The organism is Kribbella sp. VKM Ac-2568, from assembly GCF_004345365.1.
Lineage (GTDB): Bacteria > Actinomycetota > Actinomycetes > Propionibacteriales > Kribbellaceae > Kribbella > Kribbella orskensis.
The window spans coordinates 1-54,586 of sequence record NZ_SLVF01000006.1 but is presented as its reverse complement, the minus strand read 5'-3'; the positions used below and the strand labels follow the sequence as shown (position 1 = coordinate 54,586).

57 protein-coding genes and 1 riboswitch (1 of these 58 cut by a window edge) are annotated in these 54,586 nt (G+C 68.1%); of the genes, 35 read left to right on the top strand and 22 right to left on the bottom strand.

Translation table 11 applies throughout. The features are described from left to right. Window positions 1-1,101, top strand: the 3' portion of a protein-coding gene (locus EV648_RS18130; RefSeq protein WP_132292605.1) for a type IV secretion system protein. The gene continues 171 nt to the left of window position 1, outside the view; 1,101 of the gene's 1,272 nt are visible here — the last part of the coding sequence; the start codon falls outside the window, past its left edge; the stop codon is at window positions 1,099-1,101. 118 nt (window positions 1,102-1,219) lie between these two features. Next, on the top strand, window positions 1,220-2,005 hold the full coding sequence (locus EV648_RS18125) for a metallophosphoesterase (RefSeq protein WP_132292602.1): 786 nt from the start codon (window positions 1,220-1,222) through the stop codon (window positions 2,003-2,005). A gap of 41 nt (window positions 2,006-2,046) precedes the next feature. On the opposite strand, the gene EV648_RS18120 is transcribed toward EV648_RS18125, so the two are convergent. After that, on the bottom strand, window positions 2,047-2,691 hold the full coding sequence (locus EV648_RS18120) for a GNAT family N-acetyltransferase (protein ID WP_132292599.1): 645 nt from the start codon (window positions 2,689-2,691) through the stop codon (window positions 2,047-2,049). A gap of 95 nt (window positions 2,692-2,786) precedes the next feature. On the opposite strand from EV648_RS18120, the gene EV648_RS18115 reads away from it, so the two are divergent. Continuing rightward, window positions 2,787-3,713, top strand: a complete 927-nt coding sequence (locus tag EV648_RS18115; protein ID WP_132292596.1) for a hydroxymethylglutaryl-CoA lyase — start codon at window positions 2,787-2,789, stop codon at window positions 3,711-3,713. A gap of 31 nt (window positions 3,714-3,744) precedes the next feature. Here EV648_RS18115 and EV648_RS18110 read toward each other — a convergent pair whose 3' ends face one another. Beyond that, a complete protein-coding gene (locus EV648_RS18110; RefSeq protein ID WP_132292593.1) occupies window positions 3,745-4,212 on the bottom strand; it encodes a VOC family protein in 468 nt (155 codons plus the stop codon). Window positions 4,213-4,363: 151 nt separating this feature from the next. Here EV648_RS18110 and EV648_RS18105 point away from each other — a divergent pair, with 151 nt between their 5' ends. Continuing rightward, complete coding sequence (locus tag EV648_RS18105; protein ID WP_132292590.1) at window positions 4,364-5,230, top strand: helix-turn-helix transcriptional regulator; 867 nt, start codon at window positions 4,364-4,366, stop codon at window positions 5,228-5,230. Here the strand turns inward: EV648_RS18105 and EV648_RS18100 are convergent. From EV648_RS18100 to EV648_RS18090, 3 genes are read right to left on the bottom strand one after another with little or no spacing between them, the layout of a single operon-like run. Further along, window positions 5,175-6,011 (bottom strand): helix-turn-helix transcriptional regulator, encoded by an 837-nt coding sequence (locus EV648_RS18100; RefSeq protein WP_132292587.1) that lies wholly within the window; start codon window positions 6,009-6,011, stop codon window positions 5,175-5,177. The two genes, EV648_RS18105 and EV648_RS18100, sit on opposite strands and share 56 nt — an antisense overlap. Before the next feature lie 31 nt (window positions 6,012-6,042). Beyond that, the gene (locus EV648_RS18095) at window positions 6,043-6,429 is read right to left on the bottom strand and encodes a VOC family protein (protein WP_132292584.1); all 387 of its coding nucleotides are present in this window, start codon (window positions 6,427-6,429) and stop codon (window positions 6,043-6,045) included. Beyond that, entirely contained in the window at window positions 6,430-7,125 is a 696-nt protein-coding gene (locus EV648_RS18090) for an EcsC family protein (RefSeq protein WP_132190058.1), read from the bottom strand. Between the two features lie 168 nt (window positions 7,126-7,293). On the opposite strand from EV648_RS18090, the gene EV648_RS18085 reads away from it, so the two are divergent. Both EV648_RS18085 and aat read left to right on the top strand, forming a co-directional pair. Beyond that, window positions 7,294-8,010, top strand: coding sequence for an MBL fold metallo-hydrolase (locus EV648_RS18085; RefSeq protein ID WP_241995327.1), 717 nt, complete (start codon window positions 7,294-7,296; stop codon window positions 8,008-8,010). Between the two features lie 48 nt (window positions 8,011-8,058). Next, on the top strand, window positions 8,059-8,724 hold the full coding sequence (gene aat / locus EV648_RS18080; RefSeq protein ID WP_132292581.1) for a leucyl/phenylalanyl-tRNA--protein transferase: 666 nt from the start codon (window positions 8,059-8,061) through the stop codon (window positions 8,722-8,724). A gap of 9 nt (window positions 8,725-8,733) precedes the next feature. On the opposite strand, the gene EV648_RS18075 is transcribed toward aat, so the two are convergent. Next, complete coding sequence (locus EV648_RS18075) at window positions 8,734-9,435, bottom strand: TetR/AcrR family transcriptional regulator (RefSeq protein WP_132292578.1); 702 nt, start codon at window positions 9,433-9,435, stop codon at window positions 8,734-8,736. A 122-nt stretch (window positions 9,436-9,557) separates the two neighbouring features. Here EV648_RS18075 and EV648_RS18070 point away from each other — a divergent pair, with 122 nt between their 5' ends. After that, window positions 9,558-10,019, top strand: coding sequence for a nitroreductase family deazaflavin-dependent oxidoreductase (locus tag EV648_RS18070; protein ID WP_132292575.1), 462 nt, complete (start codon window positions 9,558-9,560; stop codon window positions 10,017-10,019). On the opposite strand, the gene EV648_RS18065 is transcribed toward EV648_RS18070, so the two are convergent. After that, the gene (locus EV648_RS18065) at window positions 10,020-11,096 is read right to left on the bottom strand and encodes a YhcG family protein (RefSeq protein WP_132292572.1); all 1,077 of its coding nucleotides are present in this window, start codon (window positions 11,094-11,096) and stop codon (window positions 10,020-10,022) included. It lies immediately after the preceding gene. A 104-nt stretch (window positions 11,097-11,200) separates the two neighbouring features. Here EV648_RS18065 and EV648_RS18060 point away from each other — a divergent pair, with 104 nt between their 5' ends. From EV648_RS18060 to EV648_RS18040, 5 genes are all read left to right on the top strand, one after another. Next, complete coding sequence (locus EV648_RS18060; protein WP_132292569.1) at window positions 11,201-12,292, top strand: adenosine deaminase; 1,092 nt, start codon at window positions 11,201-11,203, stop codon at window positions 12,290-12,292. A 61-nt stretch (window positions 12,293-12,353) separates the two neighbouring features. After that, window positions 12,354-12,866, top strand: a complete 513-nt coding sequence (locus EV648_RS18055; RefSeq protein ID WP_199234686.1) for a GNAT family N-acetyltransferase — start codon at window positions 12,354-12,356, stop codon at window positions 12,864-12,866. 93 nt (window positions 12,867-12,959) lie between these two features. Then, window positions 12,960-13,682, top strand: coding sequence for a PadR family transcriptional regulator (locus EV648_RS18050; RefSeq protein WP_132292566.1), 723 nt, complete (start codon window positions 12,960-12,962; stop codon window positions 13,680-13,682). Between the two features lie 152 nt (window positions 13,683-13,834). Further along, on the top strand, window positions 13,835-14,845 hold the full coding sequence (locus tag EV648_RS18045; RefSeq protein WP_132292563.1) for an ATP-binding cassette domain-containing protein: 1,011 nt from the start codon (window positions 13,835-13,837) through the stop codon (window positions 14,843-14,845). Beyond that, complete coding sequence (locus EV648_RS18040; protein ID WP_132292560.1) at window positions 14,845-15,669, top strand: ABC transporter permease; 825 nt, start codon at window positions 14,845-14,847, stop codon at window positions 15,667-15,669. Before EV648_RS18045 ends, EV648_RS18040 begins: the two co-directional genes overlap by 1 nt. Window positions 15,670-15,918: 249 nt before the next feature. Here the strand turns inward: EV648_RS18040 and EV648_RS18035 are convergent, their stop codons facing one another. Continuing rightward, a complete protein-coding gene (locus EV648_RS18035) occupies window positions 15,919-16,872 on the bottom strand; it encodes a helix-turn-helix domain-containing protein (protein WP_132292557.1) in 954 nt (317 codons plus the stop codon). Between the two features lie 83 nt (window positions 16,873-16,955). On the opposite strand from EV648_RS18035, the gene EV648_RS18030 reads away from it, so the two are divergent. Next, on the top strand, window positions 16,956-17,225 hold the full coding sequence (locus EV648_RS18030; RefSeq protein ID WP_132292554.1) for a hypothetical protein: 270 nt from the start codon (window positions 16,956-16,958) through the stop codon (window positions 17,223-17,225). A 49-nt stretch (window positions 17,226-17,274) separates the two neighbouring features. Here the strand turns inward: EV648_RS18030 and EV648_RS18025 are convergent, their stop codons facing one another. After that, window positions 17,275-17,784, bottom strand: coding sequence for a hypothetical protein (locus EV648_RS18025; protein WP_132292551.1), 510 nt, complete (start codon window positions 17,782-17,784; stop codon window positions 17,275-17,277). Then, window positions 17,781-18,326 carry a superoxide dismutase family protein gene (locus EV648_RS18020; RefSeq protein ID WP_158294014.1) on the bottom strand — a complete coding sequence of 182 codons (546 nt, stop codon included), beginning with the start codon at window positions 18,324-18,326 and terminating at the stop codon, window positions 17,781-17,783. Before EV648_RS18020 ends, EV648_RS18025 begins: the two co-directional genes overlap by 4 nt. 142 nt (window positions 18,327-18,468) lie before the next feature. On the opposite strand from EV648_RS18020, the gene EV648_RS18015 reads away from it, so the two are divergent. The 4 genes from EV648_RS18015 to EV648_RS18000 all read left to right on the top strand — a co-directional run bounded on the left by EV648_RS18015 (window position 18,469) and on the right by EV648_RS18000 (window position 21,613). Continuing rightward, window positions 18,469-18,999 carry an RNA polymerase sigma factor gene (locus EV648_RS18015; protein WP_132292545.1) on the top strand — a complete coding sequence of 177 codons (531 nt, stop codon included), beginning with the start codon at window positions 18,469-18,471 and terminating at the stop codon, window positions 18,997-18,999. Then, window positions 18,996-19,631: a hypothetical protein gene (locus EV648_RS18010; protein ID WP_132292542.1), complete on the top strand. Its 636-nt coding sequence runs from the start codon at window positions 18,996-18,998 to the stop codon at window positions 19,629-19,631. The genes EV648_RS18015 and EV648_RS18010 overlap by 4 nt, the downstream gene beginning before the upstream one ends. Before the next feature lie 85 nt (window positions 19,632-19,716). Further along, on the top strand, window positions 19,717-20,664 hold the full coding sequence (locus tag EV648_RS18005) for a DUF6528 family protein (RefSeq protein ID WP_132292539.1): 948 nt from the start codon (window positions 19,717-19,719) through the stop codon (window positions 20,662-20,664). Window positions 20,665-20,785: 121 nt separating this feature from the next. Then, a complete protein-coding gene (locus EV648_RS18000) occupies window positions 20,786-21,613 on the top strand; it encodes a bifunctional 2-polyprenyl-6-hydroxyphenol methylase/3-demethylubiquinol 3-O-methyltransferase UbiG (protein ID WP_132292536.1) in 828 nt (275 codons plus the stop codon). A gap of 115 nt (window positions 21,614-21,728) precedes the next feature. Here EV648_RS18000 and EV648_RS43280 read toward each other — a convergent pair whose 3' ends face one another. Next, entirely contained in the window at window positions 21,729-21,872 is a 144-nt protein-coding gene (locus EV648_RS43280; protein WP_199234685.1) for a hypothetical protein, read from the bottom strand. Between the two features lie 175 nt (window positions 21,873-22,047). On the opposite strand from EV648_RS43280, the gene EV648_RS17995 reads away from it, so the two are divergent. The 4 genes from EV648_RS17995 (at window position 22,048) to EV648_RS17980 (ending at window position 27,957) form a co-directional block, all read left to right on the top strand. Further along, window positions 22,048-22,905 (top strand): DNA-formamidopyrimidine glycosylase family protein, encoded by an 858-nt coding sequence (locus EV648_RS17995; RefSeq protein ID WP_132292533.1) that lies wholly within the window; start codon window positions 22,048-22,050, stop codon window positions 22,903-22,905. Between the two features lie 351 nt (window positions 22,906-23,256). Further along, on the top strand, window positions 23,257-23,580 hold the full coding sequence (locus EV648_RS17990; RefSeq protein WP_241995325.1) for a rhodanese-like domain-containing protein: 324 nt from the start codon (window positions 23,257-23,259) through the stop codon (window positions 23,578-23,580). A 322-nt stretch (window positions 23,581-23,902) separates the two neighbouring features. Continuing rightward, entirely contained in the window at window positions 23,903-27,325 is a 3,423-nt protein-coding gene (locus tag EV648_RS17985) for a phosphodiester glycosidase family protein (protein ID WP_132292530.1), read from the top strand. A 110-nt stretch (window positions 27,326-27,435) separates the two neighbouring features. Further along, window positions 27,436-27,957, top strand: coding sequence for a GrpB family protein (locus EV648_RS17980; protein ID WP_132292527.1), 522 nt, complete (start codon window positions 27,436-27,438; stop codon window positions 27,955-27,957). A gap of 3 nt (window positions 27,958-27,960) precedes the next feature. On the opposite strand, the gene EV648_RS17975 is transcribed toward EV648_RS17980, so the two are convergent. Beyond that, window positions 27,961-28,245: an antibiotic biosynthesis monooxygenase gene (locus tag EV648_RS17975; protein ID WP_132292524.1), complete on the bottom strand. Its 285-nt coding sequence runs from the start codon at window positions 28,243-28,245 to the stop codon at window positions 27,961-27,963. Between the two features lie 79 nt (window positions 28,246-28,324). Here EV648_RS17975 and EV648_RS17970 point away from each other — a divergent pair, with 79 nt between their 5' ends. Beyond that, window positions 28,325-29,242, top strand: coding sequence for an LD-carboxypeptidase (locus tag EV648_RS17970; protein ID WP_132292521.1), 918 nt, complete (start codon window positions 28,325-28,327; stop codon window positions 29,240-29,242). Between the two features lie 15 nt (window positions 29,243-29,257). On the opposite strand, the gene EV648_RS17965 is transcribed toward EV648_RS17970, so the two are convergent. The 3 genes from EV648_RS17965 to EV648_RS17955 form a co-directional block, all read right to left on the bottom strand. After that, complete coding sequence (locus tag EV648_RS17965; protein WP_199234684.1) at window positions 29,258-31,060, bottom strand: alpha/beta fold hydrolase; 1,803 nt, start codon at window positions 31,058-31,060, stop codon at window positions 29,258-29,260. A gap of 89 nt (window positions 31,061-31,149) precedes the next feature. Beyond that, entirely contained in the window at window positions 31,150-32,928 is a 1,779-nt protein-coding gene (locus EV648_RS17960) for an ABC transporter ATP-binding protein (RefSeq protein ID WP_132292518.1), read from the bottom strand. Further along, window positions 32,925-34,688 (bottom strand): ABC transporter ATP-binding protein, encoded by a 1,764-nt coding sequence (locus EV648_RS17955; protein WP_132292515.1) that lies wholly within the window; start codon window positions 34,686-34,688, stop codon window positions 32,925-32,927. The genes EV648_RS17960 and EV648_RS17955 overlap by 4 nt, the downstream gene beginning before the upstream one ends. A 167-nt stretch (window positions 34,689-34,855) precedes the next feature. Between EV648_RS17955 and EV648_RS17950 the strand changes: the two genes are divergently transcribed. Next, a complete protein-coding gene (locus EV648_RS17950; RefSeq protein WP_132292512.1) occupies window positions 34,856-36,292 on the top strand; it encodes an MFS transporter in 1,437 nt (478 codons plus the stop codon). Between the two features lie 16 nt (window positions 36,293-36,308). Here the strand turns inward: EV648_RS17950 and EV648_RS17945 are convergent, their stop codons facing one another. Continuing rightward, entirely contained in the window at window positions 36,309-37,340 is a 1,032-nt protein-coding gene (locus EV648_RS17945; protein WP_132292509.1) for a GTP pyrophosphokinase family protein, read from the bottom strand. A gap of 520 nt (window positions 37,341-37,860) precedes the next feature. Between EV648_RS17945 and EV648_RS17940 the strand changes: the two genes are divergently transcribed. Continuing rightward, window positions 37,861-39,054: an ATP-binding protein gene (locus EV648_RS17940; RefSeq protein WP_132292506.1), complete on the top strand. Its 1,194-nt coding sequence runs from the start codon at window positions 37,861-37,863 to the stop codon at window positions 39,052-39,054. Window positions 39,055-39,194: 140 nt separating this feature from the next. Here the strand turns inward: EV648_RS17940 and EV648_RS17935 are convergent, their stop codons facing one another. After that, the gene (locus EV648_RS17935; RefSeq protein ID WP_132292503.1) at window positions 39,195-40,064 is read right to left on the bottom strand and encodes a DUF3037 domain-containing protein; all 870 of its coding nucleotides are present in this window, start codon (window positions 40,062-40,064) and stop codon (window positions 39,195-39,197) included. A 12-nt stretch (window positions 40,065-40,076) separates the two neighbouring features. Then, on the bottom strand, window positions 40,077-40,883 hold the full coding sequence (locus EV648_RS17930) for a hypothetical protein (protein ID WP_132292500.1): 807 nt from the start codon (window positions 40,881-40,883) through the stop codon (window positions 40,077-40,079). A 411-nt stretch (window positions 40,884-41,294) separates the two neighbouring features. Between EV648_RS17930 and EV648_RS17925 the strand changes: the two genes are divergently transcribed. The 5 genes from EV648_RS17925 (at window position 41,295) to EV648_RS17900 (ending at window position 46,006) form a co-directional block, all read left to right on the top strand. Further along, the gene (locus tag EV648_RS17925; protein ID WP_132292497.1) at window positions 41,295-42,152 is read left to right on the top strand and encodes a DUF3152 domain-containing protein; all 858 of its coding nucleotides are present in this window, start codon (window positions 41,295-41,297) and stop codon (window positions 42,150-42,152) included. A 59-nt stretch (window positions 42,153-42,211) separates the two neighbouring features. Beyond that, window positions 42,212-43,132 (top strand): hypothetical protein, encoded by a 921-nt coding sequence (locus tag EV648_RS42645; RefSeq protein WP_158294013.1) that lies wholly within the window; start codon window positions 42,212-42,214, stop codon window positions 43,130-43,132. Further along, the gene (locus EV648_RS17910) at window positions 43,129-43,791 is read left to right on the top strand and encodes an alpha/beta fold hydrolase (protein WP_132292488.1); all 663 of its coding nucleotides are present in this window, start codon (window positions 43,129-43,131) and stop codon (window positions 43,789-43,791) included. Before EV648_RS42645 ends, EV648_RS17910 begins: the two co-directional genes overlap by 4 nt. 19 nt (window positions 43,792-43,810) lie before the next feature. Then, window positions 43,811-43,938: riboswitch (TPP riboswitch) on the top strand. Then, window positions 43,933-45,261, top strand: a complete 1,329-nt coding sequence (locus EV648_RS17905; RefSeq protein ID WP_132292485.1) for a cytosine permease — start codon at window positions 43,933-43,935, stop codon at window positions 45,259-45,261. Its footprint overlaps the riboswitch before it by 6 nt. Before the next feature lie 64 nt (window positions 45,262-45,325). Then, a complete protein-coding gene (locus EV648_RS17900; protein WP_132292482.1) occupies window positions 45,326-46,006 on the top strand; it encodes a class I SAM-dependent methyltransferase in 681 nt (226 codons plus the stop codon). Window positions 46,007-46,144: 138 nt separating this feature from the next. Here the strand turns inward: EV648_RS17900 and EV648_RS17895 are convergent, their stop codons facing one another. The 3 genes from EV648_RS17895 to EV648_RS17885 form a co-directional block, all read right to left on the bottom strand. Continuing rightward, on the bottom strand, window positions 46,145-46,816 hold the full coding sequence (locus EV648_RS17895) for an alpha/beta fold hydrolase (RefSeq protein WP_132292479.1): 672 nt from the start codon (window positions 46,814-46,816) through the stop codon (window positions 46,145-46,147). 266 nt (window positions 46,817-47,082) lie between these two features. Then, window positions 47,083-47,649: a methylated-DNA--[protein]-cysteine S-methyltransferase gene (locus EV648_RS17890; RefSeq protein WP_132292476.1), complete on the bottom strand. Its 567-nt coding sequence runs from the start codon at window positions 47,647-47,649 to the stop codon at window positions 47,083-47,085. Beyond that, window positions 47,642-48,136, bottom strand: coding sequence for an RNA polymerase sigma factor (locus EV648_RS17885; RefSeq protein WP_132292473.1), 495 nt, complete (start codon window positions 48,134-48,136; stop codon window positions 47,642-47,644). The genes EV648_RS17890 and EV648_RS17885 overlap by 8 nt, the downstream gene beginning before the upstream one ends. Before the next feature lie 144 nt (window positions 48,137-48,280). On the opposite strand from EV648_RS17885, the gene EV648_RS42640 reads away from it, so the two are divergent. From EV648_RS42640 to EV648_RS17860, 6 genes are all read left to right on the top strand, one after another. Further along, complete coding sequence (locus EV648_RS42640) at window positions 48,281-48,430, top strand: hypothetical protein (RefSeq protein ID WP_158294012.1); 150 nt, start codon at window positions 48,281-48,283, stop codon at window positions 48,428-48,430. A 171-nt stretch (window positions 48,431-48,601) separates the two neighbouring features. After that, the gene (locus tag EV648_RS17880; RefSeq protein WP_132292470.1) at window positions 48,602-49,162 is read left to right on the top strand and encodes a flavin reductase family protein; all 561 of its coding nucleotides are present in this window, start codon (window positions 48,602-48,604) and stop codon (window positions 49,160-49,162) included. 21 nt (window positions 49,163-49,183) lie between these two features. Next, window positions 49,184-50,239, top strand: coding sequence for an ABC transporter substrate-binding protein (locus EV648_RS17875; RefSeq protein WP_132292467.1), 1,056 nt, complete (start codon window positions 49,184-49,186; stop codon window positions 50,237-50,239). After that, window positions 50,236-51,087, top strand: a complete 852-nt coding sequence (locus tag EV648_RS17870; RefSeq protein WP_132292464.1) for an ABC transporter permease — start codon at window positions 50,236-50,238, stop codon at window positions 51,085-51,087. Before EV648_RS17875 ends, EV648_RS17870 begins: the two co-directional genes overlap by 4 nt. Further along, complete coding sequence (locus EV648_RS17865; RefSeq protein WP_132292461.1) at window positions 51,063-51,788, top strand: ABC transporter ATP-binding protein; 726 nt, start codon at window positions 51,063-51,065, stop codon at window positions 51,786-51,788. Before EV648_RS17870 ends, EV648_RS17865 begins: the two co-directional genes overlap by 25 nt. Continuing rightward, a complete protein-coding gene (locus tag EV648_RS17860) occupies window positions 51,785-53,125 on the top strand; it encodes an LLM class flavin-dependent oxidoreductase (RefSeq protein WP_206751946.1) in 1,341 nt (446 codons plus the stop codon). Before EV648_RS17865 ends, EV648_RS17860 begins: the two co-directional genes overlap by 4 nt. 160 nt (window positions 53,126-53,285) lie before the next feature. On the opposite strand, the gene EV648_RS17855 is transcribed toward EV648_RS17860, so the two are convergent. Then, entirely contained in the window at window positions 53,286-54,257 is a 972-nt protein-coding gene (locus EV648_RS17855; protein WP_206751945.1) for a zinc-binding alcohol dehydrogenase family protein, read from the bottom strand. Window positions 54,258-54,586 lie beyond the last annotated feature (329 nt).

The following is a 54,586-nucleotide window of genomic DNA, read 5'->3' as shown; positions in this document are numbered from 1 at the left end:
TCGGACACCGGCACTGCCGCCAGCGGGTCGATCGAGTTCCTGCACGGCCACGCTCTCGCGGTGTCGGGCGCGATCTTCACCTTCGCCATCCTGGCGGCGGGCCTGCGGATGGCCTGGGAACAGCGCGGCGAGCCACTCCGCGAGTTGCTCAAGGCAACGATGTTGTTCGTCCTGGTCGCCACTGCCGGGACAGCCTTCCTGCAACTGCTGGTCGCCTTGTCCGACGAGTTCGCGATGGAGGTGGTGCAGAGCGCGACTCCGAAGGACCAGCAGTTCCACCTGGCCCTGGGCGCGATGGTGGTGAAGGGAGGAACGCAGGCCGCGACCAACCAGCTTCCGCTGCTGGCGGCAATGTTCCTCGGGGTCGCGGTGTTCTTCGCGGCCGTGATCCAGGTCGTGCTCATGCTGATCCGCTCGGCGATGCTCGTCCTGCTGGCCGGAACCTTCCCGATCGCGGCGGCAGCAACGAACACGGAGGTCGGCAAGGCCTGGTTCAAGAAGTACTGCGGCTGGGCGCTGGCCTTCATCGCCTACAAACCCGCGGCCGCGTTCGTCTACGCCGCGGCGATGAAGATGAACCAGGCAGGCATGACGAACCAGTCAGGCAACGGCCTGGTCCAGGCGCTGACCGGCCTGATGATGATGCTCCTCGCAGTCTTCGCCCTACCCGCCCTGCTCCGATTCGCGGTACCCCTGACAGCAGCCGTCTCCGGCGGCAGCTCAGGTATGGGCAGCGGAGTAGCAGACCCAGGCGGCGCAGCGTCCGGCGCCGTCTCCATAGGCCGCTCCGCCTTCGGCGGCCGCTCATCCTCAAGCGGCGGCGGCGGCGGTGGCGGAGGCGGCGGAGGCAAAAGCGCATCCGGCGCAATCGGCGTCGCAGCAAGTGGCGGCCTAGCCGCAGCCGGCGCAGCAGTAACCGGCGCCAAAAAGGCCGGCGGAGCCCTAGCCGCCGCAGCCTCCCACTCAGCCGGCGAATCCGGCGGCGGTTCCTCAGGCAGCACCTCCAGCACCTCAGGCGGCCGAGGCTGGGGCGGCTCCCGCAAGAACTCCTCCTCAACCACCCGCACCCCCGAACCCACAGGCCCGAAGGGCAGCAGGTAACCACCCCACCCGACAACACGTGTCCCGCACACGCCCACCTGCAGCAATCACCCCGAGACCGCCCAGCCCCACCAACCATCCGTGCGGGCTGACCTGGGGGCGGTGTGAGGATGGGGTTATGGGGCTGGAGCGGATTGCGTTGATCTCGGATGTGCATGGGAATCTGACCGCGCTGGAGGCTGTGCTCGCGGACATCGAGGCGAGGGGGATCGGGCGGATCTTCAACCTTGGGGACTATGTGGGCAAGGGTCCGCGGGGCAGTGAAGTGGTGGATCGGTGCCAGCAACTGTGCGAGGTGAACATCCTCGGCAACTGGGACGACTTCCTGCCCGACCCTGACCGCGAGTTCGACAACGAGGCCCTCCGCTGGTGGAAGAAGGAACTCCGCGAGGACCAGTGGATCTGGTTGCGCGCCCTCCCGTTCTGCCACGACTTCGTCCTGAGCGGCAGGCAGATCCGCCTCTTCCACGCCTCGGAGACGACCGTGCACCGGCGGGTCCGATTCGACCATGACGAGCGGGAGTTCCTCGGCATGTTCGAGAACACCGAGGCCACCGGCGACGGCCCGATCCCGAACGTGGTCGGCTACGGCGACACCCACGACGCCTTCTACGAGGTCGACCTCGGCGGCCGCACCCTGTTCAACACCGGCAGTGTAGGCAACAGCATGAGCGACCCCACCCCGGTCTACGTCATCCTCGAAGGCGTCCCCGACACCCCCGACCCGGCCCCGTTCTCCATCCAGTTCGTCCGCGTCCCGTATGACGCCGCCGGCGAGCTGGAGATCGCCCGCGACCTCGGCATGCCCGACCTCGACGGCTACCAAAGCGAAATCCTCCACGGCATCTACCGAGGCGACTTCCACGCCAACACCCCACCCACCTACCACCGCCCACCCCGCTGACAGCTATTGGAGCTGGCGGGCGCTGGCGGACGTTGCTCGGGCTAGCGGACGAGCAGGGCTTCGGAGCCGATGGGTTGGTAGCCGGCGGCTAGGAAGGTTCGGGTGGAGGCGGCGTTGCCGGGGGTTACCTGGGCCCAGATGTGGGCGGTCGGTGGGATGAGGGCGCGGGCCGCTCGGGCGAGGCGGCGGCCGTGGCCCTTGCCGCGTTCGCCTTCCGGGACCTCCAGGGCGCACTCGAGGCGGCCCGCGAGCCCGCGCCCGGTCAGCACCAGGCCGGCGTACGAATCGGCGTACACGTGTACGTCGTCGCGGTACCGCCAAGCTCGCTCGACGCGTGGGTGCTCGTGGTCAGTCAGTTCCGTGAGCCCCTCGATCGCGGCGGCCCGCTCGACGGGATCCACCAGCGCAGGAGCGAGCAGCATCGCGTCGATCGCGTTGACCCGGCGGCCGGTCAGTTGCTCGAGTGCTGACAGGAAGGGCGGGTTGAGGGGTGCCGAGAGATCCCCGGGCTTGATGCGTTCGGCGACCCAGGCGGGGTCGACGTCGGCGGCGACCACGATGTGGCCGGTGAACGCGACGACGCAGCTCTCCCGGTCGGACGGCGCCGGGACGACCGTGACGCTCAGGTCCGGGGTGGGGAAGACGCCGCGTTCGATGCCGCGCAGAATGTCAGCCAGAGTTGTCATCACGAGCCATTGTGGAGGAGAACCCTCGCGGGCTCAGACGGCGGATCCGCCCACGAAGCGGTCGCGCCACGAGGGAAGTGGACAGGGAGGCAGACGTGCGGAAGCCGGAGCGGGTCGGGGCCGAGGGGCTGCCCGAGCGGGTGACGATCTACGAGGTCGGACCCCGGGACGGGTTGCAGAACGAGGACGCGATCGTCGATGTGGCGGTGAAGGCGGAGTTCATCCGCCGGCTGGTCGACGCCGGGCTGACGACCGTCGAGACCACCAGCTTCGTGCACCCGAAGTGGGTGCCGCAGCTCGCCGACGCCGCGGAACTGCTGAGCCTGCTGGATCTCCCCGAAGATGTTCGCGCTCCAGTCCTCGTCCCGAACGAACGCGGTCTGGACCGCGCCCTCGAGGCCGGGGTCAGCGAGATCGCGATCTTCGCGAGCGCGACCGAGACCTTCGCGGCGAAGAACCTGAACTCGACCGTGGACGACCAGTTCGCCATGTTCGCCCCGACGGTCGAACGTGCGCTGGCACAGGGATTGACGGTCCGCGGTTACGTCTCGATGTGTTACGGCGACCCGTGGGAGGGCGACGTACCGATCGACCAGGTGGTCAAGGTCGGTGCGCGCCTGGTCGAGCTCGGCTGCCACGAACTCTCCCTCGGCGACACGATCGGCGTCGCGACCCCGGGCCAGGTGATCGCGCTGATCCACGCCTTCACCGCCGCCGCCGTGGGTGTGGACAAGCTGGCCGTGCACTTCCATGACACCTACGGCCAGGCGCTCGCGAACACCCTCACCGCGCTCCGCGAAGGCATCACCACCGTCGACAGTTCCGCGGGCGGGCTCGGCGGCTGCCCGTACGCCGAGAGCGCGACCGGCAACCTCGCCACCGAGGACCTCGTCTGGCAGCTCGACGGCCTCGGCATCCGGACCGGCGTCGACCTCGAGAAGCTCGTCGCCACCAGCGCGTGGATGTCCACCCAACTAGGCAAACCCTCCGCCAGCCGAGTAGTCCAAGCCCTCGCCGGCTGACCTCGATCCAGCCCCAGAGCTCCAGCAGAGGTCAGGCGCCGGCGCCTGGGAGGGTTTCGGAGAGTTCGATCATGTTGCCCCAGGGATCGCGGAAGAAGGCCAGGCGGCGGCTGATGTCGTCGATCTCGAAAGGGTCGCCGATCAGGTCGACGCCGCGGCGGGCGAGTTCCGCGACAGCCTTGTCCACGTTGTCCACGTGCACGCAGATGTGCTGGTAACCACCGTGCTGCAGGCTGACCCCGAGATCGTCGAGCACCTCGTTCGGGAACGGGATGGGGCCGGCCAGCAGCTCCAGGTGGAAGTCGTCGTCGTTGGCAGGGCTGAGGTACGCGAGCTTGAGTTCGCCGTACGGCCACTCCTGCAGCACGCGGAAGTCCAGCTTCTCGACGTACCACTGCTTGGCGGCCTCGTAGTCCGGCACCCGTACGCCGACGTGGTGGCCGGCGAACGACGCGAAGGGGCTGGACGGGTTCTTCGGGGGATTGCTGGGCATCGGCATGATCTGTCTCCTCGAGGTCGAAGCGCGGACGAGATCAGTCAAGAGCCCGGCACCTCCGCTCAGAAGGCGGAGAAAGGCCCTGGTCAACCTAGGTCTGGCAGACCCACCCACCTCCTCGCCGGCGGAGCTGCCGGCGAGCGAGACTGGGAGCATGAACGAGCTGGGTGAGTTCCTCCGCTCCCGTCGGGCCCGCCTGACGCCACCGGATGTCGGCCTGCCCTGGCGCTCGGGGAGCCGTCGCGTGAGCGGGCTGCGACGTGAGGAGATCGCCCTGGTCGCCGGCGTCAGCGCCGACTACTACACGCGTCTCGAGCAGGGCCGGGCCAGGAATGTGTCCGCGCAGGTCCTCACGGCCGTCGCCGACGCGCTCAGGCTGGACCAGCTCGAGCGGCAACACCTCACGGATCTGGTCAAGCCGACCGGGCGGCCCGACCAGCCACGCCCACCGAAGGCGCGACCGGCGATCCGGATGATGCTCGACGCCCTGGACCCGGTGCCGGCGGTCGTCCACGGACCGCGGCTGGAGGTCGTCGCGATCAACCGGATGGGCAAGGTGCTGATCGACGACTTCGACGCGATGCCCGCGGCGGAGCGCAACATGGCTCGCTGGATGTTCCTCAACCCGAAGGCGCGCGAGGTGTACCCGGACTGGACCGAGATCGCCGCGCAGATGGTCGCGATCCTGCGCGCGGCGGCCCGCCCCGACGCGTCGGACCCACTGCTCGCCGCACTGGTGGGAGACCTGTCCACCGGCTCAGACGAGTTCTCCCGCTTCTGGGCCGACTACAGGGTCTTCAAGCACACGCATGGCACCAAGACGTTCCACCACGAGGCCGTCGGCGACCTGCGGATCAACTACGAGTCGCTCGTGCCGGCCGCGGATCCGGACCTCTCATTGATCATCTACAGCGCTGCCACGGGATCGCCGTCGGAGGAGAAGCTCAAGCTGCTCAGCAGTTGGGTCACGCCTCGGCCGCTATCGGTTCCCGGCGAGTCAGCGGCAGCCTCTCGCGAGTGAGCTCGTCGGCGGGCGTCTCCACGAAGAGAACCAGGTCGGGGTGGGCCGGCACGGAGAGCTCGGTGACGGTGAAGTGGAGCTCGCCGGCGACCGGGTGGACGACGTGGCGGGGGCGCGGGCTGCATTCGGCCACCTCGTGCTTCGACCACAGCTCGTCGAACTCCGGGCTCAGCTTGCGGAGCCGGGCGAGGTCGGTCTCCCAGTCGGGATCGCCGATGTGTTCCCCGTACGCCGACCTGAGCCGGGCGACGAGGTACGGGACCTCGTCCTCGTAGTTCAGCAGTTGCTGCCGCGCGAGTGGCTCGGTGACGATGCACCAGAGCAGGTTCTTGTGGACGCAGGGCAGCGTGTGCCAGTCGTGGAAGAGATCGCTGAACGCCTGATTCGGCTGGATGATGTCGAAGCGGGTGTTCGTGATCACCGCCGGCAGTGGATCGAGCGCGTCGAGGATCTCGGTCAGCACCAACTCGTTCGCACACTCGCGGGGCTTCGGCCGTACTGTCGTCGCCTCGGCCAGACGATAGAGGTGCGCCCGCTCGGGTTCACTAAGCCGCAGCGTTGCCGCGACGGCGTCGAGCACCTGGCCGCTCACGTTGATCGGGCGGCCCTGCTCGAGCCACGTGTACCAAGTCACCCCGACGCCTGCGAGTTGGGCGAGCTCCTCGCGCCGCAGGCCCGGAGTACGGCGTCGACCGCCCGGCGGCAGGCCGACAGCCTCGGGGGTCACCTGGGCGCGACGCGCCTTGAGGAACTCCCCGAGCTCAACCCGTCGGGTACTCATCCAGCCATGCTGACACGCACCACCGACAGTTTCACCGGGATTGCGCAGGCCCGGCCGGCGTACCCCAGGTGGTCAGGCAGAACGGATGCCCAGCCGGATCGAGAAACACGCGGAAAACCGACGGCGCAGGCTGTACCGCGGTCTTCGTGGCGCCGGCCGCGAGTACCTGGGCCTCTTCGGAGTCCAGGTCGGCCGTCTTGAAGTCGAGGTGGCACTGCTGCGGCACGCGGGGTTCGGGCCAGGTCGGCTCGCGGTAGTTCAGATCCCGCTGGAACCCCAGGCTGAACCCGTCGCACCGCAGCTCCACGAACGTCTCGCTTGAGACGGTAATCTCGCCGCCGCAGATCCGCTGGTAGAACTCCGCCAGCCCGCGAGGCTCCGGGCAGTCCAGCGTCGGCCCCCAGAACGGCGCGACCATCTACTGCTCGATGGGCCGCGGGATCCGCCGCACCAGGCTCTTGTCGGCGTACTGACCGACCCGGTACGTCGACCAGCCGTCCACGCCGGCGGCAACCGCACCGCCGAGCAGCGGGACTCGCCGGGTCACCATCAGGCCCATCCGCTTGCCGCTGATCCGGGCGATCAACTCACCGACGACCTCGCCGGAGACCAGCCGGTCGAGCTCCGGGTCGAACACCGGCGCGGTCGCGATCGCCAGCGGTGACGTCGGCAGGCTCGACTTCTTCAGCCGGTCGTCGACACCTTCCTCGCCCAGCATGCAGGTGATCACCGCGGTCCGGACTCGCGGATCGTCGAGGTCGTAACCGCGCAGGTGCGCGACCGCGGCGATCATCCGGGCCTGCACGACGGCGAGGCCGGTCAGGTTCGCGGGCAGCGCGACCGGCAGGGTGACGAGTCCGCCGATGCTGGTGACGAAACCCTGCACTCCGGCCAACCGGATGTGCTGGTCGATCACGGCGTCGACCGCGAGCTGCGCGTCGTTGCCGTTCTTGGACAGCTGGCGTTCGGCGACCTTCTCCGCGCCCGGGAAACGCTGATATCCGTCGATCGCGATCTCGAGGACCTGACGCAGCACACCCGCCGCGGCCTGCGGGGCGAACCGCTGCGCGGCAGGCGCGAGACTGCTGGCGACGAACCTGGCTACTCCGGCCACAGCACTCCTTCACAACTCGGGCACCCGCCCCGGGGTCCCGGCGGCGGGTGCAGCACTTTCAACTCTACGTGGCTGCCCAGCGCGCGCCACTCGGGAGAAACCCCGGCCGGTCCCCCACCGGGCAGTTTCCCCACGGGCGCGGCCCTCACCGGGCGATACGTTCGGCGGATGAGACTGACTGTGGTCGGCTGCTCGGGCTCGGCGCCGGGTCCGGACTCCGCCGCGTCGAGCTATCTGGTCGAGAAGGACGGATTCCGGTTGCTGCTCGATCTCGGTGCGGGCGCGGCCGGACCGCTCCAGCGCTACGCCGCGGCGGAGGAGATCGGAGCTGTGATCCTGTCGCATGCGCACTCCGACCACTGGTCGGATGTGACTCAGCTCAGCTACTACCGTTCCAAGGCGATCCGCGACGGATCCGACTGCGGTCCCATCCCGGTCTTCGGTCCGTCGAACATGAACCCGGTGCTGACCACCAGCCCGGACGACTTCACGACCGCCGTCATCCAGCCGGATGTTCGCGTGCTCGGTCCGCTGACGGTTCGGCTGGCAGGCGTGCAGCACGGCGATCTCGAGTGCTGGGCCACGAGGGTGGACGATGCCCTCTGCTACACGGCCGACACCGAGCCATGTGCTGCCGTCGAAGAGTTGGCCGAGGGCTGTGGGGTGCTGCTGGCCGAGGCTTCGGGGTTCGATGCCGACGGGCCGCTGCGTGGGCACCTCACTGCTGGGGACGCGGGCCGGCTCGCCGCGAAGGCGGGCGCCAGGCTGTTGATCCTGACCCATCTCCGCGCCTGGCAGGACCACCTCCGGCTGCTCGACGAGGCCGCGCAGGTGGCGGGGTGTCCCGTGGTGCTGGCCCAGCCCGGTTTGCGCGTCGCCCTCTGACGGGCTGCCCGGCGTTTGGTTGTTCGGGGCGTAGGTCAGGATGGTGGGGTGCCTCTCGAACCACCTGCCTCCGTGTGGGACTTCCCGCCGGTCGCGGTCGCCGGTCCCAGCGATGTCGTCGCGGCCGGGGCTGATCTCGAACCGGGCACGGTGCTCGCGGCGTACCGGCGGGGGCTGTTCCCGATGCCCGACAGCCATGGACCGCTGCTCTGGTGGTCGCCGGTCGACCGCGGCGTGATCGAGATCGACGGGTACGCGCCGTCAAGGTCGCTGCGGCGGGCCCGGCAGCGCTTCGAGATCCGGGTCAACACCGCCTTCGACCAGGTGATCCGCGCCTGCGCCGACCCCAGCCGGCCGGGTTCGTGGATCGACGCGGACATCATCGCGTCGTACACCCGGCTGCACCGGATGGGCTGGGTCCACTCGGTCGAGGCATGGGACGGCGACGAGCTCGCGGGCGGCCTGTACGGCGTGGCGATCGGAGGGTTGTTCGCCGGGGAATCGATGTTCCACCACAAGACCGACGGGTCGAAGGCGGCCGTCGCCGGGCTGGTCGAACTGCTCAACGACAAATACGCCGCCGACCGGGTGCTCGACATCCAGTGGGTGACCGACCACCTCGCCACTCTCGGCGCCGTCGCGATCCCCCGCGACCAGTACATCCGCCGGGTCGAACGCGCCCTCACCCTCCCGCTTCCGGACGCCTTCAGCTGAGCCCAACCTTCAGCCGAACTCCTGGGTAAGCCCGATGAAGTCGGCGAGCTGGTCCGTGGCCTGCAGGAAGAACTCGTCCGCGGGATCCATCGTGCCGACCAGCTGACCGAACAGCTCGAAGCTGATCATCCCGAACAGCTGCGTCCACGCGATCACCGTCCGCACCAACACCTTGGGCGGTACTCCGGGCGCCATCTCCTTGAACACGGTGAGTTGCTCCGCGAGCAACCCCAGCGGTTCCGGCGCCTCAGCAGGAGCAACCAGTACTCCGGTGTCCTGGGCCCGGCTGAGTATCCCGAGCAGCACGACTGCGACCCGCCCGGCCGGCTGGATCGTGCTCTCGGGCGCCTTGTACCCGGCGACGGGCGAGCCGTAGATCAACGCGTACTCGTGCGGATGCGCGACCGCCCACACCCTGACCGCACGGCAGACCGCGAGCCACGCCGTACGCGGGTCGTCCTGGTCCTTGGCCGCGGCTTCCGCCTTCGCCCCGAGCGCGTCGTACGCGTCGATGATCAGGGCGGTGAGCAGGTCGTCGCGGCTGGGGAAGTACCGGTACAGCGCAGACGAGACCATGCCGAGCTCGCGGGAGACGGCCCGGAGCGAGAGCCGCTCGGCCCCTTCGGCAGCCAGTTGGCGACGGGCGGCGTCCTTGATCTCCCGCGTCAGCTCGGCCCGGGCACGGTCGCGGGCGGTTCGTCCGGCGTTCATGGCGGTCAGTCTGCCATGAGCACCGGACTAAATCGAGAGCAGTGCTCTTGACATGTACCGCGTGTCGGTGTTCACTGGTCATAACAGAGAGCACCGCTCTCGCAAACTGGAAGGCGATCCTGATGCAGGAGTACAACGACAAGCGAGTGTTCACCGGCGGCCGCCGCTCCATGCTGATCATGAACAAGGTCGTCGCGGGGCTCGCGAAGGTCGGCATCAGCCTGATGGGCAGCCGGGTCCTCTCGGTCCGGGGCCGCAAGTCCGGCGAGTGGCGCAGTGTCCCCGTCAACCTGCTCACCGTCGACGGCGAGCGCTACCTGGTCGCACCCCGCGGCCACGTCCAGTGGGTCCGCAACCTCCGCGCGAACAGCGAAGGCCGGCTCGCCATCGGCCGCCGGGTGGAAGTGTTCCGCGCCGAAGAACTCACCGATCCCGCCAAGCCCGAGATCCTCCGCGCCTACCTCAAGAAGTGGGCCTGGGAAGTAGGCGCCTTCTTCGGCGACGACGTCCGCGCCGACTCCCCCACCGAAACCCTCCTCCACGTAGCCCCCGGCTTCCCCGTCTTCAAAATCCACGCGATCTGATCAGCCCTCCTCGGTCGCCAGTGCGAGTTCGGCTTCGAGTTCGGCAACTGATGGAAGAGCGGATTCGAACTCCTCAGGCAGGGAGTTGTTGATCGCCGTCGTCCACTCCGCCACGCCGATGGGCGCCTTGAAGTTTCGCAACGCGTACTCGGCAACCACTTCTTTCTTGTTCCGGCAGAGCAGCAGCCCGATGGTCGGCTTGTCCCCTTCCTTCGCCAGCACGTCGTCGACCACGGCCATGTAAAGACCGAGTTGACCGAGGAAGGAAGCGTCGAACTTGACCGCCTTCAACTCGATGACGACATAACACCGGAGTTCCAAGTGGTAGAAGAGCAGGTCGCAGAAGAACTCGTCGCCAGCCAGTTCCAGCCGGACTTGGCGGCCGAGGAACGCAAAGCCCTGGCCGAGTTCGAGCAGGAACTTTCCGACATGCTCGACGAGCTTCTCCTCCACCTCCCGCTCGCGCCACGTGTCCGTGGCGCCGATGAAGTCGAACAGGTACGGATCGCGAGTCGCCTGCTGAGCGAGATCGGAGCGTTCAGGGGTCATCGCGACGGCGAAGTTGGTCACCGCTCGACCGGCCCGCTCGTGGAACCGGCCCTCGATCTGGAGTGCGAGAACATCCCGGCTCCAGCCGCGCTCGACCGCAGCCGCGGCGTACCAGAGCCGCAGATCGGCATCGTCGACTTTGTCGAGCAGCGCGATGTGGTGGCGCCAGGGCAATTGTGCAACGGTGCGTTGCACAATTGACGCGTCCGGCCAGGCTGCCGCGAAGGCACGCATGTACTTCAGGTTTCGTGGCGAGTATCCCCTTGTACCCGGAAACCTCGTCTTGAGGTCGGCGGACAAGCGGTCGATGACCTTGGTGCCCCATCCTTCTTCGTGCTGGCGATCGAGGATCTCCCTGCCGATTGACCAGTAGCCTGCAAGTAGTTCCTTGTTGGCGGCGGTTACGGCACGTCGGTGCCCGGAGGCGACGTGAGCGGCGACCCGGTCCAGTAGATCCGGGTACCAGTCGGGTAGTAACGACCGAGCGGGTGCGCTTTCGAAGCGAGGCGTGATGGTGTTCTCGTCCATGTGGTCAACGCTTTCGCCTCGGCAGCTGGTGAACCGAGGGCCTTCGCAGGGCATCGCGGGGCAGCCTGGGGCAGATTGTCGAGCTTGCCTGCGAAGATGGCTGGATGATCAGTGCGGAGGAGTTGACGGCGGCGCCCAAGGTTTTGTTGCACGATCATCTGGATGGTGGGTTGCGGCCGGGGACGATCGTGGAACTGGCGGCGGAGATCGGGCACAGGTTGCCGCGGCAGGATGCCGGGGAGTTGGGGCTGTGGTTCGTGGAGTCGGCGGATTCCGGGTCGCTGGAGCGGTATCTGGAGACGTTCGACCACACCGTCGCGGTGATGCAGAACGCCGACGCGATCACCCGCGTGGCCAGTGAGTGCGTGCAGGACCTGGCGGCTGATGGAGTCGTGTACGCCGAGGTCCGGTATGCGCCCGAGCAGCACCTCACCCGCGGACTGAGTCTCGAGCAGGTGGTGGATGCGGTTCGCGAGGGATTCGAGCACGGGATGGCGAACGCCGAGCGCCCGATCGTCGCGAGGCAGTTGCTCACCGCGATGCGCCACCAGGCCCGTTCGATGGAGATCGCCCAGCTTGCCGTCGCCTACCGCGACGCGGGGGTCGTCGGCTTCGACATCGCCGGCGCCGAGGCCGGCTACCCGCCCACCCGGCACCTCGACGCCTTCGAGTATCTGCAGCGCGAGAACGCCCACTTCACCATCCACGCCGGTGAGGCGTTCGGACTTCCCTCCATCTGGCAGGCGATCCAGTGGTGCGGTGCTGACCGCCTCGGCCACGGCGTGCGGATCATCGACGACATCGCCTACGACCAGTCCGTCGGTCTCCAGCACCTGGACGGAAAGGTCGAGCTCGGCCGGCTCGCGGCGTACGTGCGGGACCGGCGGATCCCGCTGGAGATGTGCCCGAGCAGCAACCTGCAGACGGGTGCCGCCGACTCGATCGCGCAGCACCCGATCGGCCTGCTCGCCAAGCTGAAGTTCCGCGTCACGGTGAACACCGACAACCGGCTGATGAGCGGTACGTCGATGAGCCGTGAACTGGCGTTGCTCGCCGAGGCGTTCGACTACGGCCTCAGCGACTTCCGCTGGTTCGCGATCAACGCGATGAAGTCCGCGTTTCTCCCCTTCGACGAACGCCTCGCGATCATCGAGAACACCATCAAGCCCTGGTACGCCGAAGCGCTGTCCCGCTGAGCCGAGGTCCTGGCCCGATAATCGTTCGCCGGGCGGGGTTCTCGGCCGGATGATGGCCGTGATGACTACCTCCACGAAATCGGTCCGCTTCGTCGAGCTGACCAGTACTGCGATGCGCGCGTTGCTCGCCGACGATCTTGCGGCCGCGCGGGCGGAGACCGGGTACGAGCTCGGTGACGCCTTCCTGACGGATGCCGCCAAGTGGCTCTGGCAGTACCGCGTCAACCAGCTGGCCGCGGATCCCACCAGCATCGGCTGGCTCGTCAAGCTCGTGCTCTCCGAACCGGGAGTCGTCGGCTACGCCGGGTTCCACGGACCACCCGACGCGGCCGGGATGGTGGAGATCGGCTACACCGTCGACCCGCAGTACCGGCGGCAGGGTTACGCGCGGGCGATCGTCGCCGCACTGCTGGAACTCGCCGCCGGCAAACCCGAAGTACACACCGTCCGGGCGTCAATCAGTCCGACCAACGCCGCCTCGCTCGCGACCATCGCCGGCTTCGGCTTCCTGGAGGCCGGCGAGCAGTGGGACGAGGAAGACGGCTTGGAACTCCTCTTCGAACGCCCTGTCTGACCGACTCCACAGCTTCGCGCCGAATACTTGACATCGGATACACGGAAGCTAATACTCGATTTCGAGTAGCCGAGATCGAGGAGGTGGGCTGCGGTGGTCAAGCGCAAGGTGGCGAACCCGCTGGCGTTCGCCGTGCTGGGCAGTCTCGCCGAGCGGCCGATGCACCCGTACGAGATCTCCACGATGCTCAAGAGTCGCGGCAAGGACCTGAGCATCAAGCTCAACTACGGCTCGCTCTACTCGGTCGTGGCGGCGCTCGAGAAGCATGGCTTCATCGAGGCCGTCGAGACCCTGCGCGACGGCAATCGCCCGGAGCGGACCGTGTACGACATCACCGAGGCGGGCCGGCTGGAGTTCCAGGACTGGCTGACCGAGCTGCTCGGTACGCCGGAGAAGGAGTTCAGCCAGCTGGAGGCCGGGCTCGCGTACCTGCCGGCCTTCCCGCCGGACCGGGTGGTCGAGCTGCTGGACCAGCGGATCACCGCGCTCGAGGCGGAGATCGCGGAGGTCGAGGGCGCGCACGCCTCGATGGAGGCGATCAAGTTCCCCCGCGTCTTCTGGGTCGAGTCCGAGCTCCGGCTCGCGTTGCTGAAGACGCAGGCCGACTTCGTTCGCCAACTGGCGAAGGAGATCCGCTCGGACGAGCTCGAAGGCAGCGTGTTCTGGCGCAAGGGCTACGAGCTGGTGGAGACGCTGGGGATCAAGCCCGCCGACCTGTTCAAGGATCCGGTCAAGTACTTCGGGGAGGAGTTCACCTGGATGCAGGCCATGCCTCCAGAAGTAGGCGCACCAGAACCAAAGCCGGAACCAAAGTAAGGACGGCCCCCGACCAGGGTGCGGCAACACCCGGGCCAAGGGCCGCAGTTCCTCGAGTCGGTCCCGAAGGACCTGGCACCCAAGGCGCAACCATCAGGATAGCCAGGCCGCCGTGGATCGACTCCTCACCCATCAAGAGGAGTCACATCACCATGCCATCAACCAGTCATGCCCTCGAGGCGTCCGACCTGGTCAAGACCTACCCCGCCGGGCGGAAGAAGCCGCCGGTGCGAGCTCTCGACGGACTCACCTTCGCTGTACCGGAGGGTGTCGTACTAGGTTTGCTGGGCCCGAACGGCGCCGGCAAGTCAACCACCGTGAAGATCCTGACCACCTTGTCCCGAGCGGACTCCGGTACTGCGACGGTCGCCGGGTTCGACGTGGTCAAGCAGCAGAACGACGTCCGGCAAGCGATTGGGTACGTGCCGCAGAAGTCCAGCTCAGACCCGATGGCCACAGGCGTCGAGAACCTCGTCCTGAGCGGGAGAATCTACGGCCTGTCGCGACAAGAGGCCGTACGCCGGGCCGCCGAGCTGCTCGAGCGGTTCGACCTGACCGAGGCGGGTGGTCGCCAGGTCCGCACCTACTCGGGTGGAATGCAGCGCAAGCTGGACGTCGCCCTCGGCCTGGTCCACCGGCCGCGAGTGCTCTTCCTGGACGAACCGACCACCGGACTCGATCCCGAGGCCCGCGCGGATCTGTGGAACGAGGTCGAGCGGCTCTCCGACAACGAAGGTCTGACCGTGCTCCTGACCACGCACTACCTGGAAGAGGCGGACCGCCTCGCCGACCAGCTGGCCATCGTCGACCACGGCCAGGTCGTTGCCGAGGGCACACCGGAGGCGCTGAAGGCCGAGCTCCGTGGTGATTCCGTCCAGGTCGAGCTCGTCGACGCCGATGTCGACGGCAACGTTCGCCGGCTGCTCGGGCACCTTCCCGGCATCGGGGAGATAGTTGTCGACGGCAACACTTTGCGAGCCCGAGTGGATCGCGGCGCCACGGCGGTGCCCGCAGTACTGGGAGCCCTTGAGGAGAAGGCGATTCCGGTCACTGCGGTGACGGTGTCGCGGCCGTCGCTGGACGACGTCTATCTGCAGTACACGGGTCGCTCGTTCCGGGCGGCCGAGAACACAGTCGGACAGGTTGAGGGGAGCGCCGCCTGATGGCCACGATCACCGCGAACCCCGCAAGGACTACCGGAACCGCCCGCCGGGGTGGGTTGGTCAGTCAGACGGGATACATCACCGGGCGCTGGCTGCGGGCGCAGTACAGGTCGCCTGCTCTGATCGCCTTCACATTGGTGCAACCTGCCATCTGGTTGTTGCTGTTCGGCCAGCTGTTCAAGGGCGTGGTGGCTCTCCCGGGCTTCGGCGACTCGTCGTACATTGCGTTCCTGACGCCGGGCATCGTGATGATGACCGCGCTGATGACGAGCGGCTGGGCCGGTACCACCTTCATCGCCGACATGGAGCGCGGCGTGATGGACCGGATGCTGACCTCCCCGGTCCGCCGGGGTGCGCTGATGGCGGGTCAGCTGATCAGCAACGGAACCACCACCGTGATCCAGACCATCATCGTGTTCGCGATCGGCATCGCCGCCGGCGCCCGGTACGACGGGGGCGCGGTCGGCTACCTGGTCACGATCGTGGCGTCGATGCTCGTCGGCACGGCGTTCGGGTCACTCTCGAACGCGGTCGCCCTGCTGACCCGCCAGCAGGAGGCCCTGATCGGGATCTTCCAGTTCGTCTCGCTGCCGCTCACGTTCCTGTCCTCGATCATGCTGGACCTGGAACTGGCCCCCCACTGGGTCCAGGTGGCCGCCCGCTACAACCCCGTCGACTGGGCCGCCGTAGCCGCCCGCCAAGCCCTCTCCGCCGACCCGGACTGGTCCTCAGTAGCCCGCCACGGCCTCTACTTGGCCGCCTTCACACTGATTGTCGGCTACCTCTCCACCCGAGCCTTCCGCACCTACCAACGCTCTGTCTGAACCCCCGAAAGGCCCTCCCGTCGTACTCCGGGAGGGCCGTTCGCGCCCTCTGCGCTGACCCGGCTTGCAAAGGGTGCGCAGGGTAGGCGGATCGCGGTCACGTCGGCAGGCACGATCACCACCGCACAGAGCAGACAGCCACTCCGGGATGACTCGTCGACGTCGGCATGGGAAGCCATGATCGGCCAACAATAGAAGGGAAATCAGGGCTTACTGCGAACCGGTACCTGAGGTCGTTCTCGGATCCCATCAGCTGGTGGTTTGGAAGGTTCGGCGGTAGTCCTGGGGTGGGACGCCGACTACACGGCGGAAGTGGTGGCGGAGGAGGGCGGCAGTGCCGAAGCCGGCCTCGGAGGCGATCTGCTCGATGCCGAGTTTCGTCTGCTCCAGCAGGGTTCTGGCGTGCAGGACGCGCTGGGTGGTGACCCACTTCAACGGGGTCGTGCCGGTCTCGGCGACGAACCGGCGGGCGAAGGTGCGGTCCGACATCCGCGCGCGCCGGGCGAGGTCCGGGACGGTGTGCTCGACGGTGAGATTGCCGACCATCCAGTCGAGCACCGGCTGCAGGCTCTCGCCGGACGACTCGGGCACGGGCACCTCGACGTACTGCCGTTGGCCGCCGTCGCGCTGCGGCGGAACCACCATCCGGCGGGCGATCCGGGTCGCCACGGCGCTGCCGAGCTCCCGGCGTACGAGGTGCAGGCAGGCGTCGATGCCCGCGGCGGTGCCGGCGCTGGTGATGATGTTGCCGTCGTCGACGAAGAGCACGTCCGCATCCAGCCGCGCCAGGGGGAACTGCTCGCGGAACTTGTCCGCGTAGCGCCAGTGGGTCGCGCAGGAGCGCCCGTCGAGGAGCCCGGCGGCACCCAGTACGAAGGCGCCCGAGCAGACCGTCAGCAGGATCGCGCCGCGCTCCGAGGCCTTGCGGAGCGCCGAGAGGATGCGTTCGTCGTACTCGCCGCGCCAGGTGGTGGCCGGCAGCGCGACCAGGTCGGCGTCCTCGAGCTCCTCCAGTCCGTACGGCGCGATCACCGCTGAGTGGCTGCTGGTTCGCAGCGGCTCACCAGGGCGGGTCGAACACACCTTGAAGTCGAACGGCGGCACGCCGTCGTCGGTCCGGTCGATGCCGAACACCTCCGACAGCACCCCGAACTCGAACACGGCGACGTCCTCCATCAGGACGACAGCGATCTTCCGCAGCATGCGAACCAGTATGGCAGTAATTTGTGGAAGGATGTCAATAGTGCCAATTGTGGCGGGATCTAGCTGGTAGCATAGTTACTGCCATGACCGGAATCATCGTCCTCGCAGTACTCGCGCTGGTCGTGATCGCGGCCCTCGAAAGCAGCAACAGGAAGCACGCAACCGGGCTCGGACACGGGCCCGAAGGCGCCTGGGTTGCCGACGATCGCGATCTCGCCAGGTCCAAGCTCGACCTGCTCGCCCTTGGTGGCGCAGCCGAGCCCTTCTCCCACAAGCCCGCTACCAATGCCGGCAGCGTCGTCACCATCCGCCGGGCCCACATCCTCCAGCACCACGGCCGCCACGCGGCCTGATCCACCCCCTTCAGAGCCGGCGGAAGGTCCACCTTCCGCCGGCCTTCTGCTACCTTGCGAGCGCTTCCGCAGGCTCTCGGCGGCGTGCTGGGCGGGGACGATAGAGCTCGGCTGCTCCCGCAGTCAGGGCCACCGACAGCAGGAGGAAGCCGCCGTACATCGTTGCGGGGTTGACCGGTGCCGGCTCCTGCTGGTTGAGAATCCACAGCAGGAGCACTCCGGAGGCGACCGCCGCGGCACCGATCACCTTCCACCAGATCTGCCGGAGATGAAGCAGTCCGCCCAACAGGAACGCGGGCAGGAAGACCATCCCCGGGCCTGCGAAGACCAACAACCAGCACAGTCCGAGCAGCCGCCACCAGCGGGACCGGCCGGCCCGGCGGACGCCGTACAGGAATCCGAGCGCCGCACCGCAGACGGCAGTCGAGCCGAGGATCATGCCTGTACCGCTCCAGCTGAACCCGGGATCGGTGGAGATCAGCCGCATCCACACCCGAGCAGCTGCTCCCCACATCAGCCCGAGCGCGAAGCCTGCGCCGGTAGCGCGCGGGATGCTCACCATTCCACCGGCAGGCAGGCGAGCCGTGGACCGGCGGCGCCCTGCGGATCAGTGGGTTCCTGGTGGATCACGATCGCCCGCCGGCCAGGTAGTGGCGCGAACGGCACGTGGGTGAGCGCGAACCCGGTCCCGGCCCGGGTTGCCGTGAAGTCGAGCCAAACCTCCGTGGTCGCGTCGACCCGCGGTGGGACGCGCCCGGCCACAGTGTCCGCGTTGTAATGCGGCCCGGCTGCGGCGCCGTCACCGGTCACACAAGGCCCCACGTGAAGGTGAGCGCCGAAGTCCCGGCCGGCCACCGATCGGTCGATTCCGCGGACCTGGAGGACCACCAGACTGCGGCCGTGGTGCTGGACCATCACGAGCGTGGCTCTGGCGTGGTCGAAGGGCCCGGCCGCACCGAGCTGGAGATCGCGGAGATTGCCGTGGGCACTGACCACTCGGGTGGCGTCACGGTCGGGATGGGCGTCGGCCGTGGCCGGCGCGAAGACGGCGGTGCTCAAGAGGATCGCTGTTCCCGCGGCGGCGAGCTTCGTTACTGTCATGACTCCCCCAATCGGGTCCATGCTGGGTGCACGGATCACTGCAACAGACGGGCCTGGACGCGGCCTGGGTGACAAGGAAAAGAAGATCTCCGCGCTGTCACCCGGCTGGTGGTTTCGCTCGTCCGTCAAGGTGATGGGGGCTATGGATGCGGCTGCGGAACTGCCCAGCGCCGGCGTACGGCGGGACGCCGACGCGCTGGTCGTCGCGCTGTTCCAGGCCGAGGGCGCGCGGCTGGTCCAGCTCGCCCGGTGGTTCGTCGACGACCGCACGGCCGCTGAGGACCTGGTGCAGGAGGCGTTCCTGCGGCTGGCCCGCAACCAGCACCGGATCAACGACCCGGACCGGGCCGCTGCGTATCTGCGCTCGATCGTGATCAACCTGGCCCGCGACCACAACCGGCGTGGTCTGGTCTCCCTGCGGCACCGGCCACCCGCCGAGGTGGACGACCGCTCCGCCGAGGACCACGTGGCCGATGGGGAGAGCCGCCGCGAGGTGATCGAGGCGTTGCGCGGACTGCCGCGGCGGCAACGCGACTGCGTCGTCCTGCGGTACTACGTCGAGCTGCCCGTCGCGGAGATCGCGGCGACCCTCGGCCTGTCCCCGAACTCGGTCAAGACCCACTTGCGACGCGGCCTGAGGTCGCTCAAGGCGGAACTGGAGGAACCCCGATGACAACACATCCGCCCGCCGGCGACCTGCCGTCCAGCGACCCGACACCGGTGGAGCGCCGACTGCTCGAGGCACTCGGGCCGGGACAACCCCGCAGTACCTCGCCTGATCTGTTCGACCGGGTGCTCGGCAGCATCGCCGACGACCGGATCCGTCGGCGGCGGAACCGGCGCGGGGTACTGGCGGCGGTCGCCGGGCTTTTGTTGCTCACCGCACTTGTTTTGTTGCTCACTCCGACAAAGAACGGACATCTGCTGATGGACTGGTGGGTTCTCGAGCTGATCACCACGGGCCTGCTGATCGGACTCGCGCTCTGGCTCGGGCCGTTCATCAAACGCTTCGGCCGGGCCTATGCGGCGGACGTCTTCCACGACAACCCGCAGACCGGCAAGAGCTACATCGTGCTGACCGACATCGTGTACTACCTGATCTTCACGGCGTACATCCTGTTCACCGTCAACTTCGAGCCGCGGCAGACCTGGGGACTGCGCGTAGTGCCGGCCCAAGTGACCTTCGAAGCCGCCCGACTCGGCGGCATCCTGCTGATCATCGGGGTGCTGCACGGCCTCAACATCGTCCTGATGCCGGTCCTCGGCCGCCTGTTCTCACTCAACCGCAAACTCTCGGGCCATTAGCCGGTGGATCTTCGGTCGGATCGGAGGGTGACCCTCTGGCGTTGAAAGGTAGATGCTCCACCACGACTTGATGGAGGAGCATTTGATGGAGCGCAGGACCTTTCTCCGGAGCCTCGCCACGGCGGCCGTCGCAGCGCCGGCGGCGACGGTGCTCGGCCAACAGCAGGCGCAGGCGGCCGCGAACTACTACGTCGGTACGACCGAGCAGACCAAGAACAAAGTGCTCGTCTTCCCCAAGAACAAGGCGTTCTCGGATGCCAACGTGCACTGGAGCTTCAGCCCCGGCGGTGGCGCCTGGGCGAATCTGTCCGATGTGAAGTTCCGTGCCACCGAGGCGCAGGGCTGGATCGCGCTGATGGTCGCGTCCGGCGGCAAGGCCGGCATCGTCAACATCGGCAGCGAGAAGAACACCGAGCTGAACGACCTGTCCTGGTCCGCGACACCCGGCGGCAACCCGCACGCGATCGAGCGGGTCCCCGGCAATGGTTCGGTGATCGTGGCCAGCTCGGACGGCAAGCTCACGGTGTATGCCCCCAGCAGTGTCGGCAACCTCGGCAGTCTGGCGAAGGTGCAGACCATTTCGTACGCCGGGGCGCACGGGGTGCTGTGGGACCCGACGTACGAGTTGTTGTGGGTGGTGGGGAAGAACCGCTTCAGCCACTACGCGGTGACCGGAAGCAAGCGGAACACCCGGCTCAAGTACGCGGCGCACTTCAGCCTCGGCAGCGGGAACCTCGGCCACGATCTGCAGCCGGACTATACGAACCACCAGAAGATGTTGATCACGGCAACCAAGGGTGTGTACGAGCTGCTCACCGACGGCGGCACCTTCCGGACCCGGAAGATCTCCTCGGAGACGAAGGTGAAGTCGTACGTCAAGCACTCCTCGGGTGAGGTGGTCTCGATCCGCGGCGACGGCACCCAGCCGCGCGACTGGGCGAACAAGACCGTCCGCTTCTCCGCATCGCCGGACCGGACCCGCTCCGGCGCCCAGTTCTACAAGGCCCGGATCTGGACCACCGCCTTCCAGTGAGTCCCGCGGACGGTGTCGCCGCGGTCTCCACGACCCGACCCGGACCGCCGGGCGAAGCCCCTGATCCGCAGCTCGAGGAAATCCCCGCGCACTGTTGGCTGGTGTGTGTCAGAGTCGGCTCGTGGACGACTATCGCGTGCTGAATCGGGCGAGCTGGGACGAGCGGGTTCCGGCGCATGCCGCGTCGCCTGACTACATGCTCGAGCGGTTCGTGGAAGACCCGGATTTCCTCAGCGGTGTGGTGCGGTTCGACGTACCGCGACTCGGGGACATCTCCGGACTGCGCGGCGTCCACCTCCAGTGCCACATCGGCACAGACACGGTCTCGCTCGCGCGGCTCGGAGCGCGGATGAGCGGTCTGGACTTCTCGACGCCGGCGATCGAGCAGGCGCAGGGATTCGCCGACCGGCTCGGGCTCGAGGTCGACTTCCACCAGGCGGAGGTGTACGACGCCGTCGAGGTGCTGGGCGCCGCGTCGTACGACCTGGTGTTCACCGGGATCGGTGCGATCGGCTGGCTGCCGAGCATCGAGCGCTGGGCGAACACGGTCGCCGGCCTGCTCAAGCCGGGCGGCCGCCTCTTCATCCGCGAGGGCCATCCGATGCTGTGGTCATTGGAAGGCTCGAAGCATCCGGGGCTGATCACCCTCGGCTATCCGTACTTCGAGACCGAGGAACCCATGGTCTGGGATGAGGGCGGCACGTACGTCGCGACGGACGTCGAGTTCCAGCACAACGTCACGCACGAGTGGAACCACGGCCTCGCGGAGATCATGAACGCGCTGATGGCCGCGGGCATGGAGATCATCGCGTTCGACGAGCATGACAGCGTCCCCTGGGAGGCACTCCCGGGCCACATGACCTTCGACCCCGAATCAGGCGAGTGGCGCCTCACCGAGCACCCCGGGCGGCTGCCCGCCAGCTACACCCTCCAGGCCCGCCGCCGCTGACCACCCAGCACAAGCCGCACCCCGTACGACGTACGTGGTGCGGCCGGCGGAGTAAGGGACCTGACTCCGGAGCCGACTGGTTGCGGCGTGCGCGGCTCCGGGCCGAGTGCGGAGGCTAGTGCGCGTTCCGGCGCTGCTGGACCTTCTGGAACATCTCCTTGGCCTTGCGCTGGTTCTCCGGCTTGCTCAGTTCGCGCTGCGCGACCTGCACCAGCTTGGCGACGACAGCGCCCTTGACCAGTGTCTTCACGAAACCCATCGGGGGCCTCCTTCTCTGCTTCCTACGAAGGTAGCGGTACCCACAACCATTCCCTATGGGTGATCCTCCTGGCTTCCCCCTGTTTCCCAGCCCCACAGCCCGAGTCAGGCCCGTGATCGCAGGGAGCTGAGTACTTTTCCGGGAAATATGCCTGTGTTGTGGGCACAATGGGTGGGTGCCTGAGCTACCGGAGGTTGAGTCGTTGGCGGGGTTCCTGCGGGAGCGTGCCGTTGAGCGGGCTTTCGTGCGCGCGGACATCACCGCGATCAGCGCGTTGAAGACGTATGATCCGCCGATCTCGTCGCTGGTGGGGTTGCTGATCGACGACGTGCAGCGGCGCGGGAAGTTCCTGGACATCTCGGCGCAGGGGATCCACCTGGTGATCCACCTGGCGCGGGCCGGGTGGCTGCGGTGGCGGGAGGAGCAGTCGACCGGGCTGGTCCGGCCGGGCAAGGGGCCGATCGCGCTCCGGGTGGTGCTGGACGACGGGTCCGGGTTCGACCTGACAGAGGCGGGCACGCAGAAGAAGCTCGCCGTGTATGTCGTGCGCGACCCCGCTGAGGTTCCGGGGATCGCGCGGCTCGGGCCTGATCCGTTCAGCCTGTCGCTCCAGGACTTCGGCGACATCCTGAAGCGGGAGGGCCGGGTCCAGCTGAAGGGCGTACTGCGGAACCAGTCGGTGATCGCCGGCATCGGCAACGCGTACTCCGACGAGATCCTGCACGTCGCGAAGATGAGCCCGTTCAAACCAGCCTCGAACCTGACCTCCGACGAACTCCAGCAGTTGTACGACGCGATGCAGGAGACGCTCCGCGACGCGGTCACCAGGTCGGCCGGCCTCGAGGTACAGGATCTGAAGTCGGAGAAGAAAAGCGGGATGCGGGTGCACGGCCGCAAGGGTCTGAAGTGCCCCGTCTGCGGCGACATCGTCCGCGAGGTGAGCTTCGCGGACTCGTCCCTGCAGTACTGCGCGACCTGCCAGACAGGCGGCAAGCCACTCGCCGACCGCCGCCTGTCCAAGCTGCTCAAGTAGTCATAGCCCGCCTCGCGCGCGGAGGTGCTCAGGACAGCCGGTGCGGTAGCGATGCCGAGCGACGACCCGCGTCGAGATGCACGGTGAGCTCCGGCTCCCCGGCGCTTGACCGCGACCTCGGCCGCCCGCCGCGCTGCGAGATGCGCCGTCGGCCTCACCCCAGGGCTGCGGCCCGAACCCTCCGGGATTCCTTCGATCAGTGCCAATGGGTCGTCCTCTCCGGCCGGCGAGTCCTGCCTCGACCTTCGGTGTCCGGCGCCGCGACTGTCAACGCTCGATCCAGCACTCGGGCAGGCGCATTCCTCTCGGCCCCGAGAGCGGCGATTGGGTGGGGCTGCGATGATCTGAGGCATGTTCCAGACTCCGGAGATTCCTGCCGTCGTGGTTGCCGATGTCGATGACGACCTGCTGGGCGAGGCGTTCGTGCTCGACGTGCGCGAGCCCGACGAGTGGGCTCGTGGTCACATCGAGAGCGCCGTCCACATCCCGCTCGGCCAGTTGCAGGAACGGGTCGGCGAAGTACCGCTCGGGCAGAAGGTGCTCTGCGTGTGTGCGGTCGGCGGCCGGTCGTCGATGGCGACCCAGTACCTCGCCTCCGAGGGTCGTGACGCGATCAACCTGGACGGCGGCATGCATGCCTGGCAGGTCGCGGGTCGCCCCGTCGCCGTCGACTGATCCGCGGGTGAACTGACCGAGTTCCCCAGGCCGGCGCGCTGAGTTGAGCCGGCTGCCGGTGAAATGGTCCGGCGGATTCATGACAGAAAGCTTCCGGTTGGTCGCTGGGGACGTTACTTTGTCACCGGTCGGTTGACCGGCGTACACCTGCGCCTCACACGGCGGTAGGTCCCACGGCGTCGGATGACCGCGTCCGCCCAGCCCAGGAGGCCCCGTGTCCACGCCTGCTCCGCCCGCCTTCCGCCCGGAACAACCCGAGAAGCCAGCCCACCCGCCAGCCGCAGGGACCAAGCCGCGGCGATCAGGACGTCGGACCGCGGCCGTGAGCCTCGTGCTGGGCGGCCTGCTGGCCACCGCCGCGGTGAACCCTGCCTCGGCCGCCCAGCCCTCGCCCGACCAACTCCTGCAGACCACCGCGGTCGAGGCGCACCGCGGCTCGTCCGCGGCCTCGGACATTGCCGACGTCGCCATCGCCCCGCCCGGCGAAGGAATCATCACCAGGCGCGAGGACACCCCGGTCGCGCCCGGCGTGAGCTACACCAGCTTCGACCGGCTCGACGCCCGCGGCTGGTTGCGCGGCGACATCCTGATCGCGGATCTCGACGCGGGTGGCGTGACCGTCGACTACCTCAACCCCGGTACCGTCTCCGGCCGCGAGGTGCTCAGCCAGCAGGTCGCGCGCAAGGGCGCGATCGCCGGCGTGAACGGCGACTTCTTCGACATCAACGACACAGGCGCACCACTCGGCATCGGGATCGAGCGGGACGCCGACGGTGGCGCCGGCCGGTTCGTCAACGGCCCGGCTGCCGGCCACAACGAAACCGCCGTCATCGACAAGTTCGGCCTCGGCCGGATCGCGCAGGTGTTCCTCGAGGGCACGGCGACCGACGACGACGCGAGCAAGGTCGACCTGACCAACCTGAACTCGCCCTCGGTCAACAGCGGCGGCATCGGCCTCTACACCCCGCAGTGGGGTGAGGCGGCCCGGACTCGCACGGTCGACGGCCTGCCCACGGTCCGCGAGGTCATCCTCCGCGACGGTGTCGTGGTCTCCTCGGCGACCACCCCCGCGACCACCCCGCTGGCCGCGAACGAGTTGGCGCTGGTCGGCCGCGAGGCCGGAGCGACCGCGCTCACGGCGTTCGAGCCGGGCGACAAGGTCGAGGTGAAGTACGGCCCCCGCGCCGACGCGGCGGATGTCGCCGTCGGCCTCAGCGGCAACATCCAACTGGCCCGCGACGGCCAGATCCTGAACGTCGACGACACCGCCCTGCACCCGCGGACCGCGATCGGCTTCTCCGCCGACGGCCGCCGGATGGTGCTGCTCACGGTGGACGGCCGGATGGTCGACTCCCGCGGCCTGACCGAGAAGGAGCTGGCCCGGCTGATGCTGGACCTGGGCTCCGACGACGTGCTCAACCTGGACGGCGGCGGCTCCTCGACGATGCTGAAGCGCTCGCCCGGCGAGGCCACCCCGGAGGTCGTGAACAAGCCCTCGGACGGTTCCGAGCGGCTGACCCCGAACGGCCTGGGACTCCTTCCGGTCAAGGGATCCGGCAAGCTCAAGGGCTTCCGGATCGAGGCCACCGGCACCGCCGCCGAGCTCGCCGATACCGACATCACCCGCAGCTCGCGGGTCTTCACCGGCCTCAGCCGCGTCCTCACCGCTCGCGGCCACGATGAGACCTACGCCCCAGCACCCGGTACGCCGTCCTGGTCGGCCGGCAGCAACGCCAAGGTCACCAGCCAGGGGATCGTCAGCGGTCGCCGCGCGGGTGACGTCATCGTGACGGCTGCCAAGGGAACCGCACGCGGCCGCTTCCCGATGAAGGTCCTCGGTACGCCGATCCGGCTGGCGCCGTCGAGCAAGCAGGTGTCGTTGCCCGACGCAACAGCGAAGGGATTCTTCACCGTGAACGGGTTCGACGCCGACGGCTTCTCCACCTGGGTCGAACCGCGGGACGTCGAGCTCACCTTCGACCCCGCGCTCGTCAAGGTTGTCGCCAGGGGCAATGGGTTCGACGTGAGCGCGGTCGGCACCGACGCGGTGTCCACCGTGGTCACCGCGAAGGTGGGAGACCTCACCACCCAGCTCAGTGTCACCGCCGGGCTGAGCAGCGAGGTGGTCGACGAGGTCGACGACACCACCCGCTGGCAGGCGAACGCAGTACCGGTGGGTGCCGCGACGGCGTCCCGGTCGGCCGCGGAGGGTCACGACGGCGGCCAGGCGATCGCGCTGGACTACTCGCTGACCGGGAGCACCGCCACGCGGGCGGCGTACCTGTCGCAGACTCCGCAGCAGACGTTGCCCGGCCAGCCGCAGAAGCTCGGCGCCTGGGTGTACGGCGACGGCAAGGGCGCCTGGCTGCGGGCCAACGCGTACGACGCCGCCGGTGGTGCCGCGCAGACGCTCAACCTCGCGGCAGCGGTGGACTGGACCGGCTGGAAGTACGTCGAGGCGGACATCCCGCCGGGGCTCACGATGCCGTTGAGGTTCTGGCGAATCTACGTGGTGGAGACGGTGCCGACCCGGCAGTACGCCGGACGCATCGTCATCGACGACCTGACCGTGCGGGGTGCTCCGCCGGTGACGGTGACGCCGCCGGCCAAGGTGGTCGACCCGATGGTGGTGACGGATGGCACCGCGACTGGTGGTGGCCGGTGGAAGTTCGCGGTGATGTCGGACGCGCAGTTCACCGCCGACGACCCCGAGTCCGACTTCGTGAAGCAGGCGCGGCGCACGATCCGCGAGGCGCTGGCGCAGAACCCGGACTTCCTCGTGATCAACGGCGACTTCGTCGACCGCGGCTTCGCCAACGACATCGCGCTGGCGAAGAAGATCATCGACGAGGAGGTCGCAGGCAAGGTGCCGGTGCACTACGTGCCGGGCAACCACGAGAGCTACGGCCCGGGCGACCTGTCGGAGTGGAAGAAGGTCTTCGGCGAGCCGACCAGCACGTTCGACCACAAGGGCACCCGCTTCGTACTGCGGGACTCGTCGCTCGGGTCGCTCCGGGCGGGTGGGTTCGACCAGATCCTCGACCTGCGCAAGCAGCTGGACGACGCGGCGCGCAACCCGGAGATCCGCAACGTCGTGGTGATGGCACACCACCCGATCGACGATCCCTCGCCGACGCAGAACTCGCAGCTCGGTGATCGCAAGGAGGCCGACCTGCTGGTCCGGTGGCTCGCGGACTTCCGCGCGTCCACGGGTAAGGGTGCGGCGTACATGGCAGCTCACGCGGGCACCTTCGCGGCGACTCGTACCGATGGCGTCCTGCTGCCGCTGACGGGTAACTCGGGCAAGGGCCCGGCCGCCGCACCCGACGCCGGCGGGTTCACCGGCTGGGCATTGGTCGGGATCGACCCGTCGGCGCGCGAGGCCGCAGCTGGTGAACGCCACTGGTCCGCTCCCGAGCGGTCGTGGTTCCAGGTCGAGCTCCGGCCGCACGTCGACTCGCTCGAGCTCGCGGCGCCCACCTCACTTCCCAGGGGCACGAGTGCCCCGGCCGCGGCGACCGTCGTACAGGAAAACCGGCGAGTGCCGGTGTCGTTCCCTGTGTCGGCTGACTGGTGGGGTTCGAGCCTGCTGCACATCGGCTCGGCCAGCACCGCGCCGTTCTGGGCGGTCGCGGCCTACGACCCGGCGACGGGTCAGCTGACGGGCATCCGCCCGGGCACGGTTCAGCTCGGCGTGACGGTCAACGGCGTCAGCAAGAGCGCCACCGTCAAGATCGACTGGTAAGCAGCTGACCGCCGGCACTCACCAACCCCTCGGCCACCCAGTCGCCGAGCGCGCCCGCCCTCCCCGGGTCGGGGTTTGGTGAGTGCCGGCGGTCCGCGACCATGGGCGTCATGCGCCTGGACCGGATCACCATCGTCGAGTACGACGCCCGCTGGCCGGGGTTGTTCGAGGAGCAGCGCGACCGGGTGGAGCCCGTACTACGCGAGTGGCTGGTTCGCCCGATCGAGCACACCGGCAGTACTGCGGTCCCGGGTCTGCCGGCGAAGGCGATCATCGACATGGCGGGGGTGGTCGCCGACTACGACAAAGTCCCGGCCGCCTTCGACGAGTTGGCCGCACTCGGCTGGATCACAGCCCCGGAACCAGGGGATGCGGAGGCGCGCAAGTGGTCGCTGTGCTTCCCGAGCATCGAGCGGCGGTCGCACCACCTGCACATCGTGGAGGAGTCGTCGAGGGGCTGGCCGACCTGGCTCGCCTTCCGCGATCACCTACGGACCACGCCTGCCGACCGGGACGAGTACGCCCGGATCAAACGCTCCCTGGCGTCGGCCGACGACGAGGACCGGCCGGCCTACCGAGCAGGCAAGGCGCCGTTCATCACGCGAGTTCTGCAGCAGCTCGAAGACCGCTGAGCCTCAGATGTCGGTGAAGTGCTCGACGTGCGGCGGGTTGGCGAAGTGGGGGCCGATCAGGCCGCGCCAGGTACCGAAGGCGTCACTTGCGCGGAACGCGTTGTGCGCCTCGACCGAGTCCCACTCGACCATCAGCACGAACCTCGTCGGCGTCTCGATACCGGCGGTCATCCGGATGCTGCGGCTGCCTTCCGCCTGCTCGATCTGCTGCCGAGCCTCCTGGTACGCCGCCGCGAAGGCGTCTTCCTGACCGGCCGTGACATCGATCAACGCAACCTCGAGCACCATGCGTGCCACTCTTTCACGCCCTTTGGACCGGGTACTCCGCCAGCCCGGCTGGTGGGACGGGTGAAGTAGCGTCTGCGGCATGACTGAGGTGAGGAGACCGCGGCGGCTCGAGCGCGGGGATCGGGTGGCTGTGGTGGCGCCGGCCGGGCCGTTGTCGGCGGAGCGGCTGGCGGACGGTTCGGAGTACTTGCGGGCGTGGGGGCTCGAGGTCGAGCTGATGCCGTCCGCGCTGGCGAAGCATGACGAGTTGCCGTACCTGGCTGGTGACGACAAAGCCCGGGCCGCGGACTTCCGGGCCGCCTGGCTGGATCCGCAGTACAAGGCGGTGTTCGCCGGTCGCGGCGGGTACGGCGTCCAGCGGATGCTGCAGCACCTCGACCTGGACGAGCTCGCGCCGATCGACAAGATCCTCGTCGGGTTCAGCGACCTGACCGCGCTGCACGAAGCCTTCAACGCTCGTGGCCTCGTCACGATCCACAGCCCGATGGCCGCGTCCGTCGGTCAACTGCAAGTGCCCGCATCCCACGACCGGCTCCGGGACCTGCTGTTCGAGCCGGGCTCGGTCAAGGACCTGCTCGACCCCGCCGGCGCCCGGACCGTCATCCCCGGTACTGCGGAAGGCCGACTGCTCGGAGGCAACCTGGCGCTCCTGGCCGCCAGCCTCGGTACGCCGACGTTCGCCCAGCCCGACGGCATCGTCGTGATGGAGGACGTGAGCGAGGACGGGTATCAGGTCGACCGGCTGCTCACCCAACTGCTCAGGGCCGGCTGGTTCGACCAGGTCACCGGGCTGGTGATCGGCGACTTCAGCGAGTCGGACGACCAAGGGCTGGTGGCTCACGTCGTTCGCGAGCGGCTCGAACCGCTCGGCCTGCCGATGGTCGAGGGCGCCGCGATCGGGCACGAGGACCTCAACCTGGCGATCCCGCTCGGCCTGCCGGTCCGCCTGGACGCGAACGACGCCACCCTCGCTCCACTGGTGGAGCCGCTCAGCTAGAACTGGTGGAACTGCTCAGCCGGCCAGGTGTACGCGGAGGAACGCGAACGCCTGCGGGTAGGCGTCGAGGCGGTTCGCCCGCTTCGCGAGACCATGGCCTTCGTCCGGGTAGACCAGCAGCTGACACGGCACGCCTCGCTTCTCCAGCGCCTTGGCGATCTGCTCGGCCTCGGACAACGGCACCCGCGGGTCGTTCGCGCCGTGGATGACGAACAACGGCGCGCGGATGTCGTCCACCCGGTTGAGCGGACTCGCCTGCTCGAGGAAGTCCCGGTCCTCGGACAGGACGCCGTACTCGCGTTCTCGGGCCACCTTCCGGTACTCCGAGGTGTTCTCCAGGAACGTCACCAGCGAGGCGATCCCGACGATGTCGACACCTGCCGCCCAGAGGTCCGGCTGGAAGGCGAGACCGGCGAGCACCATGTACCCGCCGTACGAGCCACCCCACAGCGCAGTACGGCCGGGGTCGACGCCGATCGACGGCAACCACTCGTGGATCGCGGCGAGGTCCTTCACCGAGTCGAGCCGGAGGTGCTTGTCGTCGAGGGAGTACCACCGCTTGCCGTAGGAAGCCGAGCCACGCACGTTCGGTACGACGACCGTGTGGCCCTGGGCGACGAGTGCCGGGACGAGGGGATTCCAGATCCGCAGGGACATCGCCTCGGGGCCGCCGTGCACCAGCACCACGGCTGACCCGTCTCCGCCATCGGCCGGGCGGTACACGAAGACCGGCACCTGCTCGCCGTCGAAGGAGGTGACCCGATGGCTCTCCGGATGGGCCAGACCCTCCGGCAGAGCGGGCATGTAGGGCACGTGGATCGCGACGACCTCGGCGGTCTCCCGGTTGTAGCGGAACACCGACAGCGGTTCGACGGGCGAGCTGTGGTTGAGCAGCGCGAACGTCCCGTCCGGCGACCACAACGGATCCGGCGCCATCAGCAAGCGTGCGGCGCAACCGCCGGTGGGTAAGGCGAGCGGCGCGACGCGCGAGGCGTCCGCGAGCTTGTGCAGGGCCATCGACACCACGCCGTCGTCGGTGGTCCCGATCAGCAGGTGCTCGCCGTCCGGGCAGACCCAGCCGGCCAGATCGTGCTCGTCGTCGATCAGGAGATCCGTCCAGGTCGCCGTGCCGAGGTCGTACCGCCGCAGCGCCAGCCGGTCCCGTCCGGCATCGCTCGCGACGACGAAGGCGGACGAGTCGGGCAGCCAGGAAGGCCCGTCCTGATAGTTAGGAGTGTCGTACGCCGTGAGCTCCGTGACCGCGCGGGTGGTCACGTCGACCAGCAGCAGTTGGGTGGAGTTGCCCGGGCCGCCGGCGAGGACGATCACCACCGAGCGCTCGTCCGGCGACGCGTGCACCGAGCCCACGTAGCCGCCGCCCTCGTACAGCACGGTCTCGGCACCGGTCGCCAGGTCCCGGGCGATCAGGTCGAAGTCGACGTTGTTGCGCCGGTTGGTGAGGAAGAGGATCCGGGTCGGCGTCGCGTCCGCCAGGTGGTGGAAGTACTCCGGGTCGTGCACCAGCGGGGTCAGCGCGGGCAGACCGGCGGGGCCGCTGCGATCGTCCAGGTCGAGGATCGACAGCTGGCCGCGTTCATCACCGCCGCTGTCGTGCTCGACGACCACCTTGCTGCTGTCCGGCACGAACCGCGCGGCCCGGGAGGTGTCGTCGAGCGCCGTCAACGCCCGCCACTGCCCGTCCGGCTCCACCTCGTGGATCTGCCGGATCCCGCTCCCGTCGTACCCGACCAGCATCCGCCCTTCGCTGTCGACATCGAAGGCCATCACGGTCGGCAGCGAGAGCAGTGTTTTCAGCACGGCGATCAGTCTCACATGCAGGCACAAAGCAAGGGAGGGGCGGCCAAGGCTGCCCCTCCCTTCTTCTCCTACTGTTCCTCTGGCTGTCTCTAGCGCTCGCCGTGCCAGGAGTGCCACAGCGCCGAGTAGGGGCCCTCGGCACCCACCAGTTCGTCGTGGCCGCCGAGCTCGACGATGCGGCCGTCCTCGACCACGGCGATCACGTCAGCGTCGTGCGCGGTGTGCAGCCGGTGAGCGATCGCCACGACAGTTCTGCCCTCAAGTACGCCGGCCAGGGACCTCTCCAGGTGACGAGCCGCTCGCGGGTCCATCAGCGAGGTCGCCTCGTCGAGGACCAGCGTGTGCGGGTCGGCCAGGACCAGCCGGGCCAGGGCGACTTGCTGAGCCTGCGCCGGGGTCAGCGAGACCCCGCCCGAGCCGACCTCGGTGTCGAGGCCGTGCTCGAACCCGGCCACCCAGGCGTGCGCGTCGACCGCACGGAGAGCCGTCCACAGCTCCGCATCCGCCGCCGCCGGCCGAGCCAGCCGCAGGTTGTCGCGGACGCTGCCGACGAACACGTGGTGCTCCTGGTTCACCAGCGCCACGTGGCTGCGCACCTGCTCGGCCGACATCTTGTCCAGGGCGGCACCGCCCAGAGTGATGTCACCCAGCCTCGGCGAGTAGATGCCTGCCAGCAGCCGGCCCAACGTCGATTTCCCTGCTCCAGAAGGGCCTACGAGCGCGACCCGGGCTCCCGGCTCCACCGTCAGGGTGACGCCGTGCAGCACGTCGCGGCCTTCGAGGTACCCGAAGCGCACCTCGTCCGCGAGCACCGTCCGCCCCTCCGGCTCGTCCTGCTTGCCCGCCGCCTCGGCCTCGATCTCCCGCACGCCGACCAGCCGGGCCAGGGAGACCTGGGCCACCTGCAGTTCGTCGTACCAGCGGATCATCATGTTGACCGGCTCGACCAGCATCTGGATGTAGAGGGCGCCGGTGGTGAGTGCGCCCACGGTGATCCAGCCCTCGATCGCGAGACCGCCGCCGATCACCAGCACTGCGGCCAGCGAGACCGTGTGGGTCATGTTGATGACCGGGAACAACACCATCCGCAGGTAGAGCGTGTACCGCTCCCAGGCGACCCACTGGCCGATCCGGGTGTCACCGAGCTTGATCCGGCGGTTGCCGAGCCGGTGCGCCTCGACGGTCCGGCCGGCGTCGACGGTCTCGGCCAGCGCCGAGGCCACCGCCGCGTAGCCCGCGGCCTCGGACCGGTACGCCGAGGGCGCGCGGCGGAAGTACCAGCGGCCACCGATGATGAGGATCGGCGCGGCGATCACGATCGCGACGGCCAACTCCGGCGCCGTGACGATCAGCGCGCCGATCAGCAGCGCGGCCCAGATCACCGCGATGGTCAACTGCGGTACGGCGTCCCGCATGGCGTGCGAGAGCCGGTCCACGTCGGTGGTGATCCGGGACAGCAGGTCACCTGTACCGGCGCGCTCCAGCACACCCGGCGGCAGCGCGACGGCGCGGACCAGGAAGTCCTCCCGCAGGTCGGCCAGCATCTCCTCGCCCATCACCGCGCCGCGAAGGCGGGTGAGCCGGACGAACACCGTCTGCACCGCGAGGGCGCAGAGGAAGCCGAGCACGACATAGGGAAGGTCGACGTCCGTCTCCCCGAGCGACAGCTTCTCCACCACGTTGCCGAGCAGCCAGGGCCCGACCATGCCGCTCAGAGCCGCTACCGCGTTGACCAGAGTCAGCCAGCCGAAGGCGCGACGGTGCCGCTTGAACAGCGTCTTCAGGTATGCCCGCACAGTGGCGGTCCCGGCTACCGGCAGGCGGGCCGCCTCCTGCGGGGCTGCCGGGTCATACTCCGGGCGCTTCACGCCGACTCCTCGAGGGTTGCTTCGTCTTCACGGGTGACCACCGCGCGGTAGCGGGGGTTGGTGTGCAGCAGGTCGTGATGGGTGCCGACGGCATCCACCCGGCCGTCCGGCACGAACACGACCTGCTCGGCGCGGTCCAGCATCAGCGGGCTGGACGTGAACACCACGGTGGTTCGCCCGGACCGCAGGAGCCGCAGGCTGTCGGCGATCCGCGCCTCGGTGTGGGCGTCCACCGCGCTGGTCGGCTCGTCGAGCACCAGCACCGCCGGGTCGACGTACAGCGAACGGGCAAGAGCCACCCGTTGGCGCTGTCCGCCGGACAGGGAGCGGCCACGCTCGGTCAGGAGCGCCTGTGTGGCATCGGTGACACCCGCGGGCAGGGTCTGGCGCAGTACGTCCAGGATGTCTGCGCACTGGGCAGCCTCGAGCGCTGCCTCGACCGGGACGGCTCCACTCGCAGGTACGTCGAACAGCTCGCGAACGGTGCCCGACAGGAGCACCGGGTCCTTGTCCTGGACGAGCACGGCGGTGCGGGCCGAGTCCAGTGGCAGGTCGTCCAACGCGACACCGCCCAGCAGCACAGACGGATCCTCAACCTCCGCCTCGGGGCTGTGTCCGCCCAGGCGGTTCGCCAGCAGACCACCCGCGTCGGGGTTGCCGCAGACCACTGCCGTGAAGGAGCCGGCCGGCACCTCCAGGCCGGAGAGCGGGTCGACCAGGTCGCCGGTAGGCACCTGCGCCTCCGAGGTCCCCTTCGTGTCGTCCATCCGCTGCAGCGCCAGCACGCGGGCAGCGCGACGGGCGGACACCTTCGAGAAGATGAACGCGCTCGCCGTCTCCTCGAACGTGTGCAGCGGCACCAGCATGAAGGTGATGAACCCGTACGTCGTGACGAGCTCGCCGACGCTGATCCGGCCCTGGGTGACGAGGCCGACCCCCAGCCAGACGATCAGCGCCAGGAACAACCCGAACAGCAGCACCTGGATCGCCGCGATCAGCGACCACATCTTCGCGCTGCGGACCGCGCTGGCCCGGAACTCCTGCGAGGCCGAGCGGTATCGCTCCAGGAAGAGCTGCTCGCCGCCGATGCCCCGCAGTACCCGCAGACCGGCGACGGTGTCCGCGGCGAGCTCGGTGGCCCGGCCGCCCTTGGCGCGCTGGACGTCGGCCCGGCGCTCGGCCGGACCCATCAGCGGCACGATCGAGAAGGCCAGGACCGGCACCGCGATCAGCACCACGAGGCCGAGCAGCGGCTCGTAGAAGAGCAGCCCGACGACGACCGCGAAGCAGGTCAGCAGGGCGGCTGTGAACCGGCCGAGCACCTCGACGAACCAGCCGATCTTCTCCACGTCGCCGCTGCTCACGGCGACGACCTCGCCCGCGGCGATCCGGCGGGTCAGCATCGAGCCGAGCTCGGCGGCCTTGCGGGAGATGAGCTGCTGGATCCGGGACGCGGTACTGATCCAGTTGGTCACCACGGCGCGGTGGAAGAACGCGTCGGAGCCGGCCTTCGCCGCGCCCATCACGAGCAGCAGGAGGCCGGCCAGCAGGAGCTTCGGCCAGGACTTGTCGATCACGGCCTGGACGGCGAGGCCGACCGCGACCGGGGCGGCGGCGATGCCGCCGAAGTACAGCAGGCCCCAGCCGACGGCCACGGCCTGCCCGCGCAGTTGCTGGTGCTCCAGCCAGAGAATGAGTCGGAGGCCGGACCGGGTATCGGGTACACCCGGGTCGGCGAACGGAATGAGGCGCAGCGACATGACGTCCCAAAAGAAGACATAGGAAGGGTTTTGAACACCTGACCAGGCGAATGGATCAAGCCTAGGCTCCCTGGTGGGGGCCCTCAACCGAGTTTCGAGCGGTGGCCTGGGCAGGCGGTAGTACAGTCTTCAACGGGTTGTCGACAGGTGATTCGGAGGCTGATGGAGTGCGGGAGTTGAGCCGGCGGCGGCGGTTGCTGGTGCTCGGCATCTGCTGCCTGAGCCTGTTCATCGTCGGGCTCGACTCGACCATCGTGAACCTGGCCCTGCCGGCCATCCGCAGTGACCTCGACGCCTCGGTCTCCAAGCTGCAGTGGACGATCGACGCCTACACCCTGGTGATCGCCAGCCTGCTGATGCTGTCCGGCTCCACCGCCGACCGGATCGGCCGCCGCCGGACCTTCCAGGCCGGGCTGGTGCTCTTCGGGATCGGCTCACTGCTCTGCGGTGTCGCGCCGACCGTCGACCTGCTGATCGTGTTCCGGATGCTGCAGGCGGTCGGCGGCTCGATGCTCAACCCGGTCGCGATGTCGATCATCACCAACACCTTCACCGACCCGCGCGAACGCGCCCAGGCGATCGGTGTCTGGGGTGGCGTGGTCGGCCTCAGCATGTCGGTCGGCCCGGTCGTCGGCGGCGCCCTGGTCGATTCGGCCGGCTGGCGGTACATCTTCTGGATCAACGTGCCGGTGGTGCTGATCGCCTTCCTGCTCACCGCGCTGTTCGTGCCGGAGTCCCGGGCCGCCGTCGCGCGCCGGATCGACCCGGTCGGGCAGCTGCTGGTGATGCTGTTCCTTGTCGGGCTGACGTACGGGATCATCGAGGGCCGGTCCGCCGGGTGGGGTTCACCGCTGATCGTCGGTTGCTTCGTGGTGGTCGTGCTGTCGCTGGTCTTCCTGGTGCTGTACGAGCGGCGACGGGAGCAGCCGTTGCTCGAGCCGCGGTTCTTCCGGAGCGCGCCGTTCTCCGGGGCGACGCTGATCGCGGTCTGCGGGTTCGCCGCGCTGTCGGGCTTCCTGTTCCTGAATTCCCTTTATCTGCAAGAGGTTCGGGGATTCTCGGCGCTGCACGCCGGGCTGCTGACCTTGCCGATGGCGGCGATGACAGTGGTCTTCGCACCGTTGTCCGGCTGGATCGTCGGCAATCGCGGACCGCGCGTTCCGCTGGTGGTCGCAGGCACGATGCTCGCCGTGAGCGGTCTGGTGCTGTCGCGGTTGACGGACAGTACTGCGACCCCGGTGCTGCTCGGCGGTTACCTGATCTTCGGTCTGGGCTTCGGCATGCTGAACGCGCCGATCACGAACGCGGCGGTGTCGGGCATGCCGCGCTCCCAGGCGGGCGTCGCGGCCGCGATCGCCTCGACCAGCCGTCAGGTCGGCGCTTCGCTGGGCGTTGCGATCGTGGGGACCGTGCTGACCGCCAGGCTGGTCGGGCCGCTCGAGACCGGGTTCGTCTCGGCCGCTCGGCTCGGGTGGTTCATCATCGCCGGTTGCGGAGTGCTCGTCCTTGCCCTTGGGTTGATCACCACCGGGCGCTGGGCGCGGAGTACGGCTGAGGCTGTTGCGGCCGACCTCGAGGCGGACAGGGCGACTGTCTCCGCCTGAGCGTTGTAGTCAGGGATCAGGGGAGATCGACGAGACCGGCGCGGGCGAGGGCCTTCAGGCGGCCGCGGAGGATCTTCTGCCGGCGTTCCTCCTCCGGGAAGAGCTCCACGTACGCCGAACCGCGCGCCGCGAGCAGGTCGTCGTCGAGCCGCCGGACGGTCCCGGCCGGGAAGCGATGCGTCATCGCCGCCTGCACGGCCGCGCTGTCGATACCCCGCAGCAACTCGGTCAACTGCTTCTCGGTGGTGACGCCGAGTTGCGCGAGGATGCCGAGGATCCAGGTGTAGTGGTTCGTCTTCGCGTGCGGCGCGTCGGGGTACCGCCTGGTCAGATAGCTGGTCAGGGTCGCCGTGGTCAGGTCCATCGGCGCGGCGTCGGGTTCGGCGGCGGCCAGTTCGCGGTACAGCTTGTCGATCTCGGCGAACTCGTTGTCGGCGAGCTCCATCAGCGCCGCCGCGAGCAGGAACCGCCGGTCGAACTCGGGCTTGCGGTCCGGCGGGATGTCCAGCTTGTACCGGATGTCGTGCTCGAACTCGGCCCACGCGTGCTGGACCGCGGTACGGACCTGGATCTCCATCGTGAGGTTCTTGAGCACCGCGTACTCCGGGAGCTCGCGGCGGTGCGCGTTCAGCCTGACGAGGTAGTGCTTGCTCGCATAGCCGAACGCGCCCTGCGCCCGGGTGTGCGCGCCCATGTCGGTGTGCTCGACGATCTCGAACTCCGACTCGATCACCTCGCAGACCCGGTCCACCGCTTCCACCAGGAACGTGATCACCCGGGCGGCGACGAGGTCGGTGATCTGGTTCAGCGGATCGTCGTACTTCGGCCTGCTGGGATCGTCCGGGTGCGGTTTCGACGCCTTCGCCAGGAACGACTCGGGCTCCTTCGCCCGCGCCGTCGCACTCAGGTAGTTGATGCCTTCTTCCTCGCCGATCAACTCGTTGATCAGAGCTTCCAGCTTCCGAGCACCCCCGACGTACTGCTGATGCGTCCGCTCATACTGCCCCGCGGCCTGCACCGTCCACTCCCGCAACTCGACCCCACCCATGCGCAGACTTTAGTGGTCTCAACGGCCCAAGCGCCTGCCACACTCCCGGGCATGACCCAGTTCGACAACTGGAACGGGGACCGCGACGCTACCGGTCGTTGACCTCGTCTACGCAGGCTTCAGTCTCTTCTTCGTCCCACCCGCCCGGTACGCCGAGACGTGGGCGAGGGTCGTCGCCGCGGTGGCTCCCGGTGGACGGTTCGCCGGGCATTTCCTCGGGCCTCGGGACGACTGGTCGGCCTTGCCGGAGATCACGGCTCACCGGGAGGACGAAGTACGGGAGTTGCTCCTGGGATGGCACGTCGAGTCCTTCGAGGAGGTCGAGCTGGATGGACGTGCGATGAGTGGGCGAAGCACTGGCATCGGTATGGCGTGGTCGCCGCTAGAGGGTGATAACGGTGTCTAGTGCTTTCTAGGGAAAAGGGTAGAGAGGGGAAGAGGTTGATAGGGCAGCGACACGCGATCGGGTTGGCTAGCGAAATCTAAGGAAAACGCTAGACACGCTCATAGAGTGAAATGCATGGATCCGATCCGGAATCCCTATGCGCCCGGCGCCGGTCAGCGCCCGCCTGAGCTGGCCGGTCGCGACACCGAGGTGCGGCAGTTCGAGGTGGTCCTCGAACGCGTCGCGGCAGGCAGGCCGGAGCGGAGTCTGGTGCTGTCGGGACTCCGCGGCGTCGGCAAGACCGTCCTGCTGAACACTCTCCGGAGTCAGGCGATCAAGCGCGCCTGGGGCACCGGCAAGATCGAGGCCCGGCCCGACCAGAGCATCCGGCTCCCGATTGCCCAGGCGCTGCACACCGCGATGCGCGAACTCGGCCACCGGCACCGCGACGACGAACGCGTCGACCAGTTCAGCGCAGTACTGAAGGCCTTCGCGCTCCGGACCGCGCAGAACGACCGCAAGGGCATCCGCTGGCACCCACCCGTCGACGTGGTTGCCGCGAAGGGCCGCGCCGACTCTGGCGACCTCGAGATGGACCTGATCGAACTCTTCGCGGACGCCGCGGACCTGGCCGGCGACCTCTCGGTGGGCGTGGGCCTGTTCATCGACGAGATGCAGGACATCAGCGCGGACGACCTCTCCGCCCTCTGCGCCGCCTGCCACGAGATCTCGCAGCAGAGCGCACCCCTGGTCGTCGTCGGCGCCGGCCTGCCGCACCTCCCCGCAGTACTGTCCGCCAGCAAGTCGTACTCCGAGCGCCTGTTCCGCTACATCCGGGTGGACCGCCTGGCCCGCGAAGCGTGTGACCGAGCTCTCATGGTGCCCGCCGAGACTGAGGACGTCCGGTACGACGAGGAAGCCCTCGACGAGCTCTACGCCCAGACCGACGGCTACCCGTACTTCGTCCAGGCCTTCGCCCACGCGACGTGGGACCACGCGCCCGCCAGTCCCATCACCATCAAGGACGTCGCCGTCGCCGGACCCGAAGCCTCGGCCGAACTCACCGTCGGCTTCTTCGGCTCCCGCTACGAACGAGCCACCCCGGCCGAACGCGAATACATGCGAGCCATGGCTGAACTAGGCATCGGCGCCGACGACGGCTCCGTCCCCACCGCCGAGGTCGCCAGCACCCTCAACCGCAAACCCCAGTCCCTCTCCCCAGCCCGAGACGGCCTCATCAAGAAAGGCCTCGTCTTCTCCGCCGAACGAGGCACAGTCGCCTTCACAGTCCCCCACTTCGGCAAGTTCCTCCGCACCCGCACCGCGTAACCCACGCAGCTCCTCCGTCGCCGCTCCCGCCCACCCGAGGCTACGCTCCGACGTCATCGCTCAGGTCTATGGCTGGGACCTCTGCACAAGCGCCCACCCAAGATGACTTGCGAACTCGAGAGGGTGCGTGCGAGCGATGGTTACGAGGGCGAGCTTGCCGTGAGGAGCCGGGCTGCTGCGTCGACGATGGCTTCTGAATCGGATGATGAGACCACTTCCACGCCGAGTCGCTGCCAACCATCCTTGGCAATCTCGAACTGCGCTTCACCGTCTGACGTGGTCGGCGCAGTGAACACGGCGTTGATATCGACGTCGTGCGGGATGCTCACGCCGTCGTGACGCCCGCGACGGACGAGGGCTCCACCATCCTGACGGAGCAGCCCGAGCAGATAATTCCAAGCTTGGATCTGTGTCTGGAGGTGGCGGGTGTTCTTCACGTCGAACGCCCAGACTTGGGACATCTGATGGACAACGCCGTCCTTGACGGCGAAGTCAATCCCCGTCTCTTGTGCGCCGACAGAGGCTACGTGAAAACGTGCCACGTGGTGCACCAGTTCAGGCCGCAGATCAAAGGCGGCTCGGAGCTTGTGAACCACGGTAGTTCGGGAGCGGTGCCTCACATCAACATCAGAATCGACAACCATGAGCTCGAACGCCAGGTCCGCCGCTTCTTCTGACGTCGCCGCGAGGACCGGTCGCGACTCAGACAATTGAACCAGGTTGTTCATTCGGACTCGGAGGTCTTCGACTTCGCCCCGACCGAAGAGTTCCGATGGCTCGCTCGGGATCAGTGCCTCGACTGCATCGAGACGCGATGCGATCGAATCCTCGATCCTCCTGAGAAATGAATCTGTCAGACTTGCGAAACCGCCCAGGCGAGATGCTCGGCGCAGATTACTGACCCTACGGAACGACCAGTCGTCTCCCTTGCCCGCGATGACACCGATGTTCACGAACTCTCCGCGGATGGGGTCCGGAACATAGCGGATGACCCAGTAGTCGTATCGCATTTCAGACCCCCTTCACTGAAACGAGTCGGCTGACTCACGGAGTCGCTGCGACACAGTGGGCCGCCGCGCGTGGATGAACATGGCCAGGGCACGCAGGCTTTGATCTGATACGCCCGACTCTAGCGGCACGCTACCCATGATGTTCGCGAGATCAGTGCCGGTCAGCCCGTCGACGGCATCTGCGGCGCTTCTGAAGGCGCTGCCGTCGAGTCCTGCCGGCAGAGCCTCCTCTGGCCACGGCCAGTGCTTGTCTACTCGCTCCGCCAACAGGTCAGGCGACCAGTCAGCCTCAAGGCTGTCGAACCACAGACCGTGGTCGATTGACCAAACCTGATGATGCTCCGTGAGGTGATAGAGAAGCTGCAGATCTGTACCCAGGCACAGGTCCCAAAGGGCCAGGTAATGAGGAAAACGGTGGGAGTTGCCATCGCGCGCAACGCGCGTGATCGTTGTGTGCTCCTCCACATCATGGAGAAGTTCTGAAGCAAAGAAGGTGCCGGCCACCGGTCGCTCGCCGCCGATGTAGTAGTCCTCGACAAGCGCGGGATCGACATGGATCAGGGCCACCGGCCGGACAGGAGCGCCGATTAGTTGCCCGACCTGGGCAACGATCATCTTGTGGGCGAGGGACAGGCTTCCGTGCGGGTTGTCGGGCCACTTCAGCCAGTAACTCTTCCCGTTGTCAGCAACCGCCAAGATCGGCTTCGCCCCAGTAGAGGCATGCCGAATGAAGAGCTGTGCCGACGCCTCGACCGGCGCCCTGTGTGCGAGCGCCTTTATCAGGGCGGCGTCCGACCACGCGTCCCCTGGGGCTGTCATTCTGTCTCCTGTAAATCAGCACGTGAGCCGTGGTCGCCCAACCAAGTCAGCCGACTGAGCCTGATGGGTAATCCTGACAGTTGTTCGCCTGCTCGACCGTCAGAAATTGTCAGGCGGTCTGGCGTCGCCCTCTTGGACCGCTGAGTAGTCCCTCCACCGTAGGCATCCGCGCATCCGATGGTTCGTAGTCACGGTGGTAGTGGCGACGCTTGCTGTGATGTCGTCCGCTGGTCTGCCCAGGCTTCGACAAGTTCAGGTCAGCTCGCCGTCTGCCGGGAGTCCGGCTTAGGTCTGATCGCGAGGTACTCCGCCTTCCGCGCGCGGCGCGAGGCGGATGCTCGGTGGTGTGGGGAGGTTCGGCGGTGGAGGGGCCTTTCGGGAATTACCGGGGAGTCGCTAGGGTGAATCGTCATGACCACCGGGCGGAATGGGCAGCGTGCCAGCGCGCGTGCTCGTCGTCGTCGGAGTGGGCGGCACAGCCGGCGGAAGTCGCACAAGGCGCAGTGGTTCTCGGTGAGCGCGCTGGCGGTGCTGGGAGTCGTGATGGTGGTGCATCCGGATGCCACCAAGCAGAGCAGTCTGGCCGCTCAGTTCAGTGGCAGTGCTGTCGCGGCGAGTGAGCCGTCGCTGCCTCCGGTGGTGACGCCGACGCCTGTTCCGACGCCGACGGCAACGTTGACCACGCCGTTGCGCCCGGCACCTACCTTGACCCGGCAGCCCAAGGGGTCGAAGCCGAACGTGCTCGTCTCGACCGGGCGGCTGGCGGTGGTCCCGGGCTTCTCGAAGGCGACCGGTGAGCGGGACAAGCTCACGTATCGGGTCGAGATCGAGGAAGGGCTGTCCTTCAACGGAGCGGTCGTCGCCGCGGCCATCCACAAGACGCTGACGGACGCGCGCGGCTGGCAGGCGATTCACCCGGTCAGCTTCGAGCGGACCGACAAGGCCGACGTCGACCTCCGCATCATCGTCGCGACCCCGACGCTGACCGACAAGCTCTGCCTGCCGCTCGACACCGGCGGCGAGGTCTCCTGCCGCGTGGACGACCGGGTCGTGCTCAACGCCAAGCGCTGGATGTACGCTGTGCCCGCATACTCCGGCCAGGTCGACCTCTACCGCAGCTACCTCGTCAACCACGAGGTCGGCCACGCGCTCGGCCACGGCCACTCCACCTGCGCCAAGGCGAAGACGCCCGCGCCGGTGATGATGCAGCAGACCAAGGGCCTCGGCGGCTGCCTCCCGAACGCCTGGCCCACGATCAAGGCGACGTAGTACCTCCTGCTCGTGAGAACCTAGGCCGGAGAAGGTCCGATCGAGCCGAGGGAGCAGCGATGTCGTCACCTCAGTTCCCCACCTACGGCCGGGGCGACGACCCCGACGAGTCCGGCGAACAGGACCACTACGCCAAGCCGACCCCGTACGGCGGCAACACCTACGGCTCCAGCCCGTACCACGACCAGCCCCCGCCCGGCTCGTACGTCGCCCCACCCGAGCCCGGCGCCTACCAGGGTCAGCCGGGCCAGTACGGCGCCCCCGGCCCGTACAGCGAACCCCATCCCGGCCAGTACGGCGCACCAGGCGGACCGGGTGCACCAGGCGGACCAGGCGCAGCGGCACCGGGCCAGTACGGCGACCCGCAGTCCGCGTACAACCAGCCGCCCACCTACCGCCCGGGTCACCCGTACGGCCCCGCGGCGCACCCCCAGCAGCACGAGCTCCCGGCGTACGGTAGAGACTCCGCGCCTCGTGATCCCCGCGCGGCCCGGGTGCTGCTGCTCGCCACGATCATCGCAGCGGTCTACGGCCTCCTGGTCCTCTCGGTCCAGCGGGTGTCCCTCCGTGAGATCTCCCAAGCCCCGGGCTCGTCCCTGAACCACCCGCTCCGCACCGACGTCATCGACACGATCGGCCAACTCCTCATCCTCGTCGTCGGCGTCGCGGCCATCGTGATGTGGCTCCGTGACGTGATGAGCCGCCGGACGGCCGGGCAGCAACCGGACCCTGTCGAGCTCGGCGGACTCGGCCTGGTCGCCCTGTCGCTCATCCCGCTGCTGATCTGGATGGTGATGGTGCTCACCACCGGCATGGGTGCCATCGACGACTCCCTGCACCGCCTGCCCACGGCGTACGGCTGGGGCGGTGTCGGCCTGCTGCTCCTCGCTGTCGGGTTCGGGCTCGGCTACCGCGAGCTCAAGCCGGAGGTGTCGAACCCCGTGGTCAAGGCGGCTCCCGACCGCCCGCCCTGGGAATGACCACGCCGGTCGTCCTGGTTCCCGGGCTCGGACTCGGGCCGGAGTCGTACGCGCCCACCCTGCGCCACGTCGAGGCGCCGTACGAGGTCGTGACGCTCCCCGGGTACGGCAGCAAGGCACGCAGGGGTGTTGACCTCCACACCGAGGCACTGGCCGAGCGACTGGCGCAACGGCTGCCAGAGCGCGCCGTACTGGTCGGGCACTCGGCGAGTTGCCAGATCGTCGTAGCGGCCGCCCTCGCCCACCCCGGCCTCGCCAAGGCGCTGGTGCTCGTCGCGCCGAGCGGCGACGTCCGGGCGTCCGGCTGGCCGACACTGGCCGCCAGGTGGGCCCGTTCGGCTGTCTGGGACGACCCCCGGCTAGTGCCGACCCTGAGCCGCCAGTACTTCCGGACGAGCTTCCCGTCGATGGCCCGGGCCATGGAGGCCGCACGGCACTACGATCTGGCCGCGGCCGTCCGCAGGCTCCAGATACCGACGCTGGTCGTTCGCTCGGCGCACGACCGGATCGCCCCGCAGCGATGGATCCAGGAGGTCGCCGAGCTGTCCCACGGCGAGTCCTGGACGCTGCCGACCGGGTCCCACATGCCCGTGCTCACGAACGGCCCGGAGCTCGCGGCGTTCATCCACCGGTACGCGGGTGTATACAAAGCCGGGTAAGGCGTATCGTTGGCGCGGTAACCACCTCCGCGGGAGCTCGCGCCGATAGAGCGGGCTGAGAGGGCGACGAGCTGAGAACCAGCCGGGCCGCCGACCGCCTGAACCTGACCGGGTAATGCCGGCGTAGGGAGCAGGTCAGCCATGACCACAACTGCTGCACGCTCGACCAGTACCGACACCGAGGCGCCGCTCGTCCTCACCACGGATGCCCCGCGCACGCTCGGCTTCCTCGACCAGTTCACCCTCTGGGGCAACTTCGGGATCTCCTTGTTCGGCCCGGTCACCGGAGCGCTCGTCGCGGCGTACACGGGCTCGCTGGTGAAGGGCCTGCTCGCGGTCGTCGTCGGCTGCGGGATCGGCGCGCTGGTGCTCGGCGGCGCGGCCGTGTTCGGCTCGCAGACGGGTGCGCCGGCGATGGCCAGCCTGCGCGGATTGTTCGGGCGCCGCGGCTCGATGGCGCCGACCGTGCTCAACATCGCGCAGAACATCGGCTGGGCCACGATGGAGATCATCGTCATCTCCGCGGCCGCCGTGGCGGTGACGAGCGAGCGCTGGCGCTGGCTGTTCGTGATCCTGGCCGGCGTGATCGCCACCGCGATGGCCGTGCGACCGCTGGGCAGCGTCAAACTGCTCCGCAAGTTCATGGTCTGGCTGGTGCTGATCGCCTCGGTCTACTTGTTCGTCGCGGTGCTCAGGAAGCCGGTCCACGATCTCCCGCAGGACAGCGTGTTCGGCTTCTGGCCGGCCGTCGACCTGGCCGCCGCCGGGGTCGTCTCCTTCGCCCCGCTGGCCGCCGACTACACCCGGCACTCGCGGACGAACAAGGCCGCCTTCGCCGGTTCCGCCCTCGGCTACGGCCTCGCCGCGATGCTGTACTACGCACTCGGCGTACTGGCGGTCGCCACCCTGCAGACCAACAGCACCGACGTGATCACCGCACTGGTCACCTTGCCCGCGGGTGCGATCGCGTTGTTCGTGCTACTGGTTGACGAGGTGGACGAGGCCTACGCGAACGTCTACTCGACCACGATGGCCGCGCACAACCTGATCGGTCACCTGGACCGCCGGTGGATCTCCTTGGTGATCGGCGTGATCGCCACCGGGCTCGCGCTGCTGGTTGACCTGGGCAACTACACGCAGTTCCTCTATCTGATCGGTTCGGTGTTCATCCCGCTCTTCGCGGTCGCGATCGCGGACTTCTTCCTGGTCAGCAAGATGCGCTGGGATGTGTCCGATACCGCACGGTTCCGTTGGCCGCCCGCGCTGGCCTGGGTGTGTGGGTTCGTCGCCTACCAGTTGGTGAACCCCGGCACGGTGGAAGGCTGGTCGCCGTTCTGGATGGACCTCCAGTCGCGCCTGTTCAACGGTCAACCCGTCCCCGGCTGGCTCGGCGCGACGTACACCTCGATCATCATCTCGATGCTGGCTGCGATTCTCTTCGGCCGCCTGGGCAAGTCGCGGGCCAGATAACGCCTTCGCAGTTGTCTGGCACCCGGTACTGACAGTGACACCTCGGGGCCGGGATACTTGCGCAATGCTGAATTCTGCACTGCGCAGCCGGGCCGAGTACGAAGAACTCGGGGTCGAGGGGCTCGCCAGTCGCACCACGCCTGAACGTGACGCCGCCACCGTCGAGGCCGTCGAGGAACTCCTGGAAGGCCGGGAGTCCGTACTCGACCTGTGCTGTGGGTACGGCAGGATCAGCCTGCCGCTGAGGCGGGCGGGCAAGGTCGTGCGTGCGCTCGACATCTCCCCGAACCTGGTCGAGGCCGGCCGTGCGAAGGCGGCCGAGGAGGAACTGTCGATCGACTGGGCGATCGGCTCGATGACGGATCTGCCGTACAAGTCGGACTCGTTCGACGCCGTGATCTGCCTGTGGACCGCGTTCCACGAGTTGTTCTCCGAGGACGAGCAGATGTCGACGATCTGGGAGATCTCGCGCGTCTTGAAGCCGGGCGGTCTGGCGGTGATCGAGGGCCCGATCTGGGGTCCCGCGACGGCGTCCGAGATCGCGAACGGGCTCCGGCAGGGCCCGGAGCACCGGATCGTCACCACCGAGCACTTCGGTACGAGCAGCGTGCACTTCATCCACGACGAAGCCAGCTACGGACGGCTCTGCACTGCGGCGGGGATCAAGGACTACAAGGTCTACAAGCGCGAGTGGGGCGGGCGTCGGCGGTTGATCCTCGAGATTCGTGTTCCTGCTGGGGAATGATCGCTCGTACTGCGCTGCCGCGGCTGACCGTCGCGCGCACGTGCAGGTAGCTTCCATCCGCTAGCAGGTGCAGTCGACTGACCGCTGTCTGCGGGGCGGATGAAAGCAGTTGCGGTTGGGGTTGCTTGGCCCTGCCGCCTAGTGCTCCTGCGGTGACGCTTCCAGGAAATCCTTGATGGCAAGGGAAAGCTCGGTTGTTGCTGTGAGCATCGGTAGGTGGCCGGCGGGGATGGTCTTGGTGTCGGTGGGGTTGAGGTTGGTGATGTAGGTCTGTTGGAGGGACGGAGGGAACTCTTTGTCTTGGGTGGTTTGGAGGTAGGCGGTGTGGGCGGGGAAGTGGCGGGCGGGGACGGGGTCTCGGTAGAGGTGTTGGGATTCGGGCTTGAACTCGGCGACGATGCGGTCGGCCTGGGCGGGGTCGACGCCGCCGGTCAAGCCTGTGCGGATGGCTTTTTCGGGGGGTTTGGTGCCGGCAAGGCGCATGGCGAGGCTGATGATCAGCTTGTTCGGGAACGGTAGGGCTTTGAGGAAGGACTGGCCGGGCTTGGGGAAGGAGGCGGCGATGCCGAGGAGGGCGTCGACTCGCTCGGGCGCCTTGGCCAGGAGTTGGCTGGCGACGACACCGCCGATGGAGTGGGCGACGATGACGAATCGCTCGGGTGCCTCCGCCAGGACCTTGGTGGCGTAGTCCTGCAGCGTTCCCGTGTCCGGGTACGCGGCAACGGACGAGTCGGGGTGGGCGGCGCGGACGTCGTCCCAGATCCAGGCAGGGAGGCCGGCGCCACTGAGGAACAGCAGAGGTGAGGTCATGCGACCAACCTATTCGCCAAGACCGACAAGCAGAGGTCGGGTACTTTCACCGATCATGGCCTTCTCCCGATCGACCGATCCGCACCTCACGCTGCGCCGGATCGAGCGCCAGCACGCGCTCCCTTACCAATGGTGAGCGACGCCATTCATCAGGGCTGGATCCCCCTTACCGGCAAGGACAAACAAGAAGCAGGTCCCCACTCCACAATGGGGACCTGCTCCTTCTTGTCATCAGTATAAATGCTTGTCTCCGGTCAGCGGAAAACTCAGCTTTTCGATTCAAGATTCAGCAGAAAGCGTTTCGCGTCGAGTCCACCCGCGTACCCGGTGAGCGCCCCGCTCGCCCCGATCACCCGGTGGCAGGGCAGTACGACGCACAGTGGGTTCGCGCCCAGCGCAGTACCGACCGCGCGGGCCGCCTTCGGCCGGTCGATCTCACCGGCCAGCCGCCCGTACGTCGTAGTACGGCCGTAGCTGGTGTGACTCGGCAGGTCGCTGAGCACGAGCCGCTGGAAAGGCGTGGCCAGCGCGAGGTCCACCTCCAGGTCGAACTCGTGCCGCCGTCCGTCGAGGTACTCGTCCAGTTGCCGGCGTAGGTCGTCCAGCGCGGCGGGCTGGCGCAGTACTCGGGGGGAGATCGCACGAGCCAGCCGGGTCGTCATGGTCTCCTCGTCGCCGAAGGAACTGGCCACGACCCGGCCTGCGGCGGTAGCGAGCAGAAGGGTGCCGATCTGGGTGTCGTGCAGGGCATAGGAGACGTCCGCGGCGGGCAGTACCGGCGGCCTGCCGGATGCGGAGGTGAGACGGCTGAGCCGGCTCTCGAGGTCATTCATGGTCAACTCCGAGTTTGTTGCGCAAGGTCGCGAGCGCATCGCTGACGAGTCGGCGGGATGCGGCGGGCGTGGTGTCCAGAGCGGCGGCCACGCCATGGTGGTCCAGGTCGCCGACGTATTTGAGCGTGACGGCAAAACGCTGCCGTTCGGGGAGTTCGTTGACCGCCTGCCAGAGGTCCGGATCCGGCCACTCGGCGGATTCCGGGCCGTCGACCGCGACGGGCAGGCTCTCGTCCAGCGGGCTCTGTGGTCTGCGGGCGCGGTGCAGATCCGTGGCGCAGCGGGAGGTGATGGTGAGCAGCCAGCTGCGCAGATTCTTTGCCGAGGTGAGGTTCGGGTAGGCGGCGAAGGCTTTCTCCCAGGCGCGTTGGGCGACGTCATCACCGTCGACCGGTCCGGCCAGTGCGCGCGCCAGCCTCGCCACGTCACGCCAGTGCTCGTCGACGAGCGCCTGGAACGGCGGCAGCGAGACCCTCTCCGAAACCATCACGCCAGTAGAACGCACGCACCCTGCGAGATGTGAGGGCAACCCGACCGCGTGTCGTTCCAGCAACCGGTCAGTTTCGGACGGGTGTCCCGGATAGCGAGATTGTCTAGTTCTTCAGTCGACTTTGATGAGAGAGTCGTTGACATGACGAAGACCTGGCAGCCTGCGAGCGGACCGGTGGCCCCGAGCCACCACCGCGTGCTGCCCGATGACCTGCCGGTGCTGATCAGCCGTCTGCTGACCCGCCGCCGAGTGATCGACCAGATGCGCACGGCCAGCGCCACCTGTCGCTGATCACCCGCTGTCCCGGCGTGCCCCGTCAGGCGCCATCTGGCCTCGAGCCGCCGCCATCACCCCCTGACAAGCCGATGCCCTAGAGGTCCGGCTGCCAACCCCCATCCGCCCGGTCGCGGTGTCTTCGCCTGTCCGCTGCCGGTCGTCCCTGCCCCGTCCCGAGGGAGAGACATGTCCGTCCACGCGTTCAACCCTGCCCGAACGAGCCGCCCCGGCCTGACCGTCGTACCGGACCACGTCGAGGAGCGGGCGGTCGATGCCGACATCTTCCGTACCGTCTTCCGCCGGCACGCAGCCGGTGTCGTGGTGATCACCGCGGACGCGGGCCACGGCCCGGTCGGCTTCACCGCCACCTCGCTGGTGTCGGTCAGCCTGCTGCCGCCGCTGGTGTCGTTCTCGATCGCCACCACCGCGTCCAGCTGGCCGACCGTGCACCAGGCCGACAGCCTGGTGATCAACTTCCTCGACGCGGACCAGCACGCGATCGCCGGGGTGTTCGCCACCAGCGGCGTCGACCGGTTCGCCGAACCGACCCGCTGGTCCCGGCTGCGCTCCGGTGAACCCGTGCTGGACGACGCCCCGAGCTACCTGCGGGCTCTGGTCGAGCACCGCTTCGCAGTCGCCGATCACCACATCGTCGTGGCCCGGCTTGCCATCCACGCCGAGCGCCGCGAGCACGAGCCGTTGCTGTACCACGACGGCCGCTACGCGACCACGCACCGGCCCGCCTGAACCCCTGTCTGGAAGAAGCTCATGCCCAAGAAGAAGTCCTTTCTCGTCCTGGCCGCCGCCTTGTCGGCACTGACCGTTCTGTCCGGCTGCGGCGGTGACGCCGAGGCCGGCGGCGGCCCGAAGCTCGCACTCGACGCGGCGCTGCCGACCGAAGTACCGGACGGCGTCAAGATCGTGGTCGGCGATCCGGCCACCCAGAAGGCCCTGGAGCTGTCGGGGCAGCTCGACAAGGTCTCCAAGTTCGTCCAGTTCGCGAACCTCAGCGGTGGACCACAGACCACCGAGGCGTTCCGGGCGAAGGCGCTGGACCTCGGCTCGGTGGCGGAGATCCCGCCGATCCACGCCACCTGGACCGGCCTGCACGTGAAGATCGTGGCCTCCAAGTTCCGCCAGGACGCGATCAACCACCCCATCTACCAGCTCGGCATCGCGCCCGGAGTACAGGTGAAGTCGCTGGCAGACCTGCGGGGCAAGAAGATCGCTTACAGCCCGGGCCAGGCGCAGGGCGCGCTCGTGCTCAAGGTGCTGAAGAAGGCCGGGCTGACCAAGGACGACGTCAAGTTCGTCGAGCTTCCGAGCACCGGCGACGTCTACTCGAACGCGCTGGCCGCCAAGCAGGTCGACGTCGCGCCGATCGGCGGCGTCCAGATCAAGCGGTACCTGACGAAGTACGGCAAGGACGGCGCCAGCACCATCCAGCACGGGATCAGGGACGACGCCGGCCACCTCTACGGGCCGACCGAGTCGCTTGAGGACGCCGGCAAGGCCGCCGCGATCAGGGCGTACGTCGCCGCCTGGGGTGTCGCCCAGGAGTGGATCGACAAGCACCCGAAGGAATGGATCGAGGGCTACTACGTCAAGGACCAGGGCCTCACCACCGCCGACGGCGAGTGGCTGGTCGAGAACGCCGGACATCCGGAGATCAGCGCTGACTGGAGCGAAGCGATCAAGCGGCAGCAGGAGACGATCGAGCTGCTCGCCAAGGAGACCGGCAACAAGGTGATCCAGGCCGCGGACCTCTACGACCTGCGCTTCCAGAGCGTGGCCTCCGACGCGATCAAGGCGGCAGCGAAATGACTCAACTGGCAACCCTTCCAGGGGTTCGCGCCGAGCGGGACCAGACCGCCGTCGCAACTCCCGTACGCCGCCGGCGCCGGCTCGGGCCGGGCAAGCCGATCAGGTTCGGCGCCGCGATCGGCCCGGTCCTGCTGCTGGGCGTGTGGAGTATCGGCTCCGCCACCGGCTGGCTCGATCCGCGGGTGCTCTCGGCGCCCTGGACTGTGGTCACCACGACCGGCGACCTGATCGCCGACGGCCGGCTCCAGTCGAACCTGCTGACGTCGGCCCAGCGAGCCTTCGTCGGCCTCGGCCTCGGTATCGCGCTCGGCACCGTCCTCGCGCTGCTGTCCGGCCTGAGCCGGTTCGGCGAGGCGGTCCTGGACGGCCCGATCCAGATCAAGCGGGCGATCCCGTCGCTCGCGCTGCTGCCGCTGCTGATCCTCTGGCTCGGCATCGGCGAATCGATGAAGATCACCACCATCACGCTCGGCGTCTTCGTGCCGATCTACATCCACACCCACAACGGTCTGCGCACCATCGACAGCCGGTACGTCGAGCTCGCCGAGACCGTCGGGTTGTCGCGCTGGGAGTTCATCCGCCGGGTGGTCCTGCCGGGCGCGCTGCCCGGGTTCCTGCTCGGTCTGCGGTTCGCGGTCACCGGCGCGTGGCTGGCCCTCGTGGTGGTCGAGCAGATCAATTCCACCAGCGGCATCGGCTACATGATGGAGCTGGCCCGCACCTACGGACAGACCGACATCATCATCGTCGGCCTGGTCCTCTACGGCGTGCTCGGCCTGCTGTTCGACGGAGCCGTCCGACTGATCCAGAGGAAGGCACTGTCATGGCGACGCACGCTGGCGGACTGACACTCGAGAAAACCGCCGTCGAGGTTCGCGGCCTGGTCCGCAAGTACGGCGAACGCGCGGTGCTCGACGGAGTCGACCTGGCAATCCAGCCAGGGGAGTTCGTTGCCCTGCTGGGAAAGAGCGGCTCCGGCAAGAGCACGCTGCTGCGAGCCTTGGCCGGGCTCGACTACGACGTGGACGGCAGCGGCGAACTCGCAGTACCGGCGAATGTGTCGGTGGTCTTCCAGGACTCCAGGTTGTTGCCCTGGGCACGGGTGCTCGACAACGTCGCACTGGGTCTGCGTGCAGCTGACGAGCGTGGACGGGAGAGTCTGGCCGAGGTGGGACTGGCCGGGCGGGAGCAGGCTTGGCCGAACGAGTTGTCCGGCGGTGAGCAGCAGCGGGTCGCGTTGGCGCGGTCGCTCGTGCGGGAGCCGGTGTTGCTGCTGGCGGACGAGCCGTTCGGGGCGCTCGATGCGTTGACCCGGCTGAAGATGCACGTCCTGCTCCGCAAACTCTGCGCCGCGCACCAACCCGCAGTACTGCTGGTCACGCACGACGTCGACGAGTCGATCGTGCTGGCCGACCGGGTGATCGTCCTCGACGAGGGGCGGATCGTGGCCGAGGAGCCGATCGATCTCGCCGAGCCGCGCAGCCCTGCCGATCCCGGGTTCACCGCCGTCCGTTCCATTCTTCTAGACGCTTTGGGAGTGTCGCTGTGAGCCGTCACCTGCATCTGAACGCGTTCCTGATGAGCACCGGGCACCACGAGGCATCCTGGCGGCTGCCGGAGAGCAACCCGGTGGCGAACACGGACGTCGCGCACTACCAGAACCTGGCGCGGATCGCGGAGCGCGGCAAGTTCGACTCGGTCTTCTTCGCGGACTCGCCGGTGCTCATCGGCGACGTCGGCCGGCGCCCGGCCGGATCACTCGAGCCGACCGTGCTACTGACGGCGATCGCGGCCGCCACGGAGAAGGTCGGGCTGATCGCGACCGCCTCAACGACGTACAACGATCCCTTCAACCTGGCTCGCCGGTTCGCGAGCGTGGATCACGTGAGCGGTGGACGGGCCGGCTGGAACGTCGTCACCACGGCCGGGCCGGAGGCGGCGTTGAACTTCAACCTGGCCGACCAGCCCGCCCACGCACAGCGGTACGACCGGGCGGCGGAGTTCCTAGAGGTCGCCTACCGGCTGTGGGACTCGTGGGAGGACGACGCGACGTTGGCCGACAAGGAGAGCGGGGTCTGGGGCGACAACGCCAAGGTCCACCCGATCGATCACGTCGGGCGGCACTTCCAGGTCCGCGGGCCGCTGAACCTGCCCCGGTCACCGCAGGGTCATCCGCTGATCGTCCAGGCGGGCTCCTCGGAGGACGGCAAGGGCCTGGCCGCTCGCTATGCCGAGGCCGTGTTCACGGCGCAACAGACGTTGGAGGATGCGCAAGCGTTCTATGCCGACCTGAAGGCGCGGACCGCCGCGCTTGGTCGGGATCCGTCGTCTTTGAAGATCCTTCCGGGCATCGTGCCGGTGATCGGTGGAACCGAGGAGGAGGCGTTGCGGCTGGAGCGGGAGTTGGATGAGCTGATCAGGCCCGAGTACGCGCGGCAACAACTGGCCAAAACGCTGCGGGTACGGCCGGAGGACCTGCCGTTCGACCAGCAGTTGCCGGCGGACCTGCCCGACGAAGACGAGATCGAGAGCGCGAAGAGCCGCTACACGCTGATCGTCACTCTGGCCCGCCGGGAGAAGCTGACCGTGCGCCAGTTGATCGGCCGGCTGGGTGGTGGACGCGGACACCGAACCTTCAGCGGTACGCCGGAACAGGTCGCCGACGCAATCGTCGAATGGTTCAACGCCGACGCCGCCGACGGCTTCAACATCATGCCCGCAGTACTACCTTCGGGCCTGGAGGCGTTCGTAGACCACGTGGTCCCGATCCTCCAGCAACGCGGCCTGTTCCGCACGGATTACACAGGCACGACGTTGCGAGACCACTACGGCCTGGCCCGCCCACCCTCGCAGTACGAACAGCTCCAGCGGCTGGCCACGGTCTGAACCCACAGCATCCGAGATAGCCGGCAGACCATCTAAACCACAAACCCCGTTCATTCGGTTCTCTTCACCCGTCAGGCAACGGTCGCCCGGACCGCCGACCCGCACGAGGGTGAAAAGGACCGAATGAACGGAACTTGTACCACCACCATCGGACGCTGACCTACCGAACCCGCACCACCAGTTTCCCAACCGCCGACCCAGCCTCCATCACCCGATGAGCCTCGACGATCTCCTCGAACGCGAACACCCGATCAAGCCGGATCGGAAGCTTGCCTTCAGCAACCAGGTCCACATACCGCTGGAAGTCCGCCGCCGGCAGATCGCTGCTCTCCCCGCCGTACCCCGTCAACCGCACCCCGTTCGGCAGATACCCGATCGGATAGAAGTCCGGGATCGTCCACTGGTCACTCAACATCCCGGTAAAACAAACGGTCCCATGCACCTTCGTACTCCGAAGGGTGTCCGGCAGCACGTTGGTACCAACCAGCTCGAGCGCCGCATCCACACCTTCCGGCACGATCTCCCGCACCTTCTCCGCAACGTTGCCATCGTCAACCAACGGATGATCGACGCCGAGCCCTCGCAGCATCTCCACCCGCCCCGGATTCCGCGTGGTCGAGAACACCGTCAGCCCGAACTCCTTGGCCAACACAGCCGCCGCCACCCCGACGGACGATGTACCGCCCCGCACAAGCAACGTCTGCCCGGGCCGGATCCCCAGCCCGGTGTGCAGCGACCCGTGCGCCGTCTGCAGCATCTCCGGCAACGCCCCGAGCATCGCCCAGTCGAGGTCCGTCTGCACCGGCAGCACCGAACTCACCGGCACCACCGTGTACTCCGCGTACCCGCCGTCGAACTCCCGCCCCATCCCACCCATCATCGCGACCACCTGCTGCCCGACCGCGAACTCCCCACCCGGCGCCAGATCCACCGTCCCCACCGCCTCGATCCCCGGCACGATCGGAAACCGGGCGTTGGTCGCCAACCCGGCCCGCAAGTGATACTCCGACCGATTCAGCCCGAACGCCTCAACCCGAATCCGAACCCACCCAGCCTCCACCCCAGGCACCCCCACCTCGCGGATCCGAAGCACCTCCGGCCCACCCGGCCCCTCCAACACCACAGCCCGCATAGTCGTCTCCACCCCCCAAGTCTCCGCCCCCCAACCCCCAACCCGTCCACGAACCGCCCCAACCCCCACCCGCCCACCGGCAACCCCGCCGCCCAACTCCCACCACCCCCCGGCACCCGAGGGCTGTCGCCTGCCGCCGACCCCCGGCTCCTGTGCGACATGCGCGCGGCCCGCCCACCGTGCCGCCCCGGGCCCGCGAGCCAGCGGGCCAACCCGGCTACTCAGCGGCCGAGACGGGTCTGTCTAGTTTTCGGTGTAACTGTTGATCTCTGGGTTACTTGCGTCCGGCGGACAGTCGCCCGTCGAAGGTGATCTCGAAGGCGTTCAAC

What these genes read in the sequence shown, in the direction of transcription:
- EV648_RS18125 (WP_132292602.1), top strand. Translation starts at nt 1,220, where the DNA reads ATGGGGCTGGAGCGGATTGCGTTGATCTCGGATGTGCATGGGAATCTG.
- EV648_RS18120 (WP_132292599.1), bottom strand. Translation starts at nt 2,691, where the DNA reads ATGACAACTCTGGCTGACATTCTGCGCGGCATCGAACGCGGCGTCTTC.
- EV648_RS18110 (WP_132292593.1), bottom strand. Translation starts at nt 4,212, where the DNA reads ATGCCGATGCCCAGCAATCCCCCGAAGAACCCGTCCAGCCCCTTCGCG.
- EV648_RS18105 (WP_132292590.1), top strand. Translation starts at nt 4,364, where the DNA reads ATGAACGAGCTGGGTGAGTTCCTCCGCTCCCGTCGGGCCCGCCTGACG.
- EV648_RS18100 (WP_132292587.1), bottom strand. Translation starts at nt 6,011, where the DNA reads ATGAGTACCCGACGGGTTGAGCTCGGGGAGTTCCTCAAGGCGCGTCGC.
- EV648_RS18095 (WP_132292584.1), bottom strand. Translation starts at nt 6,429, where the DNA reads ATGGTCGCGCCGTTCTGGGGGCCGACGCTGGACTGCCCGGAGCCTCGC.
- EV648_RS18085 (WP_241995327.1), top strand. Translation starts at nt 7,294, where the DNA reads ATGAGACTGACTGTGGTCGGCTGCTCGGGCTCGGCGCCGGGTCCGGAC.
- EV648_RS18075 (WP_132292578.1), bottom strand. Translation starts at nt 9,435, where the DNA reads ATGAACGCCGGACGAACCGCCCGCGACCGTGCCCGGGCCGAGCTGACG.
- EV648_RS18070 (WP_132292575.1), top strand. Translation starts at nt 9,558, where the DNA reads ATGCAGGAGTACAACGACAAGCGAGTGTTCACCGGCGGCCGCCGCTCC.
- EV648_RS18065 (WP_132292572.1), bottom strand. Translation starts at nt 11,096, where the DNA reads ATGGACGAGAACACCATCACGCCTCGCTTCGAAAGCGCACCCGCTCGG.
- EV648_RS18060 (WP_132292569.1), top strand. Translation starts at nt 11,201, where the DNA reads ATGATCAGTGCGGAGGAGTTGACGGCGGCGCCCAAGGTTTTGTTGCAC.
- EV648_RS18055 (WP_199234686.1), top strand. Translation starts at nt 12,354, where the DNA reads ATGACTACCTCCACGAAATCGGTCCGCTTCGTCGAGCTGACCAGTACT.
- EV648_RS18045 (WP_132292563.1), top strand. Translation starts at nt 13,835, where the DNA reads ATGCCATCAACCAGTCATGCCCTCGAGGCGTCCGACCTGGTCAAGACC.
- EV648_RS18040 (WP_132292560.1), top strand. Translation starts at nt 14,845, where the DNA reads ATGGCCACGATCACCGCGAACCCCGCAAGGACTACCGGAACCGCCCGC.
- EV648_RS18035 (WP_132292557.1), bottom strand. Translation starts at nt 16,872, where the DNA reads ATGCTGCGGAAGATCGCTGTCGTCCTGATGGAGGACGTCGCCGTGTTC.
- EV648_RS18030 (WP_132292554.1), top strand. Translation starts at nt 16,956, where the DNA reads ATGACCGGAATCATCGTCCTCGCAGTACTCGCGCTGGTCGTGATCGCG.
- EV648_RS18020 (WP_158294014.1), bottom strand. Translation starts at nt 18,326, where the DNA reads ATGACAGTAACGAAGCTCGCCGCCGCGGGAACAGCGATCCTCTTGAGC.
- EV648_RS18015 (WP_132292545.1), top strand. Translation starts at nt 18,469, where the DNA reads ATGGATGCGGCTGCGGAACTGCCCAGCGCCGGCGTACGGCGGGACGCC.
- EV648_RS18010 (WP_132292542.1), top strand. Translation starts at nt 18,996, where the DNA reads ATGACAACACATCCGCCCGCCGGCGACCTGCCGTCCAGCGACCCGACA.
- EV648_RS18005 (WP_132292539.1), top strand. Translation starts at nt 19,717, where the DNA reads ATGGAGCGCAGGACCTTTCTCCGGAGCCTCGCCACGGCGGCCGTCGCA.
- EV648_RS43280 (WP_199234685.1), bottom strand. Translation starts at nt 21,872, where the DNA reads ATGGGTTTCGTGAAGACACTGGTCAAGGGCGCTGTCGTCGCCAAGCTG.
- EV648_RS17990 (WP_241995325.1), top strand. Translation starts at nt 23,257, where the DNA reads ATGTTCCAGACTCCGGAGATTCCTGCCGTCGTGGTTGCCGATGTCGAT.
- EV648_RS17980 (WP_132292527.1), top strand. Translation starts at nt 27,436, where the DNA reads ATGCGCCTGGACCGGATCACCATCGTCGAGTACGACGCCCGCTGGCCG.
- EV648_RS17975 (WP_132292524.1), bottom strand. Translation starts at nt 28,245, where the DNA reads ATGGTGCTCGAGGTTGCGTTGATCGATGTCACGGCCGGTCAGGAAGAC.
- EV648_RS17970 (WP_132292521.1), top strand. Translation starts at nt 28,325, where the DNA reads ATGACTGAGGTGAGGAGACCGCGGCGGCTCGAGCGCGGGGATCGGGTG.
- EV648_RS17955 (WP_132292515.1), bottom strand. Translation starts at nt 34,688, where the DNA reads ATGTCGCTGCGCCTCATTCCGTTCGCCGACCCGGGTGTACCCGATACC.
- EV648_RS17945 (WP_132292509.1), bottom strand. Translation starts at nt 37,340, where the DNA reads ATGGGTGGGGTCGAGTTGCGGGAGTGGACGGTGCAGGCCGCGGGGCAG.
- EV648_RS17940 (WP_132292506.1), top strand. Translation starts at nt 37,861, where the DNA reads ATGGATCCGATCCGGAATCCCTATGCGCCCGGCGCCGGTCAGCGCCCG.
- EV648_RS17935 (WP_132292503.1), bottom strand. Translation starts at nt 40,064, where the DNA reads ATGCGATACGACTACTGGGTCATCCGCTATGTTCCGGACCCCATCCGC.
- EV648_RS17930 (WP_132292500.1), bottom strand. Translation starts at nt 40,883, where the DNA reads ATGACAGCCCCAGGGGACGCGTGGTCGGACGCCGCCCTGATAAAGGCG.
- EV648_RS17925 (WP_132292497.1), top strand. Translation starts at nt 41,295, where the DNA reads ATGACCACCGGGCGGAATGGGCAGCGTGCCAGCGCGCGTGCTCGTCGT.
- EV648_RS42645 (WP_158294013.1), top strand. Translation starts at nt 42,212, where the DNA reads ATGTCGTCACCTCAGTTCCCCACCTACGGCCGGGGCGACGACCCCGAC.
- EV648_RS17910 (WP_132292488.1), top strand. Translation starts at nt 43,129, where the DNA reads ATGACCACGCCGGTCGTCCTGGTTCCCGGGCTCGGACTCGGGCCGGAG.
- EV648_RS17905 (WP_132292485.1), top strand. Translation starts at nt 43,933, where the DNA reads ATGACCACAACTGCTGCACGCTCGACCAGTACCGACACCGAGGCGCCG.
- EV648_RS17900 (WP_132292482.1), top strand. Translation starts at nt 45,326, where the DNA reads ATGCTGAATTCTGCACTGCGCAGCCGGGCCGAGTACGAAGAACTCGGG.
- EV648_RS17895 (WP_132292479.1), bottom strand. Translation starts at nt 46,816, where the DNA reads ATGACCTCACCTCTGCTGTTCCTCAGTGGCGCCGGCCTCCCTGCCTGG.
- EV648_RS17890 (WP_132292476.1), bottom strand. Translation starts at nt 47,649, where the DNA reads ATGAATGACCTCGAGAGCCGGCTCAGCCGTCTCACCTCCGCATCCGGC.
- EV648_RS17885 (WP_132292473.1), bottom strand. Translation starts at nt 48,136, where the DNA reads ATGGTTTCGGAGAGGGTCTCGCTGCCGCCGTTCCAGGCGCTCGTCGAC.
- EV648_RS42640 (WP_158294012.1), top strand. Translation starts at nt 48,281, where the DNA reads ATGACGAAGACCTGGCAGCCTGCGAGCGGACCGGTGGCCCCGAGCCAC.
- EV648_RS17880 (WP_132292470.1), top strand. Translation starts at nt 48,602, where the DNA reads ATGTCCGTCCACGCGTTCAACCCTGCCCGAACGAGCCGCCCCGGCCTG.
- EV648_RS17875 (WP_132292467.1), top strand. Translation starts at nt 49,184, where the DNA reads ATGCCCAAGAAGAAGTCCTTTCTCGTCCTGGCCGCCGCCTTGTCGGCA.
- EV648_RS17870 (WP_132292464.1), top strand. Translation starts at nt 50,236, where the DNA reads ATGACTCAACTGGCAACCCTTCCAGGGGTTCGCGCCGAGCGGGACCAG.
- EV648_RS17865 (WP_132292461.1), top strand. Translation starts at nt 51,063, where the DNA reads ATGGCGACGCACGCTGGCGGACTGACACTCGAGAAAACCGCCGTCGAG.
- EV648_RS17855 (WP_206751945.1), bottom strand. Translation starts at nt 54,257, where the DNA reads ATGCGGGCTGTGGTGTTGGAGGGGCCGGGTGGGCCGGAGGTGCTTCGG.